Annotated in this window: 39 protein-coding genes, 1 other RNA gene and 2 pseudogenes; 3 read left to right on the top strand and 39 right to left on the bottom strand. The window is 41.2% G+C overall.

Going from position 1 to position 43,134, the window contains the following annotated elements; all coding sequences use genetic code 11:
* The first annotated feature begins 142 nt into the window (after window positions 1-142).
* A complete protein-coding gene (gene strH / locus HMPREF9965_RS10445; RefSeq protein ID WP_000764165.1) occupies window positions 143-4,138 on the top strand; it encodes an LPXTG-anchored beta-N-acetylhexosaminidase StrH in 3,996 nt (1,331 codons plus the stop codon).
* 54 nt (window positions 4,139-4,192) lie between these two features.
* Here the strand turns inward: strH and purB are convergent, their stop codons facing one another.
* The 28 genes and pseudogenes from purB to HMPREF9965_RS10320 form a co-directional block, all read right to left on the bottom strand.
* Window positions 4,193-5,491, bottom strand: a complete 1,299-nt coding sequence (purB, locus tag HMPREF9965_RS10440) for an adenylosuccinate lyase (protein ID WP_000610730.1) — start codon at window positions 5,489-5,491, stop codon at window positions 4,193-4,195.
* A gap of 18 nt (window positions 5,492-5,509) precedes the next feature.
* Window positions 5,510-6,364, bottom strand: a complete 855-nt coding sequence (locus tag HMPREF9965_RS10435) for a hypothetical protein (protein ID WP_000611943.1) — start codon at window positions 6,362-6,364, stop codon at window positions 5,510-5,512.
* A gap of 73 nt (window positions 6,365-6,437) precedes the next feature.
* Window positions 6,438-6,593: pseudogene (locus HMPREF9965_RS10430) on the bottom strand (adenylosuccinate lyase); the annotation flags it as partial.
* A 14-nt stretch (window positions 6,594-6,607) separates the two neighbouring features.
* Window positions 6,608-7,402, bottom strand: a complete 795-nt coding sequence (locus HMPREF9965_RS10425; RefSeq protein WP_000475933.1) for a hypothetical protein — start codon at window positions 7,400-7,402, stop codon at window positions 6,608-6,610.
* Window positions 7,403-7,659: 257 nt separating this feature from the next.
* On the bottom strand, window positions 7,660-8,739 hold the full coding sequence (gene purK, locus HMPREF9965_RS10420; RefSeq protein WP_000099040.1) for a 5-(carboxyamino)imidazole ribonucleotide synthase: 1,080 nt from the start codon (window positions 8,737-8,739) through the stop codon (window positions 7,660-7,662).
* Complete coding sequence (gene purE, locus HMPREF9965_RS10415; protein WP_000165491.1) at window positions 8,726-9,217, bottom strand: 5-(carboxyamino)imidazole ribonucleotide mutase; 492 nt, start codon at window positions 9,215-9,217, stop codon at window positions 8,726-8,728. Before purE ends, purK begins: the two co-directional genes overlap by 14 nt.
* A 186-nt stretch (window positions 9,218-9,403) precedes the next feature.
* Entirely contained in the window at window positions 9,404-10,666 is a 1,263-nt protein-coding gene (gene purD / locus HMPREF9965_RS10410; protein WP_000772177.1) for a phosphoribosylamine--glycine ligase, read from the bottom strand.
* 120 nt (window positions 10,667-10,786) lie between these two features.
* Window positions 10,787-10,924, bottom strand: coding sequence for a hypothetical protein (locus tag HMPREF9965_RS13490; RefSeq protein ID WP_004269648.1), 138 nt, complete (start codon window positions 10,922-10,924; stop codon window positions 10,787-10,789).
* Between the two features lie 52 nt (window positions 10,925-10,976).
* Window positions 10,977-11,471 carry a hypothetical protein gene (locus tag HMPREF9965_RS0102635; RefSeq protein ID WP_000467405.1) on the bottom strand — a complete coding sequence of 165 codons (495 nt, stop codon included), beginning with the start codon at window positions 11,469-11,471 and terminating at the stop codon, window positions 10,977-10,979.
* Between the two features lie 167 nt (window positions 11,472-11,638).
* A complete protein-coding gene (locus HMPREF9965_RS10405) occupies window positions 11,639-13,540 on the bottom strand; it encodes an SIR2 family protein (RefSeq protein ID WP_000392101.1) in 1,902 nt (633 codons plus the stop codon).
* A gap of 77 nt (window positions 13,541-13,617) precedes the next feature.
* Complete coding sequence (purH, locus tag HMPREF9965_RS10400; protein ID WP_000166568.1) at window positions 13,618-15,165, bottom strand: bifunctional phosphoribosylaminoimidazolecarboxamide formyltransferase/IMP cyclohydrolase; 1,548 nt, start codon at window positions 15,163-15,165, stop codon at window positions 13,618-13,620.
* Window positions 15,165-15,866, bottom strand: coding sequence for a hypothetical protein (locus HMPREF9965_RS10395; protein ID WP_001060122.1), 702 nt, complete (start codon window positions 15,864-15,866; stop codon window positions 15,165-15,167). Before HMPREF9965_RS10395 ends, purH begins: the two co-directional genes overlap by 1 nt.
* Before the next feature lie 3 nt (window positions 15,867-15,869).
* Window positions 15,870-16,421, bottom strand: coding sequence for a phosphoribosylglycinamide formyltransferase (purN, locus tag HMPREF9965_RS10390; protein WP_000717493.1), 552 nt, complete (start codon window positions 16,419-16,421; stop codon window positions 15,870-15,872).
* The gene (purM, locus tag HMPREF9965_RS10385; RefSeq protein WP_025170866.1) at window positions 16,418-17,440 is read right to left on the bottom strand and encodes a phosphoribosylformylglycinamidine cyclo-ligase; all 1,023 of its coding nucleotides are present in this window, start codon (window positions 17,438-17,440) and stop codon (window positions 16,418-16,420) included. Before purM ends, purN begins: the two co-directional genes overlap by 4 nt.
* A gap of 38 nt (window positions 17,441-17,478) precedes the next feature.
* Window positions 17,479-18,921: an amidophosphoribosyltransferase gene (purF, locus tag HMPREF9965_RS10380; RefSeq protein ID WP_000220658.1), complete on the bottom strand. Its 1,443-nt coding sequence runs from the start codon at window positions 18,919-18,921 to the stop codon at window positions 17,479-17,481.
* A gap of 155 nt (window positions 18,922-19,076) precedes the next feature.
* A complete protein-coding gene (locus HMPREF9965_RS10375; protein WP_001042274.1) occupies window positions 19,077-22,805 on the bottom strand; it encodes a phosphoribosylformylglycinamidine synthase in 3,729 nt (1,242 codons plus the stop codon).
* Between the two features lie 56 nt (window positions 22,806-22,861).
* Window positions 22,862-23,569 (bottom strand): phosphoribosylaminoimidazolesuccinocarboxamide synthase, encoded by a 708-nt coding sequence (gene purC, locus HMPREF9965_RS10370; protein WP_000043291.1) that lies wholly within the window; start codon window positions 23,567-23,569, stop codon window positions 22,862-22,864.
* A 167-nt stretch (window positions 23,570-23,736) separates the two neighbouring features.
* Complete coding sequence (comB, locus tag HMPREF9965_RS10365; protein ID WP_000801572.1) at window positions 23,737-25,086, bottom strand: competence pheromone export protein ComB; 1,350 nt, start codon at window positions 25,084-25,086, stop codon at window positions 23,737-23,739.
* A gap of 12 nt (window positions 25,087-25,098) precedes the next feature.
* On the bottom strand, window positions 25,099-27,252 hold the full coding sequence (comA, locus tag HMPREF9965_RS10360; RefSeq protein WP_000668313.1) for a peptide cleavage/export ABC transporter ComA: 2,154 nt from the start codon (window positions 27,250-27,252) through the stop codon (window positions 25,099-25,101).
* 164 nt (window positions 27,253-27,416) lie between these two features.
* On the bottom strand, window positions 27,417-27,611 hold the full coding sequence (locus HMPREF9965_RS13410; RefSeq protein WP_000756558.1) for a hypothetical protein: 195 nt from the start codon (window positions 27,609-27,611) through the stop codon (window positions 27,417-27,419).
* Window positions 27,612-28,008: 397 nt separating this feature from the next.
* Window positions 28,009-28,188, bottom strand: coding sequence for a hypothetical protein (locus HMPREF9965_RS10355; protein WP_000808740.1), 180 nt, complete (start codon window positions 28,186-28,188; stop codon window positions 28,009-28,011).
* An 80-nt stretch (window positions 28,189-28,268) separates the two neighbouring features.
* Entirely contained in the window at window positions 28,269-28,484 is a 216-nt protein-coding gene (locus HMPREF9965_RS13405; RefSeq protein WP_080566892.1) for a bacteriocin immunity protein, read from the bottom strand.
* Window positions 28,485-28,487: 3 nt separating this feature from the next.
* On the bottom strand, window positions 28,488-28,655 hold the full coding sequence (locus HMPREF9965_RS10350; RefSeq protein WP_025170865.1) for a hypothetical protein: 168 nt from the start codon (window positions 28,653-28,655) through the stop codon (window positions 28,488-28,490).
* A 236-nt stretch (window positions 28,656-28,891) separates the two neighbouring features.
* The gene (locus HMPREF9965_RS10340; protein ID WP_000180809.1) at window positions 28,892-29,086 is read right to left on the bottom strand and encodes a class IIb bacteriocin, lactobin A/cerein 7B family; all 195 of its coding nucleotides are present in this window, start codon (window positions 29,084-29,086) and stop codon (window positions 28,892-28,894) included.
* A 451-nt stretch (window positions 29,087-29,537) separates the two neighbouring features.
* On the bottom strand, window positions 29,538-29,774 hold the full coding sequence (locus HMPREF9965_RS10335; RefSeq protein WP_000136433.1) for an acyl carrier protein: 237 nt from the start codon (window positions 29,772-29,774) through the stop codon (window positions 29,538-29,540).
* 4 nt (window positions 29,775-29,778) lie between these two features.
* Window positions 29,779-30,771, bottom strand: coding sequence for a phosphate acyltransferase PlsX (gene plsX / locus HMPREF9965_RS10330; protein WP_000717470.1), 993 nt, complete (start codon window positions 30,769-30,771; stop codon window positions 29,779-29,781).
* Window positions 30,768-31,538 (bottom strand): DNA repair protein RecO, encoded by a 771-nt coding sequence (gene recO, locus HMPREF9965_RS10325; protein WP_000616136.1) that lies wholly within the window; start codon window positions 31,536-31,538, stop codon window positions 30,768-30,770. Before recO ends, plsX begins: the two co-directional genes overlap by 4 nt.
* Window positions 31,535-32,704 carry a pyridoxal phosphate-dependent aminotransferase gene (locus HMPREF9965_RS10320; protein WP_000366359.1) on the bottom strand — a complete coding sequence of 390 codons (1,170 nt, stop codon included), beginning with the start codon at window positions 32,702-32,704 and terminating at the stop codon, window positions 31,535-31,537. The genes recO and HMPREF9965_RS10320 overlap by 4 nt, the downstream gene beginning before the upstream one ends.
* A gap of 149 nt (window positions 32,705-32,853) precedes the next feature.
* On the opposite strand from HMPREF9965_RS10320, the gene HMPREF9965_RS10315 reads away from it, so the two are divergent.
* Window positions 32,854-33,864: a YeiH family protein gene (locus HMPREF9965_RS10315; protein WP_000009123.1), complete on the top strand. Its 1,011-nt coding sequence runs from the start codon at window positions 32,854-32,856 to the stop codon at window positions 33,862-33,864.
* 27 nt (window positions 33,865-33,891) lie between these two features.
* On the opposite strand, the gene HMPREF9965_RS10310 is transcribed toward HMPREF9965_RS10315, so the two are convergent.
* The 8 genes from HMPREF9965_RS10310 to tadA form a co-directional block, all read right to left on the bottom strand.
* On the bottom strand, window positions 33,892-34,329 hold the full coding sequence (locus HMPREF9965_RS10310; RefSeq protein WP_000076503.1) for a CoA-binding protein: 438 nt from the start codon (window positions 34,327-34,329) through the stop codon (window positions 33,892-33,894).
* A 120-nt stretch (window positions 34,330-34,449) separates the two neighbouring features.
* On the bottom strand, window positions 34,450-35,418 hold the full coding sequence (locus HMPREF9965_RS10305; RefSeq protein WP_000010169.1) for a ribose-phosphate diphosphokinase: 969 nt from the start codon (window positions 35,416-35,418) through the stop codon (window positions 34,450-34,452).
* 212 nt (window positions 35,419-35,630) lie between these two features.
* Window positions 35,631-36,125, bottom strand: a complete 495-nt coding sequence (locus tag HMPREF9965_RS10300) for a beta-class carbonic anhydrase (RefSeq protein ID WP_025170864.1) — start codon at window positions 36,123-36,125, stop codon at window positions 35,631-35,633.
* Window positions 36,126-36,197: 72 nt separating this feature from the next.
* Window positions 36,198-37,559: a DNA repair protein RadA gene (radA, locus tag HMPREF9965_RS10295; RefSeq protein ID WP_080566891.1), complete on the bottom strand. Its 1,362-nt coding sequence runs from the start codon at window positions 37,557-37,559 to the stop codon at window positions 36,198-36,200.
* A 13-nt stretch (window positions 37,560-37,572) separates the two neighbouring features.
* On the bottom strand, window positions 37,573-38,130 hold the full coding sequence (locus HMPREF9965_RS10290; protein ID WP_029745884.1) for a histidine phosphatase family protein: 558 nt from the start codon (window positions 38,128-38,130) through the stop codon (window positions 37,573-37,575).
* On the bottom strand, window positions 38,090-38,533 hold the full coding sequence (locus HMPREF9965_RS10285; protein WP_000702001.1) for a dUTP diphosphatase: 444 nt from the start codon (window positions 38,531-38,533) through the stop codon (window positions 38,090-38,092). Before HMPREF9965_RS10285 ends, HMPREF9965_RS10290 begins: the two co-directional genes overlap by 41 nt.
* Before the next feature lie 54 nt (window positions 38,534-38,587).
* Window positions 38,588-38,687, bottom strand: an RNA gene (ffs, locus tag HMPREF9965_RS12880) — signal recognition particle sRNA small type.
* Window positions 38,688-38,719: 32 nt separating this feature from the next.
* Entirely contained in the window at window positions 38,720-39,187 is a 468-nt protein-coding gene (gene tadA / locus HMPREF9965_RS10280; RefSeq protein WP_001110103.1) for a tRNA adenosine(34) deaminase TadA, read from the bottom strand.
* Window positions 39,188-39,452: 265 nt separating this feature from the next.
* On the opposite strand from tadA, the gene HMPREF9965_RS10275 reads away from it, so the two are divergent.
* Entirely contained in the window at window positions 39,453-39,998 is a 546-nt protein-coding gene (locus HMPREF9965_RS10275) for a hypothetical protein (protein ID WP_000976887.1), read from the top strand.
* 480 nt (window positions 39,999-40,478) lie between these two features.
* On the opposite strand, the gene HMPREF9965_RS10270 is transcribed toward HMPREF9965_RS10275, so the two are convergent.
* The 3 genes and pseudogenes from HMPREF9965_RS10270 to tnpA form a co-directional block, all read right to left on the bottom strand.
* Window positions 40,479-41,765: an adenylosuccinate synthase gene (locus tag HMPREF9965_RS10270; RefSeq protein WP_025168358.1), complete on the bottom strand. Its 1,287-nt coding sequence runs from the start codon at window positions 41,763-41,765 to the stop codon at window positions 40,479-40,481.
* Between the two features lie 245 nt (window positions 41,766-42,010).
* The gene (gene comW / locus HMPREF9965_RS13260; RefSeq protein ID WP_000939516.1) at window positions 42,011-42,244 is read right to left on the bottom strand and encodes a sigma(X)-activator ComW; all 234 of its coding nucleotides are present in this window, start codon (window positions 42,242-42,244) and stop codon (window positions 42,011-42,013) included.
* A 316-nt stretch (window positions 42,245-42,560) separates the two neighbouring features.
* Window positions 42,561-43,090 (bottom strand): annotated as a pseudogene (gene tnpA, locus HMPREF9965_RS10260) (IS200/IS605 family transposase).
* Window positions 43,091-43,134: the final 44 nt, after the last annotated feature.

The following is a 43,134-nucleotide window of genomic DNA, read 5'->3' as shown; positions in this document are numbered from 1 at the left end:
AATTTTTTCCTAAATCTTATGATTTCCTCCATTTATTATAGTTCTTTCATAAAGCCGCTTGACTTTTTATATCTTAGATAATAAAATAAAAACAGTTTTGTGTAAACGCTATCATACAATATAATAACAGGGAGGTTTTATCATGAAACTAGAAAAGAAACAGCGCTTCTCCATTCGTAAGTACGCGATTGGAGCAGCTTCTGTACTCATAGGATTTGCTTTTAGCGCACAAGTCGTATCTGCCGACAGCGTCACTCCAACACCAGAAAATCCAAGCGCAGCTCAGACTGCTCAAGGAGAACCACAGACAGCTGAGACATCGGTTGAAAGCAGGCTTGAAAAAACAGTCGAGGCAAAAGAAGCTTCAGCTACACTCGCTCCAACAGTCGAAAAAACTGAATCCCCAGTAGTTGCAGAGAAAGTTGACGAGACTCCAGTCGCTGAAAAAGCTACTCCTGTTTCAGAAGAAAACTCAGAAGCAGTAAAAGCCGACGAAGACAAGAAAAATGAACCAGCCACACCTGCTGCAGTTGCTCCTAGTACTGAACGAGCAAGTCAAGTAAATGAAAAACTGGCAAAAAGAAAAATGATCTCAATCGACGCTGGACGCAAGTACTTCTCTCCAGACCAACTCAAAGAAATCATCGACAAAGCCAAACACTACGGTTATACTGATCTTCATCTACTAGTTGGAAATGACGGCATGCGTTTTATGTTAGACGACATGACGATCACAGCCAATGGCAAAACCTATGCAAGCGACGATGTCAAACGTGCACTCGAAAACGGAACCGATGCCTATTACAAGGATCCAAACGGCAACCATTTGACAGAGAGTCAGATGACGGACTTGATCAACTATGCTAAAAACAAAGGCATTGGTCTCATCCCAACTGTAAACAGCCCTGGTCACATGGATGCGATTTTGCATGCCATGAAAGAACTAGGCATCCAAAAACCGAACTTCAACTACTTTGGTAAGGAATCTGCTCGTACCGTTGACCTTGATAACAAAGAAGCGGTTGCATTTACCAAAGCTCTGATCGACAAGTATGCTGCTTACTTCGCTGGCAAATCTGACATCTTCAACATCGGGCTAGACGAGTACGCCAATGATGCTACAGATGCTAAAGGCTGGAGCGTTCTTCAAGCCTATAAATGGTATCCAGAAGATGGATTCCCAGACAAGGGTTATGATAAATTTATCGCCTACGCTAATGACCTTGCTCGCATCGTCAAATCTCACGGCCTCAAACCAATGGCCTTTAACGATGGTATCTACTACAATAGCGATACTAGCTTTGGAACCTTTGACAAAGACATCATCGTTTCTATGTGGACTGGTGGATGGGGCGGATACGACGTCGCTTCTTCTAAACTTCTAGTTGAAAACGGCCACCAAATCCTTAATACCAACGATGCTTGGTACTACGTCCTCGGACGAAATGCCGATGGCCAAGGCTGGTACAACCTCGACCAAGGACTCAATGGTATCAAGAACACTCCAATCACTTCTGTACCAAAATCTGATGGGGCTACTATCCCGTTCATCGGAGGTATGGTAGCTGCTTGGGCGGATACCCCATCTGCACGCTATTCACCATCACGCCTCTTCAAACTCATGCGTAGCTTCGCAAATGCCAATGCTGAATACTTCGCGGCTGATTATGAGTCTGCTGAGCAAGCCCTGAAAGAAGTGCCAACAGACCTTAACCGCTATACTGCAGAAAGTGTCGCAGCTGTAAAAGAAGCTGAAAAAGCTATTCGCTCACTCGATAGCAACCTCAGCCGTGCTCAACAAGACACCATTGATCAAGCAATCGCAAAACTCCAAGAGGCTGTAAGCAATTTGACCTTCACACCAGAAGCTCAAAAAGAAGAAGACGCGAAACGTGAAGTTGAAAAACTTGCCAAGAACAAGGCAATCTCCATCGATGCTGGACGTAAGTACTTCACGCTCGACCAACTCAAACGCATCGTAGACAAGGCGAGCGAGCTCGGCTACTCTGATGTGCATCTGCTCCTAGGAAATGATGGACTTCGCTTCCTCCTTGATGACATGACCATCACAGCTAACGGCAAAACTTATGCAAGTGACGATGTCAAGAAGGCCATTATCGAAGGAACAAAAGCTTACTACGATGATCCAAACGGAACCACTCTTAGTCAAGCTGAAATCACTGAATTGATCGAGTACGCAAAATCAAAAGGCCTCGGACTCATTCCAGCGATTAACAGCCCAGGTCACATGGATGCCATGCTCGTCGCTATGGAAAAACTTGGAATCAAGAATCCTCAAGCCTACTTTGATAAGGTTTCAAAAACGACCATGGACCTTGAAAACGAAGAAGCAATGAACTTTACAAAAGCCCTTATTGGCAAGTACATGGACTTCTTTGCAGGCAAGACTAAGATCTTTAACTACGGTACAGACGAATATGCCAATGATGCCACCAACGCTCAAGGCTGGTATTATCTAAAATACTACAATCTCTATGGCAAGTTTGCTGAGTACTCTAACACTCTTGCTGCCATGGCCAAAGAAAGAGGTCTTCAACCAATGGCCTTCAACGATGGTTTCTACTACGAAGATAAGGATGATGTTGAGTTTGACAAGGATGTCATCATCTCTTACTGGTCTAAAGGATGGTGGGGCTACAACCTTGCATCTCCACAGTACCTTGCAAGTAAAGGCTATAAATTCCTTAATACCAACGGGGACTGGTACTACATTCTCGGTCAAAAACCAGAAGATGGCGGTGGCTTCCTCAAAAAAGCTCTCGAAAATACCGAGAAAACTCCATTTAATCAACTAGCATCAACTAAATACCCTGAAGTTGACCTTCCTACTATTGGTAGTATGCTTGCTATCTGGGCAGATAGACCAAGTGCCGAGTACAAGGAAGAAGAAATCTTTGAACTCATGACTGCCTTTGCAGACCACAACAAAGACTACTTCCGCGCTAACTACAATGCTCTCCGCGAGGAGCTTGCTCAAATCCCAGCAAACCTAGAAGGATACGGCAAGGAAAGCTTGGATGCTCTAAATGCAGCTAAAGAGGCTCTCAACTACAACCTCAATCGCAGCAAACAAGCTGAGTTAGACGCTCTCGTAGCTAAGCTCAAAGCAGCCCGTCTAGGTCTCAAACCAGCTGCAACACACTCAGGAAGCCTAGACGAAAACGAACTAGCTGCCAACGTTGAAACCAAACCGGAACTCATCACAAGAGCAGAAAAGATTCCTTTTGAGGTTATCAAAAAAGAAAATCCGAACCTCCCAGCTAAGCAAGAAAAGATTGTCACACCAGGTGTAGATGGTGAACGCACTCATTACATCTCTGTCCTTACTGAAAATGGTAAACAAACAGAAACCGTTCTAGATAGCCAAGTAACCAAAGAACCAGTGACCCAAGTGGTTGAAATCGGTGCCCCTATTACCCACAAAGGGGATGAAAGTGGCCTTGCTCCAGCTGCCGAAGCGAAACCGAGACTGGATATCCAAGAAGAAGAAATTCCATTCACTACTGTGACACGTGAAAATCCACTCTTGCTCAAAGGGAAGACTCAAGTCGTTACTAAAGGCGCTAACGGTCGTCGCAATCATTACTACTCTGTAAGCACCACTGCTGACGGTAAGGAAGTGAAAACTCTTGTAGATAGCCTTGTAACGCAAGAAGCAATGACACAAGTTATTGAAGTCGGAACCCTTGTAACCCATGTAGGGGATGAACACGGTCTTGCGCCAGCCGCAGAAGCAAAACCAAGACTGGACATCCAAGAGGAAGAAATTCCCTTTACTACTGTGACACGTGAAAATCCTCAATTACCAAAAGGACAAACGCAAGTTGTTACTAAAGGAGCTAACGGCCACCGTACTGCCTTCTACTCTGTAAGTACTAGTGCTGATGGAAAAGAAGAAAGAACCCTTGTCAATAGCGTGGTAACACAGGAAGCGGTCACTCAAGTTGTTGAAGTCGGCACTGCCGTTGAGAAGGCTGAGCAAACTGCACCAACTACTGTCAAAGCAGATGAAAAACAACTCCCTGCAACAGGAAGTCAAGACTCTGCAGGCTTGGTCGCAGCAGGGCTTATGGCGACTCTAGCAGCCTACGGACTCACTAAGAGAAAAGAAGATTAAACCTCTCCGACAAGAATACAAAAAGCGAGATTGAATCTCGCTTTTTTGTTGTGATTAGTCACCTAGTCCGATACGTTCGAAGATATCATCCACTCGTTTGGTGTAGTATGCAGGGTTGAAGATTTCGTCGATTTCTTCTTGAGTCAGGCGTGATGTCACTTCTGGATCTCCTTCTAGAAGCGGTTTAAAGTCTACTTGGTTATCCCAAGAGTAAGCCGTTTTCGGTTGAACAAGGTCGTAAGCTTGCTCACGGGTCATGCCTTTTTCAATCAAGGTCAACATAGCACGTTGGCTAAAGATAAGACCAAAGGTTGAGTTCATGTTGCGTATCATGTTTTCTGGGAAGACCGTCAAGTTCTTGACGATATTTCCAAAACGGTTGAGCATGTAGTCGATCAAAATAGTCGTATCTGGTGTGATGATGCGCTCAGCTGACGAGTGAGAGATATCACGTTCGTGCCAGAGGGCTACGTTCTCATAGGCTGTTACCATGTGACCACGGATAACACGCGCAAGACCTGTCATGTTTTCAGAACCAATCGGGTTGCGTTTGTGAGGCATAGCAGATGAACCTTTTTGACCTTTGGCAAAGAACTCTTCCACCTCACGTTGTTCTGATTTTTGCAGACCACGGATTTCCGTTGCCATACGCTCGATAGAAGTCGCGATGCTGGCAAGAACTGCAAAGTACTCAGCGTGAAGGTCACGAGGAAGCACTTGTGTAGAGATTTCTTGGGCACGGATACCCAACTTGTCGCAGACGTATTGCTCTACAAATGGTGGGATGTTGGCAAAGTTCCCAACCGCACCAGAAATCTTACCAGCTTCCACACCAGCAGCCGCATGCTCGAAACGCTCGATATTGCGCTTCATTTCGCTGTACCAAGTGGCCAATTTAAGACCAAAAGTTGTCGGCTCAGCGTGCACACCATGGGTACGTCCCATCATGATGGTGAACTTGTGCTCCTTAGCCTTATCAGCGATGATGTTGGTGAAGTTTTCAAGGTCACGACGGATGATGTCGTTGGCCTGCTTGTAGAGGTAACCATAGGCAGTATCCACCACGTCGGTAGAAGTCAAGCCATAGTGGACCCACTTGCGCTCTTCACCAAGAGTCTCAGAAACCGCACGCGTGAAAGCCACCACATCGTGGCGAGTCTCCTGCTCAATCTCTAAAATACGGTCGATGTCAAAGTCCGCCTTCTCGCGAATCAAAGCCACATCTTCCTTAGGGATTTCACCCAACTCAGCCCATGCCTCGTCAGCCAAGATTTCCACCTCAAGCCAAGCACGGTATTTATTTTCTTCACTCCAAATGTTCGCCATCTCAGGGCGAGAGTAACGGTTGATCATGTTGTTTCTCCTATAATTTTATCTGCCTGATAGTAATGATGAAATAACTCCGCCTAAAGTTCCTGATATTATATCTTTAATAAATTGTTGATTGAAAAATGAAGCATTTTCTTTAACAACTACAGTAAATTCAGACTCGCTATTTTTGTCAGTTGCAGCAAGTAAGTCCTTTAAAATTTCGATAGATTGCTCAGATAGAGCAGAAGCATTGTTAACAATCTGTTGAAGTTGTTTAGAAAGTTCCGACCACGGAAACTCAACATTCATATTAGATTTTTCTAAAATAGAATCTGTAATAATATTTGAGTTAACATTGTTGTCCCCATTAAGTGTGACATTATTACCTGAACCAAAATCATTTCCAACTACATTATCATTACCTGATACAGTTGTTTGAGATACTTCCTTTTCATAGATATTTTTACTATCATAATTCTCTATATTTTGATTTTTTATATCAATGTATATATTTTCCGCTTTATTACCAAAAGATTCCGTAATAATATTAAAAACAGTATCTCTAAATTTAGCGTCTTCGAAATACAATAAATAATTTTGACTTGATCCCAAATTAAATACTATATAATATTTTGACTTCAAATGATTTTGGTGTTTATTATAAACGTACCATGCATATAAACCAAATAATATTAATCCTAAAAATGGTGGGATCAATCCAATCATAAATAGAATTATCAGAATAAATATATCTCGTAGCGTGACTGGTGATTTAAATTCACTTTTACTTAACATGGATAAATTTGATATTTGAATACTATTATTTCTAGTAATAATTGCATTATTTTTTATTGTTAATCCATCAGTTTCAATCGTATATTTACTCTCAACGCTCTTTAATAACTCAGGTATCATTATATTCTCCTTTAATTTGAATCTAAATTTAGTGATTGTTCATTCTAATATTTTTCTCTACCGCCCACTCAGCTGCTTTCTCGCAAATCAAAGCCACATCTTCCTTAGGGATTTCTCCCAACTCAGCCCATGCCTCGTCAGCCAAGATTTCTACCTCAAGCCAAGCACGGTATTTATTTTCTTCAGTCCAAATGTTCGCTATCTCAGGGCGAGAATAACGGTTGATCATTGTTTTCTCCGTAACTATAATTCAAAAGGTTCTACTTGAATCGTGTTTTCATCAATCTTTATATTAGCGTAATGGTGAGAAACATCTTCTTGGTATACCCTCTCAATTTGTAAAGCAAAAGCATAGCAGTATTTATTTTTTAGTAAATCAAAGAATTCAATACGTATCGATAATATCTTCGGTATGCCTTGCTCTATGAAATCTATCTCTTCTTTACTAAGCGCACAAGCTAGTGATATATCTAACTCCAAATAACTTTCTTTTTTCACAAGACAAGATTTATAAAAATTTTCATAATTTAAATTACCCGCTATAACGTCATCTAACACTATAATATTACTTAGTATCGCATTATTAGAGCTAACATTGGAAATACAGAGTAAAAATCTAGATTGTACATAAACATATTTTAACGACTGTGACAATAAGCTTTCTATCTCACCAGATAACTTATCTTTTCCTGCTTTTGAATTACTGATGTTATTTTCTTGAAATTTTTTTAAACTCGTCTCATCTCTAAGTATAATTTGAGATTTTGAAAAATCACCTTTGTTATCAAGATTTTTACTTGAAAATCTTAATATAGGTCTGTAGCTTATTTTTTCATCTCTTCGGGACTGCTCCGATTCAAAATCCAAAGTTAGCTTAATTCCTATAATGGTAACAAAACTACCAACTAAATTGCCATAAAAAGATAACCAATCATACTCCTTAGTTAAACCAAAATTCTGGTTATACAAATCAAGAATCACTGGTAGTAAAATCAATCCCCCAAAAATTAAAAAATACTTTTTATTATTTTTAAACATATAATGTCCCTCTATATAAGAAGATTAAAAAATAGTACACTTTTATCACTAATAGAATAAATCGCCATGTTATTATGTAAATCTTTATTGCATTGCAAGATTTACACTATGAAAACTGTGTTCAAGAAATGGGTCTTCTACCAGTCAATCCCTTTCCATCAGTAGTTGTCTGGCTTCTCTTGTCGATTTTTCGCCTGCGACAAGCCTAGTCAACCTTGCAGGGGTAAGACGACGGACCTTATAACTGGGGTCCTGTCTTACTCCCCAAACTCAACCACACTATCCGGTACATCACTAAACAAAGTCACATGTCCCATCTTGCGGTTGTGCTTCGCTTCTATTTTACCATACATGTGGAGGTGGGCGCTTGGATTTTCTGTGACATATTTTTCAGCGGCCTCAACATGCTGGCCGAGAACATTGAGCATGATAGCTGGGGCATGCAGTTTGATGGCTGGCAATGGTGCTCCAAGAACGCCTAAAATATGGGTGTCAAACTGGGAGAAGTCGCAAGCTTCGATAGAGTAATGCCCAGAGTTGTGTGGCCGTGGGGCAATCTCATTGACGATGATGTCATCAGCTGTCGCAAACATTTCCACACAGAGGGTACCAGACAAGTTCAGTTGTTCAGCAATTCGTACTGCCATAGTTTTGGCCTTGTCAGCTAGACTTTCTGAAATGCGAGCTGGCACAATGGTCTTAGACAGAATATTGTTGCGATGGATATTTTCCTGAACCGGGAAAACTGTCACTTCCTTACCATTGCCAGACACGATGACAGAAATCTCCAGGTCGAAGTTAACGAACTCTTCCAAGACACAGTCAGCTGAATCCGCTAATGCATAGGCTTCTTCCAAGTCTGCTTCTGAACGAATGACCTTTTGACCATGGCCATCGTAGCCTCCGGTCGCAGTCTTGAGAACATAGTTTTTCGACAGGTCGATATCTGTCAAGTCTTGACTTGAGGTCACTACCTTGTAAGGAGCAACAGTAACTTGAGCTTTGTTTGAGAGAAAATCCTTTTCAAAGATGCGATTTTGGGAGATGCGGAGCAGGTCTGTCCCTTGTGGGAGTTGACCATCCTTGATGACAGCATCCAAACCGTCAGCATCCACATTTTCAAACTCATAGGTGAGGACATCGCAACGCTCTGCCAACTGACGCAAAGCATCCACATCGTTATAAGGTGCCACGATAATTTCCGCCACGCGAGAGGCCGGGCAATCCGCCGCAGGATCCAGCGCGATAACCTTGTGCCCCATGTAGATAGCAGAAATGGCCATCATCTGCCCCAGCTGACCGCCACCAATAATTCCGATTGTTTTAGATGAGCTCATTTGTCGACTCCTCTGCGATTTTTCCTTGTTCTTCTGCAAAATCTGCCAAAGCTGTCGCGATAGCCTGATCCTCTACCGAAAGGAGACGGAGGGCAAAGAGAGCCGCGTTTGTCGCCCCTGCTTCACCGATAGCCATTGTCGCCACAGGCACGCCACCCGGCATCTGTACGATAGAGTAGAGCGAGTCCACACCGCTAAGGGCACGTGATTTGACTGGTACACCGATGACAGGAAGGGTTGTTTTCGCTGCGACCATCCCTGGTAAATGGGCTGCCCCACCAGCACCTGCGATAATGACCTTGATACCGCGACTACGAGCTTCCTCCGCATGTCTGAACATGAGGTCTGGAGTACGGTGGGCAGAGACAACTTTCTTTTCGTAGGCTACACCGAAGCGGTCCAGGACCTCGGCGGTTTTTTGCATGGTTGCCCAGTCGGATTTTGAGCCCATGATGATGGAAATAATTGGTTTAGTCATAATTTTTCCTTTTTCTTCTTTTTTTATAATGGTCTTAGGTGATGGGGACGGAAGCAAATCTTCGGTTTCATTCCTAAAATTTGAGCCTAAGGTCTCAAATTTTCCCTAGACCAGAACAGAAATTGTTCTGGTCTTTTCACCACGGCGACCATTATCGGGTTTGGCGACTCAGTCGCTTTTGAAATTTTATTTGTTCGCCTTGCTTCCGATATCTGTTCGGTAGAAAAGGCCTTCTGTGTTTTGTTTGTCGAGTTCTTGGTAGATGGTTTCTTGGGCTTCTTTGACGGCATCTGCTGTGGTGACGAGCATATAGACACGTCCGCCGTTGGATAGCAGTGCTCTGCTATTTTCCGCAAACTTAGCTCCTGCATAGTAGGTGATGATATTGCCTTCTGTCTTAGTTGGCAACTCGACACCCTTTGCATAATCTAGCGGGTAGCCCTTGGATGCAACAACCACACCCAGAGTCACACCCTTGTTCGTCCACGTGATATTTGGCTCCTTACCATCCAGAATATCTGTAATATTTTGTGCAAAGTCAGATGTCAAACGAGGCAAGATGATTTGCGTTTCAGGATCTCCAAATCGAGCGTTGAACTCGATGACCTTCGGACCATCAGCAGTTAAAATAAGCCCCGCGTAAAGGACACCAAGATACGGACGACCTTCTTTGATCATCCCTTCAAGGACTGGCTTGATAATGGTGTCAACAGCTGTGTCAACCACGCTCTGTGGTAAGTGAGGAACTGGCGCATAGGCACCCATCCCACCAGTGTTAGGGCCCTTATCGCCATCGTAAGCACGTTTGTGATCCTGAGCCGTCGGCATGATGTAGAACTTGTCCCCATTGACAAAGGCAAAGAGAGAGAACTCTTCTCCGTCAAGGAATTCCTCAATAACAACACGCGCACCAGAGTCCCCAAATTTATTGTCTAAGAGCATCTCGTGAGCGGCTTCGACCGCTTGCTCAACCGTTTCAGCAACGACGACACCCTTGCCTAGAGCTAGGCCGTCCGCCTTGACCACGATAGGCGCTCCCTGCTTTTCGATATAGTCCTTAGCTTCCTCGAAATCTGAAAATGTGCCATAGGCTGCTGTCGGAACGCCGTACTTGACCATGATTTCCTTAGCAAAATCCTTGGACCACTCCAGCTCCGCTGCTAATCTTGTCGGACCAAAAACCTTGAGACCAGCTGCATTGAAATCATCCACAATCCCAGCAGCAAGGGCGTCATCTGGCCCGATAAAGGACCAAGCAATATCGTTGACTTTTGCGAAGTCAATCAGCTTAGAATGTTCGGAAATAGAGATGTCCACCAATTCCAGACCATCCAGAGTCATCCCGTCATTTCCCGGAGCCACAAAGACTTTTTCAACGTCTTTTGACTCAAGCAACTTCTTAGCAATGGCATGTTCACGACCACCCGAGCCGACAACTAACAGCTTCATCTCATAACCTCTTTTGCGAATTATTTAATAATATTATATCACAAACGTTCGTTTTAATCTTGTTTCACTTAGCATTTTAAGCCAAAAAAGGAAAGAAACGGTTTTCTTCCCTTTTGCTTCTTAATGTCTAAAATGTCTCACCCCTGTGAAGACCATGGTCAAGCCGTATTTATCAGCAGCTTCGATGGATTCTTGGTCACGGACGGACCCACCCGGTTGGATGATGGCCTTAATACCTGCTTTGGCGATTTCTTCCACGTTATCCGCAAATGGGAAGAAAGCATCCTTACTTATAAAAATATGTAGTCTGTCAACTTCTATGATTCCTTTTTTTGCTATATCTACGATGGTTGAAACTTGTATTGATATTACTTATTAGCCTATTAAATAAGTTATTCAACTTATCTCTATTATCTTCTGAAAATTTTCTAGAATAGTGTACTTTTTTTATAAATCCTACTATATCGTTTGGCACACCTCTCTCGTTATCTGATTCTATATAATTTATATTTTCATTATCATAAAAAGCATCAGTAATTGCTTTGATTGCCATATTGTTCTTTTGAATATCATCAAAATGGTTATGTTTGGCAATTTTTACATATATTACCGCTTGTGTATAACAAACATGCTTATATGCAGGTTTTTCTTTATAAGAACTGCTATAATACACTTCAATATCATTCTTGGCTTTTTTTATAAAACGAAGCGCATTATTCAAAGAATCTATATCTCCGTCTCTCCAAGATAAACTTTTAGCTCTCTGATGAAAATATTGGAAGTTATCATTAAGTAAACCGAACAAACTTTCATATATTTTATCAATTAATTTTCTAGCTCCTCCAGCACTATTTGAAAATATATCATTGATTTCATCAAATTTAATATACTTCGCAATCTCGTTTCTTTGCTTAGGTTTATTCTGACTATTAGCAATAATAATAGAAGTAATTATACGTTTATAAGCTCCAACTATTTTTCATGATATTGACTATCCATCGATAACCTTTGTAATTCTTTCAATAACCAAACATTTGAATTACAAAGAAATTTTTGAGAAGAAGTATCAAAAACATTTTTTTCAATTTCTTCAATAAAAGCAAATTGAACAATAGGTTGAAACTTTCTCTCAATTTGTGTCACACTCCCGCCTAATTCAAACTTCTCTATATTTTTTATTGTAATGGAACTATTATGTATGGCTAAAAGTATTAGTAAGTCCATTACTCTATCTTGTATATCTCCCTCTTGTAAATTCTTATTAATAATACTTCCCGAAATATCAAAATCATTTTCATCTAATAAATCAATTCGTTTATATATATTATCTAGTATCGTAACCTTGTTATCTCTGGAGGAATAATCAAACTTACCAATTAGCGTTCGATCAATTAAACTATTAAGAGAATCTGTTTCATTTTTAGAAAAAATATTATCTATATAAATTCTACTTATAAATTCTTCACTATCTGGCAAATCCATTAAATTCTGCAGAATAAAAAGGTTGTCTTTTTCAGATGACGTAAGTGTCATGATTAATTTAATATTATTCTCTAAAATTAATTTCTTGTTTTCTAAAATAAAATCTACAACCAATCTACCAATATTATTCGAGTCAATAAAAAATACAGTATTTCTTGAATTTTTAATAATATCAATTAATTTTTCATAATCAATATGAGTCTTTTGAGGTATAAAAACTCTATTATCTCTTGCAAATTTATTATACAAATCAATTAATGCATAAGATTTACCAGAAAATCTGTGCCCATATAAAACAATAATATTACTTTGCTGTATTTTCTTAAAATTATTTTTTATTACATCTCTAGAGATGAAAAACGATGGTAAATGTATTTCTTTTTTTCTATAATATCTATATATATGATAAGTTTGCATTAAATATGAAATATCATTATAAAAACTTTCTTTATCCGATTTATCGAAAATAATTTTAGGATTTAATGCTAATGTGACATCTTTTTTTTCTACAGTTTTTTCGTATTGTATTTTAACAAAATCATAAAACTTTAAATAATCTTTATCAGATTCTAATTTAATAATAGTATCTATATTAAAATTTGTTAATTTATGTTCTTCTATTTTATTTAATTCTTTATGTGTTACGTAGTAAGTATGTTTTAATGATTGTTTACCATAACTCATTCCTAATGCAGCATACATTAAATCAATTTCGTCATCCAGACTACAACCAATAAAAATTGCACAATTTGACATTAAATCCGTAGCCAATTGAGTTAATACATTTTTATTTTTAGAAATACTAGAAACATATTGTTCTTTATTAAAAATAAAAGGTTCTTTATACTTTAGGTATTCCTGAACATCTCCATGAATTTTAAAAAGAATTGTTTTTCCTTCATTACGGAATTCTCCTAAAGTATCCTCATCTAATAAACTCTTATTGGGAAGAATAACTTCAATATTTTCGGAATTAAACTCAATAGCATCATCAGTATTCAAAGTGTAAATTGTTTTGAATGGTATTGTTATAAATTTCTTCTTCCCTTCAGGTAGATTTACTTTTGAAAGTCTTGTTTTAATATAGTTTCTTCTATCATTTTCCTCAACGGTTTTTTCATAATATGATGAAACTGTGCTAAAATCTTGACTTTTTAAATATTCTTTTTCTTCACTTTTTAAGCTCTCACTCTCAAATATTTTTGATAACATATGTTTCTTCATAGCTAAACCGGAAGGAACTACTTCCCCATGAGCAGTAGCTTCTCCTACTGTAAATCCTGAACCTAGTATCGGAACAATCATATTAGATTCAAAATAACGAATAAATTCTTTAGATAACTCTTCATTATCTTGTTTAGGGTTAAACTTAATAAATCGCATTTCTTCCATAATGAATACCTCTTATTTTTCATGTATATCTCATATCATTATAACAAAAAGAGTGCAAATTTGCACTCTTTGTACGTTTAATGTCTAAAATGTCTCACACCTGTGAAGACCATAGTCAAGCCGTACTTATCAGCGGCTTCGATAGACTCTTGGTCACGGACAGATCCACCTGGTTGGATGATGGCCTTGATACCTGCTTTGGCGATTTCTTCTACATTATCGGCAAATGGGAAGAAGGCATCTGAAGCAAGCACAGCGCCCTCAAGGCGGTCTTTGGCTTGGTCAATGGCAATACGGACTGAAGCCACACGGTTGGTTTGACCTGGCCCAACGCCAAGTGTCATGTGGTCGTTAGTTACGATGATTCCGTTTGATTTGACGTACTTGATAGCTTTCCAAGCGAACTCAAGAGCAGTTGCTTCTGTCTCAGTTGGTTGGCGTTTGGTCACCACTTGCCAGTCAGCTGGGCTTTCCTTGACCACGTCTTGATTTTGAACAAGGAGACCACCAACCACGCCTGTGTACTCTGCTTCCACTTCGCTGGCATCCTGAGCGTCGAATGGCAAGGCAAGGATACGCAAGTTTTTCTTTTTGTTGGTCAAAATGGCTAGCGCTTCATCCGTATAGCTCGGTGCGATGATGATCTCGAGGAATACACCGTGCATCTTCTCAGCTGTCGCAGCATCCACCTCACGGTTAAGGACGACAATTCCACCAAAGATAGACACTGGGTCAGACTCATAAGCATAGTCCCAAGCAGTTTCGATGTCATCTGCCTGACCAATTCCACATGGATTCATGTGTTTCAAAGCTACAACGGTTGGACGGTCTTTGAAATCACGGATAATACGAATCGCCGCATCAGCGTCACGAATGTTATTGAAGGACAATTCTTTACCGTTGAGCTGTTTTGCTGAAGCAATCGAGTAGTCTGTCGGCAAGGCTTTTTGGTAGAAATCGGCATCCTGCTGAGGATTTTCCCCATAGCGCATGGCTTGTTTGAGGTCATAAGTCAAAGTAAGTTTTTCAGGTTTGCTTTCGCCCACTTGAGCTGTGAAGTATTCTGCAATCAAGGCATCATAAGCTGCTGTGTGACGGAAAACCTTGGCTGCTAAACGTTGGCGAGTTTCGTAAGTCGTTTCACCATTGGCTGACAACTCATCCAAAACCACTGCATAGTCAGCAGGGTCTACCACAACCGTCACGCTGGCATGGTTTTTAGCTGCTGAACGAAGCATAGATGGCCCACCAATATCGATGTTCTCCACCGCATCAGCGTACGTCACATCTGGTTTGAGAATCGTTTCCTTGAAAGGATAAAGATTGACAACTACAAGGTCGATGAGCTCGATCTTATTGTCCTTAGCCGCCTCAAGGTGGCTATCGAGATCACGACGAGCGAGGAGCCCACCATGGATATTTGGGTGAAGGGTCTTGACACGACCATCCATCATTTCTGGGAAGCCCGTCACATCATCAATTGCAATGGTCTCCACCTCAGCATTATCAAGGGTAACCTTTGTCCCACCTGTCGAGATGATATCCCAACCGAGTTTTTTGAGTTCTTGGGCAAATTCGACAATGCCCGCTTTGTATGAGACGCTGATTAAGGCGCGTTTAGTCATTATTTCTCCTTTTCCAAAACCATATATTTAACTTCGTATAAAATATCTATTAGATATACTTCTTTTGAAGCTTTACCCCATATGGGGTATTTAATAATATTTTTTATTCCACTATCTATGACATTAATCAACCATACTATTATAGCTACGATTAAAATTAAACCCAAAAATGTTTCAACAGAAATAGCTGTCTCATCTGCAACAAATAATTTATTTAAAGCCAAAGTGACAAAAGCCGTTGTTAAAATTATACCAATCCTACTGACAAATTGTATTGAACTTTCATATCGCTTAATCGACCTATCACGTTTATCTGTCAAATCAGCTATTAACAACTTTACAGCATAACTAGCTTTTTCTCCATACATAAGAATCAATTCATACTTTATTTCTCTACATAGCTCTTCAAATTTATTAGGTTTTCCGTCTGAAATTTTATCAAATTTTCGACTGAGATGAATAAAGTACATCAAAGAAAACATAGTAAAAATAAGAGAAGCTATTTTAATACACAAATCACCAAAATCCCACAACCAAACTACATAACTTGTTAACATTAGGGTAATAAATACAATTAAGCTAATTAGAAATTTATTTCTAATTTTTATTACTTTAGGGTAAAATTGTTTTTCATACTCATTAAAAAATTCTTCAAATTCTTTAACTTTGTCTAGTAAAGTCTTAACAGCTTTATTATTCAAAATTTACTTCCTATCCACTCCCAAGCTATCCAGCACCTCCGGATACAACTTGTACTCAGCCTCATGAATACGAGCTTCAAAGCTTTCGATAGTATCATCTGCTAGACGTGGCACACGGACTTGTTTGATGACCTTGCCTGTATCCACACCGGAGTCCACCCAGTGAATGGTCACACCGCTCTCAGCAACCCCAGCATTCCAAGCATCCTCTATCCCATGAGCTCCTGGAAATTCGGGCAGATAGGCTGGATGGATATTGATAATACGCCCCTCGTAGGCTCCAAGTAAGGTTGGCCCAACGATTTTCATGTAACCGGCGAGGCAAACCAAGTCAATCTGGTGTTCTTCCAAGAGTTCGACAAGGGCTGCTTCATAGTCTGCCTTGTTCTCAAACTCCTTGAGTTCAAAAGCATAGGACAGGACGCCGAGCTTTTCTGCCCGCTCGAGCACATAGGCGTCACGATGGTCTGAAAAGACAAATTCCACCGGAAATTCTTCGGCAATCACCTGAAAATTTGAGCCATTACCAGAGGCAAAAACCGCTATTTTTTTCATTTGATAATGACACTTTCGTTTTCTTTCTTGACGATGCGACCAATTTCATAGACTGGTTCATCCAACAATTCCTTGACACGACCTACATTTTTAGGGCTAACTGCCAGCATGAGTCCCACACCCATATTGAAGATTTCAAACATTTCCTCATGCTTGATTTCACCGTATTTTTCAAGGGCTTTGAAAATCGGGAGGACTGGAACTTTGCTTTCCTCAATCTCAGCAGCCAGGTCAGCCGCAAACATACGAGGAACATTTTCAATAAAACCCCCACCTGTGATGTGAGCAATACCGTTGACCAACTCTTCTTTGATGAGGGGCAAGACAGCCTTGACATAGATACGAGTCGGCTCAAGAAGGACTTCCTTGAGTTTCTTGCCTTCCAATTCTGGTAAGACTTCCTCACCCGTGTAGTCGGCAAAAACACGGCGAACCAGAGAGTAACCATTTGAGTGAATCCCACTTGACGCAAGTCCGAGAAGAACATCACCTTCTGCCACCTTTGAACCGTCAATGATTTGAGATTTTTCTGCCACACCGACCGCAAAACCAGCCAGGTCATAGTCATCTTCGCCATACATACCTGGCATTTCAGCTGTTTCCCCACCGATGAGGGCTGCGCCTGCCTGCACACAGCCTTCTGCCACACCAGCAACGACTTGTTCTAGTTTAGCTGGTTCATTCTTGCCAGTCGCTACATAGTCAAGGAAGTAAAGAGGCTCCGCACCTGCAGCGATGATGTCATTGACACACATGGCCACACAGTCCTGCCCAATCGTATCATGCTTGTCGTACTTGATGGCCAGCATGAGCTTGGTTCCGACACCGTCAGTCCCTGAAATCAAGACAGGCTCTTTGACACCTGTTTTTGAGAGGTCAAACATGCCACCGAAACCACCAAGAGCTCCCATGACACCCGCACGCTCCGTGCGAGCCACGTGCTTTTTGATCCGCTCAACAACTTCATAACCCGCTTCAACATCCACACCAGATTGCGCATAAGCATTTTTATTTGTCATCTTCTCTTCCTTTCCTTTCATGGAGAGTCTTTATCCATCTATTTGTAAAAACTGGTCTTATCCCCCAAACTTCTACGATAGTCTTCCTCATAGTCGTAGAGAGGAGTTGGGTAGTTGCCGTCAAAGTAAGCGACACAAAGACCACCGTTTGGCGCATCTGTTTCGATGCCGATAGAATCAATCAAGCCATCAATCGAAAGATAGGTCAGGCTATCCGCACCAATGATTTGGCGAGTTTCTTCGACTGTATGATTAGCCGCAATCAACTCCTGACGCGTCTGGATATCAATCCCGTAGAAACATGGATAAGCCAGCGCTGGACTACCAATGGCAACGTGAACCTCAGACGCACCTGCTTCTTTCAAAAGCTGAACGATACGGCGAGAGGTTGTCCCACGAACAATGGAATCATCAATCATGACCACACGTTTGCCTTTGACAACGCCCGAAACAGCAGACAGTTTCATCCGCACCCCTTGCTCCCGCAATTCTTGAGTCGGTTGGATAAAGGTGCGTTGCGTGTATTGGTTTTTGATGAGACCCATTTCATTTGGCAGACCAGATTCTTCTGCAAATCCCATAGCTGCGCTGAGTGAGGAATTTGGCACACCGACCACAATATCTGCTTCGTGCTTGAACTCACGCGCTAATTGGGCCCCCATACGTTTGCGAGCTGTATGGACGTTGACACCATGGATATTAGAGTCAGGACGGGCAAAATAAATATACTCCATAGAGCAAATCGCCAACTGGGTATCATTCGTATAGCTATCGTACTGAATCCCATTGTCATCTACGATTACAATCTCTCCTGGTTTTACATCGCGAATCCACTCAGCACCAATAACTTCAAAAGCACAGGTTTCTGACGAAACCACCACCGCTCCGTTTGCCATTTTCCCAATAGAAAGTGGACGGAAGCCATTAGGATCAAGAGCCGCAATCAACTTGTCCTCAAACAGCAGGATATAAGCAAATCCACCTTTGACAAGGCTAAGCGCCTCTTTGATTTTGCCCATCAAGTTGGGATTGTGACTCCGACGAATGAGGTGAGCCAAGATTTCCGAGTCCGAAGTTGAACTGAAAATAGCTCCTCTTTGTTCCAATTCTTTCTTGAGCGATTCGGCATTGGTCAAGTTTCCGTTATGAGCAAGTCCAAACTGCATATCATGAAAGCGAAAGAGGAAGGGCTGGATGTTGTCAACAGAAGCTTCGCCAGCAGTCGCATAACGCACATGCCCAATCGCGCTCGTTCCAGTTAGTTTATCCAAATTAGCTGGATTTCTGAATACTTCTGATAAAAGCCCCATATCACGATGACGCTTCAATTGCCCCTGATCATTGGAGAGGATTCCTGCCCCCTCCTGACCACGGTGCTGAAGACTATGGAGACCAAAATAGGTCAATTTAGCAGCATCTGGATGCCCCCAGATACCGAAAACACCACATTCTTCATTAAGAGATTTTACTTCGTATGTCATTTTATATACCTAATTTTTATTTTTGCATCATTCCTTCAGTAGAGCCGAACGATACGGTAGAAGCTCGTTGCACTCGCAAAACAAACCTTTTACAATCATCAAGAGCTACATGGCTTTTACATTACTGATATTGTCTATCGGAAAAAACACAAATCTTACTTTCCAGTAAAGTATTTAACAGCCGACGCGAACAGGTGCTGGTCTTTATTTCCTGGGATGTTTTGGAAGAGACCGTCTTCATAACGTTCTGAGTGTCCCATTTTACCGATGATTTGACCATTCTTGCTGGTAATTCCTTCGATGGCATTTACAGAACCATTCGGATTGTACTTAGAATCCATACTTGGTTTGCCGTCAAAGTCAACGTATTGGCTAAAGATTTGACCATTGGCACGGAGCTCTGCAAATTCCTCAGCCGTCACGACAAATTTCCCTTCACCGTGCGATACTGGGATGGCATGGATATCGCCCACTTGTACTCCAGCTAACCATGGTGAGTTGGTATTGGCAATTCGAGTTTCCACCATCTTAGCCACGTGCTGGTTGGCATCATTGTAGAAGAGGGTTGGGCTAGTACTGTTAGCATCCTCGAAGTTCCCGTATGGAAGAAGACCTGATTTGACCAAGGCCTGGAACCCATTACAGATACCGATAATCAAGCCACCACGAGCGATAAAGCTATCAATAGCTACACGCACTTTTTCATTGAGCAGGATGTTGACGATAAACTTAGCTGATCCATCCGGCTCATCCGCAGCTGAGAAACCACCCGCGAAGAAAAGGATATTAGCCTTGCCGATATTGTCAACCATAGTTTCAACTGACTTGACAATAGCCTCTTCATTCAAGGTCACGAATGGCACCAAGTTGACTTCTGCACCTTCTTTTTCAAAAGCTTTTGCTGAATCATATTCCGAGTTTGTTCCTGGGAAGACTGGGATGTAAACCACCGGTTTTTCAATAGTTTCCTTGACTTTGATGACTGCGTTAGAAGCGACAGCTGGTACTTCGTCCAATTCTTTAGATTGGGCAAATTCTGTTGGGTAAACTTCTTCCAGTTTCCCTTGGAAGGCACTGTCAAGCTTCTGTCCATCTAGCTTCACACCGTTGACAAGGAGTGTAAAGTCTGCTTTCGTTTGTCCAATCTTCTCTACTCCAGCGATTTCTTCAGGAGATGTGAAGACAAATCCGCCTAATTGAGCTGTCAAGGCTGTTTCAAATTCAGGCAAGGTTACCTCTGCACCGATATGATTCCCAAAAGTAGCAAGAGCCAAGCTTTCAAGGACACCACCGTATTTGACAGCTGATGCAGATGTTACTTTGTGACCAGCTTCTTGGATGGCTTCAAACTGAGCAAAATTAGACTTAATCAAGTCAAAATCAATCTCTGCAGCAAGAGCTTGACCTGGGATGTAGTAGATATTTTCACCAGCAGTCTTGAACTCAGGAGAGAGCACCTTACGGCTATCTGCCGTCGTCACCCCAAAGGCGACCAAGGTTGGTGGTACCGTCAATTCTTCAAAGGTACCAGACATGGAGTCCTTACCACCGATAGATGGCAAACCAAGTTGGATTTGTGCTTCGATAGAGCCTAGAAGAGCTGCTACTGGCTGACCAAAACGCTCAGCTTGTTTATCCATCCGCTCAAAATACTCTTGGTAAGAGAAACGAGCCTTAGACCAGTTGGCACCAGCAGCCACTAAACGAGCTGTCGCTTCGATAACCGCATAGGCAGCACCGTGGTATGGAGACCATTCTGCCACATAAGGGTTGAAACCTTGCGCCATGACTGACGCAGTGTGAGTCACACCGTGTTGGACTGGCAACTTTTGCACAGAAGCTTCAGTTGGTGTGAGTTGGTAGCGACCACCAAGTGGGTGATTGACCGTTGAACGACCGACCGAACAGTCAAAGATGGTTTGCAAGCCTTTTTGACTCGCATGGTTGAGGTCAGATAGAACCGCAAGGGTATCTGCTTCAAGTGTTTCAGCAGATGTTTGACGTTCTTCTGGAAGCTTGACATCCTTGTCTACCACCTTGGCATCGACAACCACGCGCACACCGTTTGTATCAAGGAAACGACGTTCCAAGTCGACGATGGTTTCACCATTCCAGTGCATGACAAGATTTGGTTTTTCAGTCACTGTTGCCACCACAACAGCATCAATATTTTCTTTATTACATTCCGCAACGAAGGCATCTACGTCTTGAGGACGCACCACAACTGCCATCCGTTCTTGAGATTCAGAAATGGCAATTTCTGTACCGTTCAAACCTTGGTATTTAAGAGGAACCTTGTTGAGGTCGATTTCAAGACCATCTGCCAATTCACCGATAGCCACACAGACACCACCTGCTCCAAAGTCGTTGGATTTCTTGATGAGACGAGTGACATCGCCATTACGGAAGAGACGCTGAATCTTGCGTTCTTCGATGGCATTCCCTTTTTGAACCTCAGCTCCAGCAGTCTCTACAGACTCAACTGTTTGAACCTTAGAAGATCCTGTCGCACCACCGACACCATCACGTCCAGTCTTCCCACCGAGTAGAATAATCACATCGCCCGCTTCCGGTTTTTCACGAACAACATTACCCTTAGGAGCAGCACCGACAACGGCACCAAGCTCCATGCGTTTGGCTACAAAACCTGGGTGGAAGTACTCACGAACGTAAGTCGTCGCCAGACCAATTTGGTTACCATACGAAGAATACCCATGAGCCGCTGTCTTCGAAATGACTTGTTGTGGCAATTTCCCAGCGCGCGTTTCTGAAATCGGCGCTGTAATGTCACCCGCGCCTGAGATACGCATGGCTTGGTAAACATATGAACGTCCTGACAGCGGGTCACGAATGGCTCCACCGATACAAGTAGCAGCCCCACCAAATGGCTCAATCTCCGTTGGGTGGTTGTGAGTTTCGTTCTTGAACATGAGGAGCCAAGGTTCCTTGACACCATCAACGTCCACTTCGATTTCAACCGAGCAGGCATTGATTTCGTCTGACACTTCCATGTCGTCCAAACGACCATTAGCACGCTCATAACGACCAAAAATAGTCGCCATATCCATCAAGGTTTGTGGTTTTTCAGAACGACCTAATTCCTCGCGCATAGCGATATATTTATCATAGGTCGCCTGCAATTGTTTTTGGAATTTAGAAGCTGAGAAGTCGATATTTTTCAACTCTGTCTCAAAAGTCGTGTGACGGCAGTGGTCAGACCAGTAAGTGTCCAAGACCTTGAGCTCTGTTTCCGTCGGCACGCGCCCGATTGACTTGAAATAATCTTGGATAAAGAGCAAATCATCCACTTCCATAGCCATTCCTTGTTCAGCCTTGTAGCGCGCAAAGTCTTCTGCTGTATAGCTTTCAAAGAAAGTCAATTTCGGAATGGTCTTGTCTGACTCTGAAAATTCCTGCTTGGCAATCCCTGTTGTGATATCCTTGAAACGTGAATCCACTGGATTGAGCAAGTAGTTCTTGACCGCTTCCAACTCAGTCGCATCAATATCGTTATTAACCAAGTACAATTGTGCTGTGTTGACCATCACGTCACTCGAACTTCCCAGCAAAAGCAAGGCTTCCTGTGAAGATGTGGCACGTTGGTCAAATTGACCCGGCAAACTTTCAATCGCAAAGAAAGCATATTTCTCAAGATCAGCTTGAACTCCAGCTTCATCCAAAACAGTATCAGTCACTTGCTCAGAGAAGATGTGTTTTTCCGCAGGTGCAAACAAATCCTCTGCCAAATCAAAGACATCATAAACTTGCACAATGCGAATACTTCTCAAAGTTGACAGTCCCAAGTTGTGCTGAAGCTCTCTCACCAAACTCTCTGACTTAACCTGAAAATCAGCCTTTTTTTCAACAAAAATACGTTTATTCATCAATTCTTATTCCTTTATTTCAGCTCTTGCAATGTTCTCAAACGACCTTTAGGTTGTTATTTCAATTCCTGCAACTTTTCCCAGACAATCTCGTAAACGTCTGTCAGTTCTCCCAATCCTCTACGGAAAACATCCTTGTCCATGTGGTTGCCATCCGCATCCCACAAACGGCAGTTGTCTGGTGAAAATTCGTCTGCCAAGATAATCTTGCCATCCTTGTCAAAACCGAACTCTAGCTTAAAGTCAATCAACTTAAGCCCAATCTCAGCAAACCAGGCTTTCAAGAGTTCATTGATACGACGCGTTTCTTCCTTCAAGTAAGCAATCTGCTGATCATCCGCAATCTTTAGGAACTTCACATGCTCATCATTGATAAAGGGATCATCCAAATCATCATTTTTATAGTAAAATTCGACGATTGGCGTTTCCAAGGCGATCCCTTCTTCCACACTAAATCGTTTTGAAAATGAACCAGCTGTGTAGTTACGAAGTACGACTTCCAAAGGAATAATCTCAACCTTTTTATTGAGTTGCTCCGTGTCTGAAAGTTTCTCAACAAAGTGAGTCGCCACACCAGCCGCATTTAATTTCTCAAAAATAAAAGATGAAATCTGATTATTTAACACTCCCTTGCCCGCAATCTGCTCCTTCTTGACACCGTTGAAAGCAGTCGCCTGATCCTTGTAAGTTGAAATAATAAGATTTTCATCCTCAGTCGTATAGATATCTTTAGCTTTTCCCGAATAGATCAATTGTTTTGACATTTTAAAGTTCGCCTTTCGTATTTCTTTACTTCATTCTACTACAAAATAACGAAAATAGCAAGAATTTGCGAACGAAGGCGAAGATGCCTCTTTTTAACATTAAGAAAAACTGTAAAATCAAAACATTTTACAGTTTTAAAAGTATAATATTGCGTTAAAAACAAACATTATTCTCTGTTCAAAAATTGATCTAAGTAGTATCGCAAATAACTTTTCTTTCCTGTGATTAGTGTCAAACGTCCTTCTGAACCGTAGCGAAGCTCTTCTGCTTGTTCAGGAGTCAGACTTGTCTCCGCCTCTATTTTAAAGAAATTTCCCTTTTCAGTCTTAGTAGCTGTCGCATCAATATTCGTAATCGCAGAAACAAGAACGAGCTCTTTGTTGGCATCCTTGGTTGTAGTAAAGCGAACAGAATCACCTACCTTAAGCCTTGCAACATCTTTTGAACTGAGATAGGCTGTGAGTTTGGTTTTCCCTTCTTTCTCCAAGGATGGGTAGAGTTGGGCTAGCAGGGTTCCTTCTGCGACCATGGTAGAATCACTGGTCTCAGGATTAAGGTGAAGCACCCCATCCTCATTTGCTGTGATTTTCCCCTTATCTAGGAGACCTCCCTGGACTTTCTTACCCGACTCTGCTTCTAAAATTTTCTGATCTAGAAGGGTTAATTCCTGACCGACTTTGACTAGGTGCTGGGACTTAAGGGATTCAAGCTGACTATCCAGTCCACTTGCGTAGGCTTGTTGAGCTCCAGATCCCGCATACTGTACACGATAAGTAGCTAAACTAGACTCTAGCTGGCTAATTTGGGCATCCACCTGTGTAATAACTTGCGATTTAGCTTGCGAATCTTCTCCAGCTTGGTTTTTATAGGTCTGATAAAAAGAGTAGGCTGGATTCTGACTATCCAGTTGATCTCCCTTTTCAATCGCTGACTTAGCTGTTTTGTAGTCTCGAATTTTATCCTCTGTTTGACTGATAAGATTGCCAATCTCGGCCTGGCTCTGACTTGCTGCCGCATTCTGCGAGGAGATGCTGGCATTTTGCTGAGAAACATTACTCCTAAGACTACTAGCTTGGCTGAGATAGTCTCGAAACATCTCCTGATAACCAAACTTATCCGCCTCTGGAAATTGATCACTCCCCTCTTTCAAACTGGATTGCAAATACCCTAACTGTTTTTTTTGATCCTCTAACATCTCCAGCTGACTGGCGTATGCTTCAGCTTGAACAGCCTCTGCCCCTTGCTGGTACTGAACAAGGAGATCACCCTGCTTGACTAGTTTGTTTTCTTCTAGATAATTGGCCACGATGCGTTGATTGCTAGTCGATTGGATATTGGCAATGATCCGACTAGGTTCGACAGTAGCTCGGGTAGACAAACTAATCTCCTTCTCTGCAAAGACTGAAAATCCCAGTAGAAACACGAGTAGAAGAAACATGGGTAAAATCACTCGACTGGAAAAATTATGGTAACGACGATGGTAAAACTCCGCACTTTCTAAAAATTCTGGTTTCATCTTCTCCTCTTTCTAGCTATTCACCAAATGGGCGTAAAAGCCATCTCGAGCCAGCAAATCAGCATGATTGCCTTCTTCGACAATCTTGCCCTGGTCCAAAACAAGAACCTTCTCTGTCCGCTCAGCAATGGTCAAGCGGTGGGCAATGAAAATCAAGGTCTTGTCTAAAGCCATAAGATTATCCACAATCCGCTTCTCTGTCAAGATATCTAGACTACTGGTCGCCTCATCCAAGATCAAAACAGGTGCATCTGTTAAAAGAGCACGCGCCAGAGCGATTCGCTGCCGTTGCCCACCTGAAATCCCTGCCCCGTCCGAAGTCAATTCTGTCTGATAATTCAGCGGCATGCGCTCAATATCTTCTCGAATCTCAGCCAATTCAACTGCTCGTAAGATATCTTCCTGTGTCGTCCCTTCTTTGGCTCCAAGGAGAAGATTCTCCAAAATCGTTCCGTTAAAGACATAGGGCTGCTGAGGCAGATAGTTGATATACTGACGTAAGGCTTTTTTATCAATCTGATTAAGATTGACACCACCCAGACTAATCTCTCCCTGACTAGGGTCGTAGAAATTAACCATCATCTTGGCCAAGGTCGTCTTACCTGACCCTGAAATCCCCACAAAAGCTACCTTAGAGCCTTGAGGAATGGTCAAATTGATGTCCGACAAGACGTCACGACCATAGCCATACTTATAGTGAACCTGCTTAAAAATCATATCTCCCTTCATCATGCTCAAATCTTCGACCGTTTTCTTCTCCTCAAACTCCGAAGCTACCAGATAGACCTCGTTCAGACGGTTATTGGCAACCTGCGCTGTCTGAAGTTTGGTTTGCAGGTTGATGATATTTTCCAAAGGATTGGTAAAGTAAACAAGCAAAGTATTATAGGTAATCAGCTGGCCCAAACTCATTTTCCCATCCATGACGAGTACTGCTCCCATCCAGAGAACAGCAACATTAAGCAGGAGCTGGGCAACTTTTTTCAGAGCCTTTTGCTGACTTTCTGCCCGACTATAGGTAAAGGATTTTTTCAGATAAGCTACAAATTCCTTATCAATCTTTTGATAGCGTGAACTTTCACTGGTCAAAGACTTAATGGTCTCAATACCGTTGATGTCCTCGATGATAGAAGAAGACAGAACCGCATTGGCTTCCATGGTATCCCGATTCATCTTTTCAAAAGGCTTCATAAAGGCAAAGATAATCACCGTATAAATAGGAAGTGCAAGCAGACTAATGAAAAAGAGCGTTATATTTTGTGAAAATAAGACAAGCGAGATAATCAAAATCGTTGACACATCTAGGAAAATCGACAGAATGGTCGACGCCAAGGCATCGATGATACTATTGGCATCTATAAAACGAGACACGATTTCCCCTGTCCTGCGTGTCGCGAAAAAGGACATCGGCAGGTGAAAAACATGCTTGATGTAGGACAAAATCACGTCAATTGACAAGCGTTGCCCAAGGATTAGTAGGAGGTACTCCTGGGCATAAGACAAAATCTGCTGGAGAATATAGACGATGACCAGCCCAATAGAGATAATACCCAAGGTCGAACGCATCTGGTCTGGTACGTAACTATCAATGATAGACTGCAGATAATAAGAACCTACAATGTTAATCAGGGTCACCAAGAGTGTCGCTAGGACGATATTGGCAATTAAGCCACGTTGTTTGAATAATATCGGCAAGAAGGATAGGAGTCCCTGTTTTTTCTCCTTATGGGGTTTATAGTCTGGAGATGGCGCCATAAAGAGACTGACCCCTGTCCACTCTTGCGCAAATCGCTCACGGGAAATCTTGGTCAGCTTGACACCAGGATCTGGATCAGCAATATGGATGTGCTTTTTATCCTGACCTATCACCACATAGTAGTGGAGCAATTTCCCTTCCTTGAGCACATGAGCCACAAAAGGAAAGGTCAAATCTGGCAAGTCAAAAAGCGTCATATCCGCCTTAATTGCTCGCGTCTCAAAACCAATCTCCTCTGCCACCTTGACCAAGCCCAAAGCCGTCGTCCCATCCATGGTCGTCTTAGCCAATTCTCGCAAGTGAGCCAAAGAATAGTAACTACCATAGTAGCCAAAAACCATGGCTAATGAAGCTACACCGCAGTCCATCTGATCCACTTGCGGACGATAGTGACGTTTCCCAAATTTCATATCTATCTCCTTTTTTCTAATAATCTCTTAAAACTTTGTAAGATTATTTTAACCAAACGAAGAAGAAATCGGAAAATTATTTCTGAAAAAACAATATTCATACCTGAACAGCACTTTTTGCCAAAGAAAATAGGCAGAACAAGTGTCCTGCCTAAATCATTAAATTACAGAGATTTCTTACCTTTCCCACTTCTTTTGTGAATGGTGTATAAAACGATAAACGAAAACACAGGGGGCACCAGATAACTACTTTCACTCATTGTTACCTGGAAACCAAGAGTTGCTAGTATCGTAAAGACGAAAATATTCATTAAAAATAGAAAAACAAATACTAAACAATAGCCTAAAACCTTCTTCATTTCTTTTCTCCAACTTTCCTAATTTCTATACCTATTTTATCAAAAAATACATGTAAAACTCCAAATAAACACCTCAACTGGCACCTTTTTGGCAAAAAATAGGCAGAACAAGTGTCCTACCTACTAAAAATATGGTATAAAAGGAAATTGACTTTTTACTGTCACCCTGGGCAAGCTTGGAACAAATAAATCATTGATAGTAACATTTACGACATCCTATTTATTACTACAATTTCTAATGTCCCTACTATTTCTAAGTCACCTCTGGTATGATCTATTCCTAGTCAGAATAGATAACACCGTTCTAAATTACGATTTTTTTTAACTCCAATGTGATGCATTCTTAAATCTTACCTTACCCATTTTTAGCGCAGAATAATAAGTCATTCTTAACCTCTCACTCTACTTGCTTTTTATTAACCTTATATCCTAGATAAAAGATCCCAAATAAAACAGGGTAAATTTCTGGATAAAATAGGGTATTGATCGGTTTTTTCAAAATCAAATACGTTGCGATGTAAATAATGAGCGATACGATAAAATATCCCTCAGCAAATCCTAATAAGAATTGTTTCATATTAGACTCCTATTTACCTGACAAGAAAGGCGGAAAAACTCCGCCATTCACATGCACAAAATCCTTTTCATTCAAATTCATCATTTATAGTTTTGATTATCTTTTGACAAATCTTTGCAAAAAATACCAAAATAGCCCGAAGCAAGCAAACCAACTAAAGTCCATTGCCAATCAAAGGATACTAATGAACCTGTACGAATCACATGAAGCGCGAGATTAAGAGCTATTGCCAACAAAGAAACTATAGTGGCTAGTTTAGGTAAGAGTGTATTGAGATTAAGGTTGTGATTGTTCATTATCTAACGCCCACGACGAGCAAAATCTGAACCAAATTTGTAACCAGCGTTAAAAATTTGTACGGCAGCGTTCAATACTCCTGCAATCCCAACTGCTTCAGCAAGACCAAATCCTCCTTTTGTTCCGATTAATTCATCATCAGATAATTGATAAAATTGTTCCAAGTTCATATTCATAGTTACTCCTTTGTGTTATATTTTACTGCTATGTAAATAATTGAAATGAGTATTGGATAGGTAAATACTTCTGAAATCTCCATAAAATTCACACTATACTTTCCTGACAATATTTTATAGTCAATTAAAATTTGAATGATAGTGAAAATAATACGTAGAGATAAAAATATCCCTAATAATATCACTTCTTTTTTTAAAAACATACGAATGCCTCTCCAGCTACAATCTGACTAGGGTCTATTCGCGTAATACCCCAATGTTGCTCCACCAGCAAAAAGCGCTGTCGCCCCACCTACCACTGCTGCACCTACTTTCCAAATAGACACTCCAGCGATTACAAGAGGAAGTGCTCCCCCATCCACATCCATCAACTCTTCTTCTGTAAGAGCTGCAAAGTTCTGTTCCATTTTGTCAAAGTTTGTCATCTTTTTTCTCCTTTATTTCTATTTTTTAGTTTACGACTTCTAGATTTTAAACCATTTTAAAAACCAGATTGGGTAAATTACTGAAATCATTTTTTCTCTCCTTCCTTTTCTTCTCACTTATCTATTCGAGAAATGATTGAAAATGAACAGGTAAATTTCATTTATTTTAAATACCATTTGATAAACCATGGCAATAAGATTGGTAAATACATCGCGTAGTCTCCTTCCTTTTTTTCTTATCTATCTATTCGAAAAACAATTCGAAAATGAACAATTAATTCATTTTTATTTTAAAAACCACTTGATGTACCATGGATACAAGATTGGCATGTACATAAACGTTCCTCCTTTTTTCTTTCTCATCTCTTTATTCGCAATTTCTACTAAAAATTTTAACGTTTTTCTTTTTTCTGCAAACAAAAAAACAACATGACTTGCATGTTGCTTTTTGCTATATCTTACCTTTAATAGTTCTGACCACATCTGCTACACTTTGCAATTGGTCAATTTCCTCATCACTGATCTCGATACCAAATTCATCTTCTAGCGTCAAGACAAACTCCATCAAGTCCACTGAGTCTGCATCGAGATCGTCTTTCAAACTCAAGGTTTCTGTCACGACAAAGTCCTCTCCCTGTCGTTCTTGGATAATGATCACAATACGGTCAAAAATTTCTTTTTCTGTCATCTTTTTATTCTCCTGAAAATTCACGCGCAGTTTGAGCAACTACGTCTGTTTCTAGCATGGTACGAATCTGGCGAATCGTACTGTACACAGCTTTAGCATCACTTGAGCCATGAGTCTTAACAACAGGTGCCTTGACACCAAACAAAACAGCACCACCAACATCTGAATAGTTGAGTTGCTTTTTCAAACCTTTAAGGCTATCCTTGAGAAGGAGAGCACCAAGTTTTGCTCGAAGACCGCCACCTGTAATAGCTGTCTTGAGCAAGCCCATGATACCCATGGCTGTCCCTTCAATAGATTTGAGCACAGCGTTTCCCGTGAAACCATCTGCCACAACAACATCCGCAACGCCATTCATCAGATCACGCGCTTCCACGTTTCCGACAAAATTCAAGCTTTCATCCGCCGCTAGCAAGGCGTAGGTTTCCTTACGAAGAGGATCACCCTTGCTACTTTCTGTTCCGTTGTTAAGCAAACCAACACGTGGTTTTGCAATCCCACGGACATTTTTAGCATAAAAGGAACCTAGAACCGCGTATTGGTGGAGGTGCTGGGCTGTGTTTTCTGCATTGGCACCGAGATCAAGCATATCAAACCCTTTTCCATCAATGGTCGGCAAGGTAGACATGAGTCCAGGACGGTCGATATTTTTGATACGACCCACAATGAAGAATCCTGCAGCCAACAAGGCACCTGTGTTCCCAGCTGAGAGGACAGCGTCTGCTTCTCCCTCCTTGACTGCCTTGGCTGCTAATACCATGCTGGCATTTTTCTTCTTACGGATAGCTTTTGTCGGCTCATCGTCTGAGTTAATTTTCTCATCCGTATGGATAATGCTAACGCGCTCTGTCGCTGTTAGATATTGCTTGATTTTGCTTTCATCTCCATAGAGTTGAACCTCAATATCTGAAAAGTCAGTAAGGGCTTGGTTGACACCCTCAACGATGGCTTGAGGTGCATAATCGCCCCCCATAGCATCTACTGCGATTTTTTTCATTTGTCTTCCTCTTTTAGTAATTGTCCCCAGTCGGCTAGGGAATCGATAAATTTCTTTGATTTTAGGTGAATCCCGACGTACTCTTCGTAGATCTGATCCATAAACTTGCGCAAGTCTTGCTTGATTTCGGACTTGATCGAAATGGTTTCCAAGGTCTCAAAATCAATAGCTTGAAATTGATTGAGCAGATAAGGGATATTGGGATTCAGATAGCAACGTCTCTCATCTTCATGATAATGCTCTGGGCAAAGGCAGGCTCCATATTTAAAAGAAAAGTCAAAGGCCTGACCCACCCGATGGCAAAAGACACACTCATTAAAATTTAGCCCAATTCCAAATCGGGTCAAGATTTGAATTTCAAAAATATTGGTCAAAACTTGATAATCCAAGCCCTCTTCCATCAATTCCAAAGTCTTTTGCAAAAAAGCAAACAAGGGAGCATCCTGCTGATTATCCTGCAAACTAGCATCTGCAAGGGCAGCCACATAAGTAGCATAGGCCATAACAAAGAGATCACTATTAATCTTTGGAAAGGTCATCACCTCATGGTAGTCCTCGATGTAGCTAAGCCCGTCATCATTGATTCGCAAGAGAAATCGTGCCAACACCAAGGGCTGAATAACAGGAGCTAGTTTGGACTGGCCAGCGTGTTTGACGAAAAACATGCGCTTGCCCGCCTGCTCGGTAAAAATTTTGACTAGCTTGTCATCTTCACGAAAGTTACGATTGTAAAGTACGAGACCTTGACTCGTGATAGACTGAATCATGCTTCTCTCATGTACTCCTCAAGTCGTTTCATGGCCTCTCTGATCGTTTCCATGCTGGCTGCATAAGACAGACGCACATAGCCTTCTCCGTAACGTCCAAAGGCTGCACCAGGGATAAAGGCAACGGCCTTCTTCTGAGCAAAATCCTTCAGAAAAGCAAAGGAGTCTTGATTGTAACCTGCTGGAATCTTAGCAAAGATATAGAAGGCACCATCTGGTTTGATAATCTCAAATCCAAGAGCAGTCATTTTCTCGATGATATAATCTCGACGCTGGATGTATTCCTTCTTCATAGGTTCCGCATCATTTTTACCAGCCGTCAAGGCTTTCACCGCAGCGTGTTGCGCCATGGTATTTGCTGCAGTAACCAAGTACTGGTGACTCTTGATCAACTGGGCTGTAAAGGCTGCAGGAGCGAAAATCAGACCCAAGCGCCAACCTGTCATAGCATGCGATTTAGACAAGCCATTGATGATAATGGCCTGGTCTCTCAACATAGTTCCCAGAGATACATGGGCTTCACCTGTATAGGTCAATTCTGAGTAAACCTCATCACAGACAACGAAAATCTCGTACTTGCGTAAAACAGCTGCCAAGTCTTCCAACTGCTCTCGACTGTAGGTAATTCCTGTCGGATTAGCTGGATAGTTGAGAATAACCGCCTTGAGCTTGTCACCCTGCTCCAAAATAGCCTTTTCCAACATCTCAGGAGTCAAGACAAACCCATTTTCAGTTGTATCAATCTCGACAACCTCTGCCCCAACTAGATTGACAATCGGTTCATAACCCGGATAAGCAGGAGCTGGCAAGAGCACCTTGTCTCCCTCTTCCAAAATAGCTGTCAAAGTCGCAGATAAAGCCTCTGTCGCTCCGATAGTGACCAAGATTTCATTTTCAGGAGCATAGTCCAGTTGATACTTTTCCTTAACAAAATCACTGGCCGCCTGACGTAGAGTCAGCAAGCCACTCATCCCTGTATAGTAGGATTGGTTCTGGTCAATCGCTCGCTTGGCCGCCTCTTTGACATGATCTGGCGTTGTAAAATCAGGTTCCCCCAAGGTCAAACGCAAGACCCCAGGAATCTCCGAAATAGCCTGGTCAAACTGACGAATCAAGGACACTTGAATCTTATCTAACTGTTTATTAAAGCGCTTAGTTAAATCCATAGATACCTCCTACTGTAAAAACGTATCTCTATTATACTACAAAAGCTCCCTGACCGCAAAATCCATCTGAAACCTGCATTTTTCACTTTCTATTTTACTTTTCCTGTTTATAGGTCTATAATAGTAACAGATTCTATTTGGAGGTTTTTATGTCATTTCTATCAAAAAATGGAGCAGGCATCTTTGCCTGCCTTCTCATTTCTATCGTATCTTGGTACTTAGGAGGATTCTTCCCTGTGATTGGCGCGCCTGTATTTGCGATTTTCATAGGCATGCTCCTACATCCCTTTCTCTCGTCTTATAAACAACTGGATGCTGGATTGACCTTTAGTTCTAAAAAATTGCTCCAATATGCCGTTGTCTTGCTTGGTTTTGGTCTCAATATCTCGCAAGTCTTCGCAGTCGGACAATCTTCACTCCCTGTCATCCTGTCCACCATCTCAATAGCTCTGATTATTGCCTATTTCTTCCAGCGCTTCTTTGCACTGGATACAAAACTGGCTACCTTGGTTGGAGTAGGTTCTTCAATCTGTGGTGGTTCTGCCATTGCAGCGACAGCGCCCGTTATCCATGCCAAGGAAAAAGAAGTTGCCCAAGCCATTTCCGTTATCTTTTTCTTCAATGTCTTAGCGGCACTCATCTTTCCAACTCTAGGAACCTGGCTTCACCTATCCAATGATGGCTTTGCCCTCTTTGCAGGAACTGCGGTCAATGATACTTCTTCTGTAACGGCCACAGCTAGTGCCTGGGACAGTCTTTATCAGACCAATACCCTCGAGTCTGCAACCATTGTTAAACTCACACGCACCTTAGCGATCATTCCCATCACTCTCTTTCTCTCCTACTGGCAAAGTCGCCAACAAGAAAATAAACAAGGCGTACAACTGAAAAAAGTTTTCCCACTTTTTATCCTTTACTTTATCTTGGCTTCTCTCTTAACGACTCTCCTTACCTCTCTCGGTGTGTCCGGTAGTATCTTTACCCCTCTTAAGCAACTCTCCAAATTCCTTATCGTCATGGCCATGAGTGCCATCGGTCTCAAAACCAATCTGATTGGCATGGTTAGATCCAGTGGCAAATCTATTGTCCTCGGAGCCCTTTGCTGGATTGCCATCATCCTCACCAGTCTTGGCATGCAGGCATTGATTGGTATTTTCTAACACAAAAGGTAGCCCACTGGCTACCTTTTATTGTTCAAGAATTAAGCGTGTATGTTCTCTCTTGATACAGCGATTCATCACGATGTCATCGCATCCTCCAGCACGCAAGATTTTTTCTGCTTCTAGACTTTCAAGTCCTAGTTGTGCCCAGAAAATCTTAGCATCAGCCTTGAGAAAATCATGCGCCACATCTGGTAAAAACTCGCTCCGTCGGTATACATTGACAATATCCACTGGAAAAGGGATCTCAGCTAGACTCGCATAAGCCTTTTCTCCCAAAATTTCACCACCTGCAGCCTTGGGATTAACTGGAATGATTTTATAGCCTCGAGCCTGCATTTCCTTGGTCACTCGATTACTGGTTGTCTCCTCACGGTCGGACAAGCCCACCACTGCTAACGTTTTACTGGTTGCCAGATACTGACGGACCACTCCATCACTTGGATTGATAAATTCTTGGCTCATAGAAATCCTCCTTTTTCATCAGTATAGCATATTTTGAAAAGGCTTGCAGATTTTGACTACAAAAAATCTCCTAGCAAGAAAAGAAACCTGCTAGGAGAACGATCTATTTCAAGTGAAAGTTTAGATTTTTTTCTCGATACTAAATAATGGAGAAAGAGGGCGTTTTTCGTGGATACGTACAATGGCATCTCCTAAGAGATGAGCAATAGAGATTTGCTCAATCTTATCAATCAAACGCTCTTCTGGTAGGTAGATAGTATCCAAAACAACCAATTTCTTAATAGCTGATTTTTGGATATTGTCCATAGCTGGCCCAGAAAGAACTGGGTGCGTACAGCTTGCGTAAACTTCAACAGCACCTGCTTCAGCAAGAGCATCTGCCGCATGACAAATAGTTCCAGCTGTATCGATCATATCGTCAATCAAGATACAAGTCTTACCTTCTACCTTACCGATAATGTTCATCACTTCGCTGGTATTCATCTTGTCTACACTACGACGTTTATCAATAATCGCAATCGGAGTTTTCAAAAACTCTGCCAATTTACGAGCACGAGTCACTCCACCATGGTCAGGACTGACAACAACATAGTCTTGTCCAACCATGCCACGACGTTCAAAGTAGTCTGCAATCAATGGAGCACCCATCAAGTGATCTACGGGAATATCAAAGAATCCCTGAATCTGGGCAGCGTGCAAATCAATCGTCAACAAACGATCTACCCCAGCAACTTCTAGCATATTTGCAACGAGTTTTGCAGTGATTGGCTCACGCGCTCGCGCTTTTCTATCCTGACGTGCATAGCCATAGTAAGGCATAACAACATTGACAGATTCTGCACTAGCACGCTTCAATGCGTCCACCATAATCAAAATTTCAAGTAAATTATCATTTACAGGTGAACTAGTTGATTGTAGGATAAAGACGTGTTTTCCACGGATTGATTCTTCGATGTTGACCTGAATCTCCCCATCTGAAAATTGGCGAACACTTGATTTCCCCAACTCTATTCCAATCTCTTGCGCCACACGCTCTGCCAATTCCCTATTAGAAGAAAGGGCAAACAGCTTTAAATCAGAAAAAGACATGATTTCCTCCGGTATTTATGTATCACTTGTTTTTTACACAACATTTTCCATCTACCATTGTAGCGCTTTTTCCTTTATTTTTCAATCAAAAATAAAACAAGAGTAAACATTTATACCCTTGTTTTTGCTATTTTATATTAGCTATATTAAAACTAAAATCCTACATTTTAACAATCGATTTTATGCTAGGATGAGATTTTTTCGAGACAAAGTTAGTATACTTCTCTCATACTTCCTGTATCCACATCATAGACAGCACCTGAAATAACCACATCATCAGGAATCAGTGGGGATTCTCGAAGCAGTTGCATATCCTCTCTCACACTCTCTTCAACATCCTGAAAAGGTAAAAAATCTTGATCAGACACATCAACTCCGAGCTCGTGTTTCAAATGTTCATGAAAACTTTCATTTTCAAAGGTCTGAGCACCACAGTCTGTATGGTGCAACACCACAATCTCTCTGGTTCCCATTTGTTGCTGGGAAATCACCAGTGAACGAATCATGTCCTCAGTTACTCGACCACCCGCATTCCGCAAGATATGAGCATCCCCAAGTGCCAAACCTAGAGCTTGCGCAACGTGCAGACGTGAGTCCATACAGGTCACGATAGCTACTCTGGTTTTGGGTTTAAGTGGCAGATTTAACTGCCCATGTAGGGCAACATAAGCCTGATTGGCTTGCATAAACTGTTCAAAATACGACACGATTTCCCCCTTAAAAATTTGACAATCAAATATTTCTCCTATCTTATCATTTTTAAGAAGATTTGTCACAGATTAAGCAAAGACCATTTTCAAAACTTCCTGAATAGTCGTCACTCCAATGACTTCAATTTCCTTGGGAGGAGTGATTCCTGTCAAGGAATTCTTGGGTACATAAATCTTGGTAAAGCCCAGTTTTGCCGCTTCATTGATGCGTTGTTCGATACGATTCACGCGCCGAATCTCTCCAGTCAAGCCCAATTCTCCCACAAAACATTCCTGAGGATTGGTAGGCTTGTCCTTGTAACTAGAGGCAATAGCCACTGCAACGGCTAAATCAATAGCGGGCTCATCCAATTTGACACCACCAGCAGATTTAAGATAGGCATCCTGATTTTGCAGGAGCAATCCTGCACGTTTTTCCAAAACAGCCATAATCAGACTCGCACGATTGAAGTCAAGCCCTGTCGTCGTACGCTTGGCATTTCCAAACATGGTCGGTGTCACCAAAGCCTGGACCTCCGCCAAAATCGGACGGGTCCCTTCCATGGTCACAACAATTGACGAACCAGTCGCCCCATCCAAACGCTCCTCTAGGAAAACTTGACTCGGATTGAGGACCTCAACCAAGCCACCCGACTGCATCTCAAAGATGCCAATCTCATTAGTGGAACCAAAACGGTTTTTGACCGCTCTCAAAATACGAAAAGTATGGTGACGCTCCCCTTCAAAATAAAGCACCGTATCCACCATATGCTCCAACATACGCGGACCAGCTAAAGTCCCTTCCTTGGTCACATGCCCTACGATAAAGATGGCAATGTTATTAGTCTTAGCCAGTTGCATAAGTTCAGCTGTCACCTCACGCACCTGAGAAACAGACCCCTGCACCCCTGAAATCTCAGGAGACATAATGGTCTGAATAGAGTCGATGATGAGAAAGTCTGGCTGAATTCTTTCTACTTCTGCACGAACACTCTGCATATTGGTCTCTGCATAGAGATAAAACTCACTATCAATATCTCCCAAGCGTTCCGCTCGTAACTTGATTTGCTGGGCCGACTCCTCACCGCTAACGTAGAGAACCGTACCCACTTGAGACAGCTGAGTCGAGACTTGTAAGAGAAGGGTTGATTTCCCGATTCCTGGATCCCCACCGATAAGAACGAGACTCCCCGGTACCACTCCGCCTCCAAGCACACGGTTAAATTCCTCCATCTCCGTCTTGGTTCGATTGACGTTGATTGAAGTCACCTCAGCCAGTTTCATAGGCTTGGTTTTTTCACCTGTCAAAGACACACGCGCATTCTTGACCTCTGCAACCTCGATTTCTTCTATAAAAGAAGACCAAGACCCACAGTTTGGACAGCGCCCTAGATACTTAGGTGAATTATATTCACAATTTTGACACACAAATGTCGCTTTTTTCTTTGCGATAATAAACCTCTTTCTAAATTTCTACCTCACACTCAATCACTTGGCAAAAATCAATCTTCTCGTCTGGTACAAATTGGCGCATGAGCATTCGATGAGCGACAACTAGCACTGTCTGGTAGTCTCGGTACTTTATCATAGTTTCCAAAAAACGCGCCTTCATCTCTTCAGCTGTCTCATACTGAATAGGACTATTAGGAAGCAACTCCCCCTTGTTTTCTAAAAACAGACATCTAGCTGTTTCAAAGTTCTCTATACCTGCTTCATAAACCTGCCATTCATGCAATAAAGGCTCTACTCTTAAAGGAAGACCCGTAGCACAAGATACATAAAAAGCCGTTTCTAATGCTCGCGTCACTGCAGAAGACACCAGTATATCAGCTGAGCCAAGCAAAGGATTTTGGCAAAGTTCCTGAGCTTGTTGCCGTCCTTCCTTAGATAAAGGTGCTAAATCCATCCCAAAACCTGTATAAGAACGTTCCTCTAACTCACGGTAATCTGGCTCCCCGTGACGTACAAAGATGATTTTCATCCTAGTGTCCTGTCGATCCAAATCCACCAGTCCGCACGCCATCAGCTGCATCTCCGTCTGCGATTAAAAATGGTGCAAAGACAGCCTGAACCACACGTTCCCCAACTTCAAGAATCACTTCCTGATCAGTAATGTTTTTCATCTGAGCAAAAATATGCCCTTCATTTCCAGGATTTCCATAATAATCCCCATCAATGACCCCAACTGAGTTAATCAAGACCAAACCCTTCTTACGAGGATTTGAAGAACGGTCATAGAGATAGAGCACTTCTGTTGGCTGCATATAAGCCTTGACTCCTGTTGGGACGAGAACAATCTCTCCTGGAGCAATCACAGTGCGTTCTGCAACCTTTAAATCATAACCAGCTGCATGGGCTGTCTCACGCTTGGGCAATAAATTTTCATCTGTAAAAGTAGAAACCAATTCAAAACCACGAATTTTCATATTTTTCTCTTTTCTATAATCATTTATTCTAGGCTATTTTATCTTATTTATTCGAAAAAAGCACGAAAAAAGAGCACACAATTCACACTCGCTTAGGGCTGCTGGATTCCTCCCCTGACCCGCTTCACGCAGAACTGTTGCTCCACTGTTTATTATACCACATTCTCCTCTATTTTTAAAGAGAAATTATTTTTTCCGTCGATTTCGGAAAAAGTCCTGTATAATCGCTACACACTCACTCTCCAAAACTCCCGTTTCAACCTCTACACGATGATTGAGACGCTCATCTGTCAAAATATCGTACAAACTTCCAGCTGCACCAAATTTCTGATTCTTAGCCCCATAGACTACGTTTGGAATACGGGCAAGCCCGATTGCCCCACTACACATCACACAGGGCTCTATAGTCACAAAAAGGGTGCAATCTAGTAAACGCCAGCTCTCTTCACTCAGATTAGCATTCTCTATAGCCATGATTTCTGCATGCATAACCGCCCGTTGCAACTCCTCGCGCGCATTATGCCCACGACCAATGATCTCTCCATCCTTGACAATCACACAGCCAATTGGAATTTCATCGTGTTCTAGAGCAATTTCTGCCTCTCTCAAAGCCTCTCTCATGAAGCATTCTTTTTCTTCAACTGTATAATTCATAGCTTCTCTCTTTTCCTACTTATCAATTCTATCATTATAGCATGTTTTCCTAGACAAAAAAAGAGCTCTATAATATTTACACTGACTAACTTTAGATAGTATTAAATCGCTAGATTGTAGAAATAATGTTTTAAAAAGAGTATAATATTAGCAAAATTGATAGAAAATCAGAAATCATGAACTTAAAATAATGGAGATAACTGACATAGAAAGTTCAAGAGATGAATATACTGAAATTTATACAATAAACAATATGAAAGGGTAAATGATGAAATTAGAGTTATTACTGGATAAACCAAAATTTACCTTAATGTTTCCATATAAAAATCAATTTAATAGAGTAGGGGGACCATTCATGATATCTTTATCTGTTATGATTCTCTGGATTCTAAAGCATCTGATAGCTTACAATACCGATTTTACAGACAAGATTATTATAGCAATTGTACTGATTTATGTTCCACTTCTTCTATGGTTTATGGGGTATTATCTCTTCATAAATGGAGTAAAATTAGAAGTTCATAAAAACAATACTGTTCAGTATTATACCTATAGTAGCAGAGGCCTCAGCGTATTACATTATCAATTTAAACTTCAAGATATCGAACAAATAACCATTAAAAAGCGTCCCTTTAATTGTGCAAAGTTAACCATGAAAATTAGAAATCCTATTTTTTTAGAAGGATATGAGAAAAATCTAAATAATCTAATAAGTGTCAGTATCATCACAGATAAACTGAAAGCAGATGTTTTTATGCACGAAATGAACCAAATTCAAAATGACAAATCAGGAAACCAAGTTATCAAATAAGCTAATTTACAAAAAATTTAATTTTATCTAACTTATAAATTCTAAAGAAAATAGTTCACTGAAGAGGCTGGGATCAAAAATCCCAACCTCATTTTTGCTTAGTTGTACACCTATAATTTATTAGTAGATTAAACTGTTTGTTGGTATTTTAGAATTCAAAAACTCCTTTAAACAAAACTTCCTTTCTCTATACACAACCTTAACCAATCTACCGAATTGTTGAAACCATGAAATTCTAGGTCTATCAAATTAAGACTTGGTCTAGAGATTTCTGTCCCACTGTTTTTTTCTTTATCTTAAAAAGTCAAGTAGAAGCCTGTATAGGACTTATGAACTAAAAAAGCCACCGAATGCGGTGACTTAATAGGGAGATTATTATGAAAAAGAAAAGTTTAGGATATTTGTTACAACAAGTTAGGAGGTCTTCTTGTAACTGTCTATAGTATACCCGACCTGTCTTAAACTAATCTTAAAAATCTCCTATGACCAAACACTTTCTAAAATATTGGTTTGTTCACGACCAGGACCAACTGAGAAAGTAGAAATACGAACCCCAACCAGCTCGCTCACACGACGAACATAGTTACGCGCATTCTCAGGAAGATCTTCTAAATTACGAACTCCAGTAATATCTTCTGACCAACCTGGCAATTCCTCGTAGATAGGTTTGCAACGTTTTAATTGCTCAAGGCTAGCTGGATAGTGGTCGATACGTTGGCCATCAAGATCATAGGCCACACAGATTTTCACTGTATCCAAACCACTCAAAACATCAATAGAGTTCAATGAAAGATTAGTAATACCAGATACACGGCGACTATGGCGCATCACAACTGAGTCAAACCAACCCACACGACGTGGACGACCAGTTGTTGTACCATATTCATGACCTACTTCACGAATGCGATCCCCCACTTCATCAAACAACTCAGTTGGGAAAGGTCCATCACCTACACGACTCGTATAAGCTTTACACACACCTACAACCTTGTCAATCTTACTTGGACCAACACCAGACCCAATTGTCACACCACCAGCGACAGGGTTTGACGAAGTAACAAATGGATAAGTCCCTTGGTCAATATCCAACATAACACCTTGCGCCCCTTCAAAAAGCACACGTTTGCCATTATCAAGCGCATCATTCAAGATAACAGATGTATCTGTCACATACTGCTTGATTTGTTGACCATACTCATAGTACTCTTCAAAAATATCATCAATTGAAATAGGAGTACTGTCATACAATTTTTCAAACAGACGATTCTTTTCCGCAAGATTGCGTTCCAAGCGTTCACGGAAAATATCCTTATCCAAAAGATCTGCAATACGAATCCCAACACGAGCAGCTTTATCCATATAGGCTGGGCCAATTCCCTTTATTGTAGTACCAATCTTATTGTCACCCTTAGCCTCTTCTTGCAAGCGATCCAACTCAATATGGTAAGGCAAAATAACATGCGCACGATCAGAAATACGCAAGTTATCAGTTGTCACACCTTCCTCATGAAGATAGCTCAACTCTTTCACAAGGGATTTTGGGTTTACGACCATCCCATTCCCAATAACAGAGATTTTTTCAGGAAAGAAAATACCTGATGGAATCAAGTGCAATTTAAACTTCTTACCATCAATCACAATCGTGTGACCAGCATTGTCACCACCTTGATAACGAGCAATCACTTCTGCATTAGCTGAAAGAAAATCTGTAATTTTCCCTTTACCTTCATCACCCCATTGGGTACCTACAACAACAACTGAAGTCATAATAAAATTCGTCTGAGCTACTAGGAGCTCGTCCTTTCTCATATACATGGCAGGAGTTTCACCTGCAATCATATCTTACAATTTATTATAAGAAAAAAAGACCATTTTATCAAGAAGAAACACTGGAAAAGATTTGGAATTTCTGTAAATCATAAAATGCAAAACCTTATATTTTAAATAAAATCCTTAAAATCATAAATTCAATGCTCATTATTGTTCGTGATAAATGATATATATGAACGTCACTAGTTTAGACTAGTACCTTCTAGCAAAAATTTATCTAGATACAAGCGATAGGCCGTCTGAAAATGATATAAACAAAACTCTTTATCGCTTTTAATTCTAAATCTTATCAGGTAATAAAGTAAAAAACGAAGATGAAGTGATTCCCACTCAGCACAGCTCTGACATAAAGAAGCATATTCTTGTTCAACTAGTTTCAAAAAGACAAATGCTCGTTCATAAAATTTTTGAAGCATATAAAAAATCCCTTTCTTATTATTAACACTAGTTTAACAGAAAAACGAACTAAAAAAGCTTCAAATCCTATAAGAGTAGAATTTAAAGCTAAACGAACTAAAAATAAAATATAAAGGTAATTATAGATGCCAAAATTAAGTTTTGAATTTTGAGAAGTTTACTTCATTTATAAAATCATAACTACCCGTCTAACGGGTGGTTTGTACCAGAGCTATAAGTCCAAATTACCAGCCAGCGCCTAAAGACGCTAGCTTTCACTTTGTTCAAGCCTCATTGCTCTTGACTCATCACAAACCTCTCAAAGAGGTGTTCGCATTACTTACCACTATCCCTAAAGGGATCCTCATATTCTTTTACACTTAATTTATCCAATGCTATATCATGCTTTACTCGTTCTCGAATTTTCATACTCGTGAAGAAATCATCCACTGGATAATTTCTTTAATCTTGAATATATTTCCTAATTGTGGCTTCATTAGGTTCCACTGTACTCACATAATAACCTTCTGCCCCAAAATGCCGATTCCCAAACTTGTACTTGAGGTTAGCGTGTTTATCAAACATCATGAGTGCACTTTTGCCTTTTAAATAACCCATGAAACTTGAAACACTTATCCTCAGTGGAATACTTACTAACATATGTACATGATCAGGCATCAAGTGACCCTCGATAATTTCAACACCTTAATTTCAACACCTTTATAACTGCACAAACGATGAAATATTTCGCCTAAACTACTTCAATATTGATTATAGACCACTTTTCGTCTATACTTAGGGGTGAACACAATGTGATATTTACACATCCGCTTTGTGTATGATAAACCATGTGCCTTTTGTGCCATATTTTTCTCCTTTCGCTTTACAATTGGCTTGAACACCTTTATTG

The sequence above is a fragment of the Streptococcus mitis bv. 2 str. SK95 genome (assembly GCF_000222705.1).
In the GTDB taxonomy this organism is placed as follows: domain Bacteria; phylum Bacillota; class Bacilli; order Lactobacillales; family Streptococcaceae; genus Streptococcus; species Streptococcus mitis_AY.
The sequence above is the reverse complement of the archived record's forward strand: the minus strand, read 5'-3'. Positions and strand labels throughout refer to the sequence as shown.

Bases quoted from the DNA above. Each gene is read 5' to 3' on its own strand.
- strH (WP_000764165.1), top strand. From the start codon at position 143: ATGAAACTAGAAAAGAAACAGCGCTTCTCCATTCGTAAGTACGCGATT.
- purB (WP_000610730.1), bottom strand. From the start codon at position 5,491: ATGATCAACCGTTACTCTCGCCCTGAGATGGCGAACATTTGGAGTGAA.
- HMPREF9965_RS10435 (WP_000611943.1), bottom strand. From the start codon at position 6,364: ATGATACCTGAGTTATTAAAGAGCGTTGAGAGTAAATATACGATTGAA.
- HMPREF9965_RS10425 (WP_000475933.1), bottom strand. From the start codon at position 7,402: ATGTTTAAAAATAATAAAAAGTATTTTTTAATTTTTGGGGGATTGATT.
- purK (WP_000099040.1), bottom strand. From the start codon at position 8,739: ATGAGCTCATCTAAAACAATCGGAATTATTGGTGGCGGTCAGCTGGGG.
- purE (WP_000165491.1), bottom strand. From the start codon at position 9,217: ATGACTAAACCAATTATTTCCATCATCATGGGCTCAAAATCCGACTGG.
- purD (WP_000772177.1), bottom strand. From the start codon at position 10,666: ATGAAGCTGTTAGTTGTCGGCTCGGGTGGTCGTGAACATGCCATTGCT.
- HMPREF9965_RS10405 (WP_000392101.1), bottom strand. From the start codon at position 13,540: ATGGAAGAAATGCGATTTATTAAGTTTAACCCTAAACAAGATAATGAA.
- purH (WP_000166568.1), bottom strand. From the start codon at position 15,165: ATGACTAAACGCGCCTTAATCAGCGTCTCATACAAAGCGGGCATTGTC.
- purN (WP_000717493.1), bottom strand. From the start codon at position 16,421: ATGAAAAAAATAGCGGTTTTTGCCTCTGGTAATGGCTCAAATTTTCAG.
- purM (WP_025170866.1), bottom strand. From the start codon at position 17,440: ATGACAAATAAAAATGCTTATGCGCAATCTGGTGTGGATGTTGAAGCG.
- purF (WP_000220658.1), bottom strand. From the start codon at position 18,921: ATGACATACGAAGTAAAATCTCTTAATGAAGAATGTGGTGTTTTCGGT.
- HMPREF9965_RS10375 (WP_001042274.1), bottom strand. From the start codon at position 22,805: ATGAATAAACGTATTTTTGTTGAAAAAAAGGCTGATTTTCAGGTTAAG.
- purC (WP_000043291.1), bottom strand. From the start codon at position 23,569: ATGTCAAAACAATTGATCTATTCGGGAAAAGCTAAAGATATCTATACG.
- comB (WP_000801572.1), bottom strand. From the start codon at position 25,086: ATGAAACCAGAATTTTTAGAAAGTGCGGAGTTTTACCATCGTCGTTAC.
- comA (WP_000668313.1), bottom strand. From the start codon at position 27,252: ATGAAATTTGGGAAACGTCACTATCGTCCGCAAGTGGATCAGATGGAC.
- HMPREF9965_RS13410 (WP_000756558.1), bottom strand. From the start codon at position 27,611: ATGAAGAAGGTTTTAGGCTATTGTTTAGTATTTGTTTTTCTATTTTTA.
- HMPREF9965_RS10355 (WP_000808740.1), bottom strand. From the start codon at position 28,188: ATGAAACAATTCTTATTAGGATTTGCTGAGGGATATTTTATCGTATCG.
- HMPREF9965_RS13405 (WP_080566892.1), bottom strand. From the start codon at position 28,484: ATGAACAATCACAACCTTAATCTCAATACACTCTTACCTAAACTAGCC.
- HMPREF9965_RS10350 (WP_025170865.1), bottom strand. From the start codon at position 28,655: ATGAACTTGGAACAATTTTATCAATTATCTGATGATGAATTAATCGGA.
- HMPREF9965_RS10340 (WP_000180809.1), bottom strand. From the start codon at position 29,086: ATGACAAACTTTGACAAAATGGAACAGAACTTTGCAGCTCTTACAGAA.
- HMPREF9965_RS10335 (WP_000136433.1), bottom strand. From the start codon at position 29,774: ATGACAGAAAAAGAAATTTTTGACCGTATTGTGATCATTATCCAAGAA.
- plsX (WP_000717470.1), bottom strand. From the start codon at position 30,771: ATGAAAAAAATCGCAGTAGATGCTATGGGGGGCGATTATGCACCTCAA.
- recO (WP_000616136.1), bottom strand. From the start codon at position 31,538: ATGATTCAGTCTATCACGAGTCAAGGTCTCGTACTTTACAATCGTAAC.
- HMPREF9965_RS10320 (WP_000366359.1), bottom strand. From the start codon at position 32,704: ATGGATTTAACTAAGCGCTTTAATAAACAGTTAGATAAGATTCAAGTG.
- HMPREF9965_RS10315 (WP_000009123.1), top strand. From the start codon at position 32,854: ATGTCATTTCTATCAAAAAATGGAGCAGGCATCTTTGCCTGCCTTCTC.
- HMPREF9965_RS10310 (WP_000076503.1), bottom strand. From the start codon at position 34,329: ATGAGCCAAGAATTTATCAATCCAAGTGATGGAGTGGTCCGTCAGTAT.
- HMPREF9965_RS10305 (WP_000010169.1), bottom strand. From the start codon at position 35,418: ATGTCTTTTTCTGATTTAAAGCTGTTTGCCCTTTCTTCTAATAGGGAA.
- HMPREF9965_RS10290 (WP_029745884.1), bottom strand. From the start codon at position 38,130: ATGGCGTGCGGACTGGTGGATTTGGATCGACAGGACACTAGGATGAAA.
- HMPREF9965_RS10285 (WP_000702001.1), bottom strand. From the start codon at position 38,533: ATGAAAATTCGTGGTTTTGAATTGGTTTCTACTTTTACAGATGAAAAT.
- tadA (WP_001110103.1), bottom strand. From the start codon at position 39,187: ATGAATTATACAGTTGAAGAAAAAGAATGCTTCATGAGAGAGGCTTTG.
- HMPREF9965_RS10275 (WP_000976887.1), top strand. From the start codon at position 39,453: ATGATGAAATTAGAGTTATTACTGGATAAACCAAAATTTACCTTAATG.
- HMPREF9965_RS10270 (WP_025168358.1), bottom strand. From the start codon at position 41,765: ATGACTTCAGTTGTTGTTGTAGGTACCCAATGGGGTGATGAAGGTAAA.
- comW (WP_000939516.1), bottom strand. From the start codon at position 42,244: ATGCTTCAAAAATTTTATGAACGAGCATTTGTCTTTTTGAAACTAGTT.